Source organism: Collinsella aerofaciens (assembly GCF_039062315.1).
GTDB lineage: Bacteria > Actinomycetota > Coriobacteriia > Coriobacteriales > Coriobacteriaceae > Collinsella > Collinsella aerofaciens_BG.
Genome location: NZ_JBCJBG010000012.1, coordinates 1 through 57,441 on the forward strand (window position 1 = coordinate 1; position 57,441 = coordinate 57,441).

48 protein-coding genes and 3 tRNA genes (1 of these 51 only partly in view) are annotated in these 57,441 nt (G+C 60.9%); 43 read left to right on the top strand and 8 right to left on the bottom strand.

From position 1 onward, the window contains the following. Positions 1-51: 51 nt before the first annotated feature. Positions 52-1,029, bottom strand: a complete 978-nt coding sequence (locus tag ABCP74_RS06840) for an L-lactate dehydrogenase (protein ID WP_343001118.1) — start codon at positions 1,027-1,029, stop codon at positions 52-54. A 210-nt stretch (positions 1,030-1,239) separates the two neighbouring features. Here ABCP74_RS06840 and metA point away from each other — a divergent pair, with 210 nt between their 5' ends. Then, on the top strand, positions 1,240-2,166 hold the full coding sequence (metA, locus tag ABCP74_RS06845) for a homoserine O-acetyltransferase MetA (RefSeq protein WP_117716974.1): 927 nt from the start codon (positions 1,240-1,242) through the stop codon (positions 2,164-2,166). A gap of 23 nt (positions 2,167-2,189) precedes the next feature. Here the strand turns inward: metA and ABCP74_RS06850 are convergent, their stop codons facing one another. Next, positions 2,190-2,786, bottom strand: a complete 597-nt coding sequence (locus tag ABCP74_RS06850; protein WP_343001119.1) for a 5-formyltetrahydrofolate cyclo-ligase — start codon at positions 2,784-2,786, stop codon at positions 2,190-2,192. Between the two features lie 202 nt (positions 2,787-2,988). On the opposite strand from ABCP74_RS06850, the gene ABCP74_RS06855 reads away from it, so the two are divergent. Then, a complete protein-coding gene (locus tag ABCP74_RS06855) occupies positions 2,989-4,644 on the top strand; it encodes a zinc-ribbon domain-containing protein (RefSeq protein WP_343001120.1) in 1,656 nt (551 codons plus the stop codon). 307 nt (positions 4,645-4,951) lie between these two features. Here ABCP74_RS06855 and ABCP74_RS06860 read toward each other — a convergent pair whose 3' ends face one another. Next, complete coding sequence (locus tag ABCP74_RS06860) at positions 4,952-7,990, bottom strand: insulinase family protein (RefSeq protein WP_343001121.1); 3,039 nt, start codon at positions 7,988-7,990, stop codon at positions 4,952-4,954. A gap of 280 nt (positions 7,991-8,270) precedes the next feature. On the opposite strand from ABCP74_RS06860, the gene ABCP74_RS06865 reads away from it, so the two are divergent. The 7 genes from ABCP74_RS06865 (at position 8,271) to ABCP74_RS06895 (ending at position 14,865) form a co-directional block, all read left to right on the top strand. Continuing rightward, a complete protein-coding gene (locus tag ABCP74_RS06865; protein ID WP_343011755.1) occupies positions 8,271-8,975 on the top strand; it encodes a GntR family transcriptional regulator in 705 nt (234 codons plus the stop codon). A gap of 135 nt (positions 8,976-9,110) precedes the next feature. Next, positions 9,111-9,530, top strand: coding sequence for a PTS sugar transporter subunit IIA (locus ABCP74_RS06870; protein WP_343001123.1), 420 nt, complete (start codon positions 9,111-9,113; stop codon positions 9,528-9,530). Positions 9,531-9,592: 62 nt separating this feature from the next. Further along, positions 9,593-10,066, top strand: a complete 474-nt coding sequence (locus ABCP74_RS06875; protein ID WP_138339750.1) for a PTS sugar transporter subunit IIB — start codon at positions 9,593-9,595, stop codon at positions 10,064-10,066. Positions 10,067-10,260: 194 nt separating this feature from the next. Next, a complete protein-coding gene (locus tag ABCP74_RS06880; RefSeq protein WP_022094037.1) occupies positions 10,261-11,295 on the top strand; it encodes an SIS domain-containing protein in 1,035 nt (344 codons plus the stop codon). An 81-nt stretch (positions 11,296-11,376) separates the two neighbouring features. Continuing rightward, complete coding sequence (locus ABCP74_RS06885) at positions 11,377-12,150, top strand: PTS mannose/fructose/sorbose/N-acetylgalactosamine transporter subunit IIC (RefSeq protein WP_271748895.1); 774 nt, start codon at positions 11,377-11,379, stop codon at positions 12,148-12,150. Further along, on the top strand, positions 12,150-12,998 hold the full coding sequence (locus tag ABCP74_RS06890; RefSeq protein ID WP_148345481.1) for a PTS system mannose/fructose/sorbose family transporter subunit IID: 849 nt from the start codon (positions 12,150-12,152) through the stop codon (positions 12,996-12,998). The genes ABCP74_RS06885 and ABCP74_RS06890 overlap by 1 nt, the downstream gene beginning before the upstream one ends. A gap of 400 nt (positions 12,999-13,398) precedes the next feature. Next, positions 13,399-14,865, top strand: coding sequence for an ATP-binding protein (locus ABCP74_RS06895; protein ID WP_217107508.1), 1,467 nt, complete (start codon positions 13,399-13,401; stop codon positions 14,863-14,865). A gap of 100 nt (positions 14,866-14,965) precedes the next feature. Here the strand turns inward: ABCP74_RS06895 and ABCP74_RS06900 are convergent, their stop codons facing one another. Next, the gene (locus ABCP74_RS06900) at positions 14,966-15,457 is read right to left on the bottom strand and encodes a hypothetical protein (protein WP_217107509.1); all 492 of its coding nucleotides are present in this window, start codon (positions 15,455-15,457) and stop codon (positions 14,966-14,968) included. A 215-nt stretch (positions 15,458-15,672) separates the two neighbouring features. On the opposite strand from ABCP74_RS06900, the gene ABCP74_RS06905 reads away from it, so the two are divergent. Further along, positions 15,673-16,755 carry an HNH endonuclease gene (locus ABCP74_RS06905; RefSeq protein WP_195521324.1) on the top strand — a complete coding sequence of 361 codons (1,083 nt, stop codon included), beginning with the start codon at positions 15,673-15,675 and terminating at the stop codon, positions 16,753-16,755. Positions 16,756-16,877: 122 nt separating this feature from the next. After that, positions 16,878-17,162: a hypothetical protein gene (locus ABCP74_RS06910; protein WP_217107510.1), complete on the top strand. Its 285-nt coding sequence runs from the start codon at positions 16,878-16,880 to the stop codon at positions 17,160-17,162. A gap of 38 nt (positions 17,163-17,200) precedes the next feature. On the opposite strand, the gene ABCP74_RS06915 is transcribed toward ABCP74_RS06910, so the two are convergent. Next, positions 17,201-17,887, bottom strand: a complete 687-nt coding sequence (locus ABCP74_RS06915) for a DUF5710 domain-containing protein (protein WP_195521322.1) — start codon at positions 17,885-17,887, stop codon at positions 17,201-17,203. A 226-nt stretch (positions 17,888-18,113) separates the two neighbouring features. Next, a tRNA-Val gene (locus ABCP74_RS06920) sits at positions 18,114-18,188 on the bottom strand. A 289-nt stretch (positions 18,189-18,477) separates the two neighbouring features. Here ABCP74_RS06920 and ABCP74_RS06925 point away from each other — a divergent pair. The 3 genes from ABCP74_RS06925 to glmM all read left to right on the top strand — a co-directional run bounded on the left by ABCP74_RS06925 (position 18,478) and on the right by glmM (position 23,377). Beyond that, entirely contained in the window at positions 18,478-19,500 is a 1,023-nt protein-coding gene (locus ABCP74_RS06925) for a DMT family transporter (RefSeq protein WP_343001126.1), read from the top strand. Between the two features lie 149 nt (positions 19,501-19,649). Then, positions 19,650-21,962, top strand: a complete 2,313-nt coding sequence (locus ABCP74_RS06930) for a DUF4012 domain-containing protein (protein WP_343001127.1) — start codon at positions 19,650-19,652, stop codon at positions 21,960-21,962. 83 nt (positions 21,963-22,045) lie between these two features. Further along, complete coding sequence (gene glmM / locus ABCP74_RS06935) at positions 22,046-23,377, top strand: phosphoglucosamine mutase (RefSeq protein ID WP_195521317.1); 1,332 nt, start codon at positions 22,046-22,048, stop codon at positions 23,375-23,377. Between the two features lie 97 nt (positions 23,378-23,474). Here glmM and ABCP74_RS06940 read toward each other — a convergent pair whose 3' ends face one another. Then, a complete protein-coding gene (locus ABCP74_RS06940) occupies positions 23,475-25,049 on the bottom strand; it encodes a carboxypeptidase M32 (RefSeq protein ID WP_148332395.1) in 1,575 nt (524 codons plus the stop codon). 505 nt (positions 25,050-25,554) lie between these two features. On the opposite strand from ABCP74_RS06940, the gene pheS reads away from it, so the two are divergent. From pheS to ABCP74_RS06970, 6 genes are all read left to right on the top strand, one after another. Next, complete coding sequence (gene pheS / locus ABCP74_RS06945) at positions 25,555-26,631, top strand: phenylalanine--tRNA ligase subunit alpha (RefSeq protein WP_040359117.1); 1,077 nt, start codon at positions 25,555-25,557, stop codon at positions 26,629-26,631. A 184-nt stretch (positions 26,632-26,815) separates the two neighbouring features. Beyond that, positions 26,816-29,269 (top strand): phenylalanine--tRNA ligase subunit beta, encoded by a 2,454-nt coding sequence (pheT, locus tag ABCP74_RS06950; protein WP_343001128.1) that lies wholly within the window; start codon positions 26,816-26,818, stop codon positions 29,267-29,269. Positions 29,270-29,515: 246 nt separating this feature from the next. Further along, positions 29,516-30,601, top strand: coding sequence for a cobalt transporter CbiM (gene cbiM, locus ABCP74_RS06955; protein ID WP_343001129.1), 1,086 nt, complete (start codon positions 29,516-29,518; stop codon positions 30,599-30,601). Continuing rightward, on the top strand, positions 30,579-31,415 hold the full coding sequence (locus ABCP74_RS06960; RefSeq protein WP_196031676.1) for an energy-coupling factor transporter transmembrane component T family protein: 837 nt from the start codon (positions 30,579-30,581) through the stop codon (positions 31,413-31,415). Before cbiM ends, ABCP74_RS06960 begins: the two co-directional genes overlap by 23 nt. Positions 31,416-31,461: 46 nt before the next feature. Next, positions 31,462-32,232 carry an energy-coupling factor ABC transporter ATP-binding protein gene (locus ABCP74_RS06965; RefSeq protein WP_343001130.1) on the top strand — a complete coding sequence of 257 codons (771 nt, stop codon included), beginning with the start codon at positions 31,462-31,464 and terminating at the stop codon, positions 32,230-32,232. Between the two features lie 80 nt (positions 32,233-32,312). Continuing rightward, positions 32,313-33,161 (top strand): hypothetical protein, encoded by an 849-nt coding sequence (locus tag ABCP74_RS06970; protein ID WP_343001131.1) that lies wholly within the window; start codon positions 32,313-32,315, stop codon positions 33,159-33,161. A gap of 200 nt (positions 33,162-33,361) precedes the next feature. Here the strand turns inward: ABCP74_RS06970 and pyk are convergent, their stop codons facing one another. After that, on the bottom strand, positions 33,362-34,822 hold the full coding sequence (pyk, locus tag ABCP74_RS06975) for a pyruvate kinase (RefSeq protein ID WP_099432613.1): 1,461 nt from the start codon (positions 34,820-34,822) through the stop codon (positions 33,362-33,364). Positions 34,823-35,263: 441 nt separating this feature from the next. Between pyk and ABCP74_RS06980 the strand changes: the two genes are divergently transcribed. The 23 genes from ABCP74_RS06980 to ABCP74_RS07090 form a co-directional block, all read left to right on the top strand. Continuing rightward, positions 35,264-37,945, top strand: coding sequence for a cation-translocating P-type ATPase (locus ABCP74_RS06980; RefSeq protein WP_343001132.1), 2,682 nt, complete (start codon positions 35,264-35,266; stop codon positions 37,943-37,945). Between the two features lie 481 nt (positions 37,946-38,426). Further along, on the top strand, positions 38,427-39,380 hold the full coding sequence (gene rsgA / locus ABCP74_RS06985) for a ribosome small subunit-dependent GTPase A (RefSeq protein ID WP_373267883.1): 954 nt from the start codon (positions 38,427-38,429) through the stop codon (positions 39,378-39,380). Between the two features lie 252 nt (positions 39,381-39,632). Next, positions 39,633-40,292, top strand: a complete 660-nt coding sequence (gene cpaB, locus ABCP74_RS06990; RefSeq protein WP_343001133.1) for a Flp pilus assembly protein CpaB — start codon at positions 39,633-39,635, stop codon at positions 40,290-40,292. Next, positions 40,292-41,941: a nucleotide-binding protein gene (locus tag ABCP74_RS06995; RefSeq protein WP_343001134.1), complete on the top strand. Its 1,650-nt coding sequence runs from the start codon at positions 40,292-40,294 to the stop codon at positions 41,939-41,941. Before cpaB ends, ABCP74_RS06995 begins: the two co-directional genes overlap by 1 nt. Then, positions 41,938-43,266 (top strand): TadA family conjugal transfer-associated ATPase, encoded by a 1,329-nt coding sequence (locus ABCP74_RS07000; RefSeq protein ID WP_343001135.1) that lies wholly within the window; start codon positions 41,938-41,940, stop codon positions 43,264-43,266. The genes ABCP74_RS06995 and ABCP74_RS07000 overlap by 4 nt, the downstream gene beginning before the upstream one ends. Before the next feature lie 50 nt (positions 43,267-43,316). Then, positions 43,317-44,165: a type II secretion system F family protein gene (locus ABCP74_RS07005; protein ID WP_232049603.1), complete on the top strand. Its 849-nt coding sequence runs from the start codon at positions 43,317-43,319 to the stop codon at positions 44,163-44,165. Beyond that, a complete protein-coding gene (locus tag ABCP74_RS07010) occupies positions 44,162-44,803 on the top strand; it encodes a type II secretion system F family protein (protein ID WP_006235093.1) in 642 nt (213 codons plus the stop codon). The genes ABCP74_RS07005 and ABCP74_RS07010 overlap by 4 nt, the downstream gene beginning before the upstream one ends. Positions 44,804-44,813: 10 nt before the next feature. Continuing rightward, the gene (locus ABCP74_RS07015) at positions 44,814-45,047 is read left to right on the top strand and encodes a hypothetical protein (protein WP_006235091.1); all 234 of its coding nucleotides are present in this window, start codon (positions 44,814-44,816) and stop codon (positions 45,045-45,047) included. After that, positions 45,011-45,574 carry a hypothetical protein gene (locus tag ABCP74_RS07020; protein WP_147579406.1) on the top strand — a complete coding sequence of 188 codons (564 nt, stop codon included), beginning with the start codon at positions 45,011-45,013 and terminating at the stop codon, positions 45,572-45,574. Before ABCP74_RS07015 ends, ABCP74_RS07020 begins: the two co-directional genes overlap by 37 nt. Position 45,575: 1 nt before the next feature. After that, positions 45,576-45,794: a hypothetical protein gene (locus ABCP74_RS07025; RefSeq protein ID WP_147579407.1), complete on the top strand. Its 219-nt coding sequence runs from the start codon at positions 45,576-45,578 to the stop codon at positions 45,792-45,794. Next, positions 45,730-46,266, top strand: coding sequence for a TadE/TadG family type IV pilus assembly protein (locus tag ABCP74_RS07030; protein WP_099432619.1), 537 nt, complete (start codon positions 45,730-45,732; stop codon positions 46,264-46,266). Before ABCP74_RS07025 ends, ABCP74_RS07030 begins: the two co-directional genes overlap by 65 nt. Before the next feature lie 208 nt (positions 46,267-46,474). Beyond that, positions 46,475-48,391, top strand: a complete 1,917-nt coding sequence (locus ABCP74_RS07035; protein ID WP_343001136.1) for a hypothetical protein — start codon at positions 46,475-46,477, stop codon at positions 48,389-48,391. Beyond that, a complete protein-coding gene (locus tag ABCP74_RS07040) occupies positions 48,391-48,867 on the top strand; it encodes a TadE/TadG family type IV pilus assembly protein (protein WP_195919506.1) in 477 nt (158 codons plus the stop codon). Before ABCP74_RS07035 ends, ABCP74_RS07040 begins: the two co-directional genes overlap by 1 nt. Next, positions 48,864-49,223: a DUF192 domain-containing protein gene (locus ABCP74_RS07045; protein ID WP_271759022.1), complete on the top strand. Its 360-nt coding sequence runs from the start codon at positions 48,864-48,866 to the stop codon at positions 49,221-49,223. The genes ABCP74_RS07040 and ABCP74_RS07045 overlap by 4 nt, the downstream gene beginning before the upstream one ends. A 324-nt stretch (positions 49,224-49,547) precedes the next feature. Further along, the gene (locus tag ABCP74_RS07050) at positions 49,548-49,832 is read left to right on the top strand and encodes an ATP-binding protein (protein WP_035137167.1); all 285 of its coding nucleotides are present in this window, start codon (positions 49,548-49,550) and stop codon (positions 49,830-49,832) included. A 123-nt stretch (positions 49,833-49,955) separates the two neighbouring features. Next, positions 49,956-50,028 (top strand) — tRNA-Phe (locus tag ABCP74_RS07055). Positions 50,029-50,691: 663 nt separating this feature from the next. Further along, the gene (locus tag ABCP74_RS07060) at positions 50,692-51,753 is read left to right on the top strand and encodes a glycoside hydrolase family 5 protein (protein ID WP_343001137.1); all 1,062 of its coding nucleotides are present in this window, start codon (positions 50,692-50,694) and stop codon (positions 51,751-51,753) included. A gap of 6 nt (positions 51,754-51,759) precedes the next feature. Next, positions 51,760-52,638: a 16S rRNA (cytidine(1402)-2'-O)-methyltransferase gene (gene rsmI / locus ABCP74_RS07065; RefSeq protein WP_343001138.1), complete on the top strand. Its 879-nt coding sequence runs from the start codon at positions 51,760-51,762 to the stop codon at positions 52,636-52,638. Between the two features lie 69 nt (positions 52,639-52,707). Continuing rightward, on the top strand, positions 52,708-54,309 hold the full coding sequence (gene metG / locus ABCP74_RS07070) for a methionine--tRNA ligase (protein ID WP_343001139.1): 1,602 nt from the start codon (positions 52,708-52,710) through the stop codon (positions 54,307-54,309). Positions 54,310-54,416: 107 nt separating this feature from the next. Then, positions 54,417-55,277, top strand: coding sequence for a 16S rRNA (adenine(1518)-N(6)/adenine(1519)-N(6))-dimethyltransferase RsmA (rsmA, locus tag ABCP74_RS07075; RefSeq protein ID WP_227790893.1), 861 nt, complete (start codon positions 54,417-54,419; stop codon positions 55,275-55,277). Beyond that, on the top strand, positions 55,267-56,184 hold the full coding sequence (locus ABCP74_RS07080) for a TatD family hydrolase (RefSeq protein ID WP_343001140.1): 918 nt from the start codon (positions 55,267-55,269) through the stop codon (positions 56,182-56,184). Before rsmA ends, ABCP74_RS07080 begins: the two co-directional genes overlap by 11 nt. Positions 56,185-56,227: 43 nt before the next feature. Next, a tRNA-Leu gene (locus ABCP74_RS07085) sits at positions 56,228-56,314 on the top strand. Positions 56,315-56,620: 306 nt separating this feature from the next. Then, a protein-coding gene (locus tag ABCP74_RS07090; protein WP_117765456.1) for an SPFH domain-containing protein crosses the window boundary here: on the top strand, positions 56,621-57,441 show its 5' portion. 118 nt of this gene lie beyond the right edge of the window; 821 of the gene's 939 nt are visible here — the first part of the coding sequence; the start codon lies at positions 56,621-56,623; its stop codon lies off the right edge, out of view.

Sequence of the window (57,441 nt, forward strand, 5' to 3'; positions counted from 1 at the left end):
CGGCCCGCTTAGTATCGCGCTTCGATTCGCGAGATTGCGGCAGCCAGCGGCCTACTTTGCGTCGTAGGCCTCGGCGTCCCACCAGTCGAGCTGGGCGATGTTGTCGCGGATGTGCTGGCAGCTCTTGTGGAAGCCCTCGAGCTCGTACTCGGACAGGTCGAGCGTGTAGACTTCCTCGACGCCCTCGGCGCCGATCACGCACGGCAGGGAGGTAAAGATGCCCTCCTCGCCATACTGGCCGGTCATGAGCGTGGAGGCGGAAAGCACGGCATGCTCGTTGTGCAGCACGGCGGCGCAGACGCGCGCGGCGGAGTTGGCGACGGCGTACTCGGTGCACTGCTTGCCCTGGTAGGTTACGTAGCCGCCCTTGCGTGCAAGCTCCTCGACCTCCATGTGGTCAAAGGCGTATTTGTCGGGGTTCTCGGCCTGAAGCTCGTTGAGGCTCTTGCCGGCGATGGTCGCGGCCTTAAAGGCGGCCAGCTGGCTAAAGCCGTGCTCGCCGATCATGTAGGCGTCGATGGACTTGGGGCTCACGCCGACTTTCTTGGAGATCTCGGTGCGCAGGCGGGCGGAGTCCAGGCCGCAGCCCGAGCCGATGATCTTCTTGGGATCGTAACCGGTCAGGTGCCACAGCTCGGTGCACACGACGTCGCAGGGGTTGGAGATGCTCACGAAGATGCCGTCGAAGTCGGCGTCGACGATGCGCTTGGCAAAGGTGCGGGCGGCGTCGGTGGTAAAGAACAGCTCGCCGTCGCGGTTGCCGGCGGCCAGCGCGACCTTGCCGGCGGCGTTGACGATGACGTCGCAGCAGGCCAGCTCCTCGTAGTGGTCGTAGCAGTTGACGATCTTGGTGTTGTACGGGACAAACGAAAGGGAGTCGCGCAGGTCCTGGACTTCGGACGTCACCTTGGCCTCGTTGATATCGCACAGGTACAGCTCGTCGGCAATGCCCTGCATGAGCAGGCTGTTGGCGACATGTGCTCCTACGTGGCCCTGGCCGACCACACCGATCTTACGCGTCTGGTACATATATGTATCCTTTCGGCCGAGTTTTTCGCGTCGAACCATTGTAGCCTCCTGCCGTCACTTTGCTAGGCTAAAGCGCCATAGATTTTTGGGCATGCCTTAATCTCTACTTTTGGAGTGATTTGGGCCGCTGACGGCATCGCTGGGCGATGCGCTCGCGCGGATGGGGCCGGTCGTTGTACCATAGCTGCAACTGACTCGTAAGGAGCATCCATGCCCATTCGTATTCCCGACGCCCTCCCTGCCGCCGCGCAGCTCGAGAGCGAGAACATCTTTGTCATGACCGAGTACCGCGCGCTGCACCAGGACATCCGTCCGCTGCGCGTGCTCATCCTCAACCTCATGCCCACTAAGATCGCCACTGAGACGCAGATCATGCGCAAGCTCTCCAACACGCCGCTGCAGGTGGAGGTGGACCTGCTGCGCACCAAGACGCACGAGGCCACGCACGTGAGCGCCGGCCACCTGGAGACGTTCTACCGCACGTTCGACGACATCCGGGACATCCACTACGACGGCCTGATCATCACGGGCGCGCCGGTGGAGCAGATGCCGTTCGAGGAGGTCGACTACTGGCCCGAGCTCTGCCAGATCATGGATTGGTCCACCACGCACGTGCACTCTACGCTGCACATTTGTTGGGGCGCGCAGGCCGGCCTGTACCACCACTACGGTATTCAGAAGCACGATCTGCCGGCAAAGGCGAGTGGCGTATTTGAGCATTATCTGGTGAAGCCGCAAAGCCCGCTGGTCCGCGGCTTTGACGACCGTTTCTATGCCGTGCATTCGCGCAACACCGATGTGCGCCGCGAGGACGTGGAGGCCGAGCCGCAGCTTGAGGTCGTGGCCGTGTCCGACGAGGTGGGCCTGTACATCGTCAAGTCGACCGACAGCCGTCGCTTCTTTGTCTTTGGCCATCCCGAGTACGATACTGACACGCTGCGCCTGGAGTACGAGCGCGACGTGAAGCGCGGGCTTAACCCTCAGGTGCCGGCGCATTACTTCCCGGGTGACGACCCCACCGCCGAGCCGCGCAACGTCTGGCGCAGCCAGGCTCAGCTGTTCTACACCAACTGGCTCAACTACTACGTCTACCAGACCACACCCTACGACCTGGCCCGCGCCGGCGAGGAGCACTAGGCCGTCGGGAGGTGCGCCAGCCGTTAGGCGCTGATGACGTGGGGTAGCGGCAGGTCGTGGGCGTCGGTGGGAACGTGGCCGACACGCTGTTCGTCAAAGGCGATGCCGACGATTTGGCATGCGGGTGAGAGCATGGGCAGGTAGCGGTCGTAGCAGCCTCCGCCGTAGCCCAGGCGCGCGCCGGTGCGGTCGAAAGCCACGAGCGGCACGATAATCATGTCGAGAGCCTTGGCGGGCACGATGGGGCAGCGATTGCTGTCGATATCCGTAGCCGCGAAGGCCCGCGTAGGGTGGGCGATAAACGGGGCCTCGGACGCATCGCCGGCAGAGACTGCCCGCATGCACATGCGCTGGCCACAAGCCATGGCGTCTGTTGCCGAGAGCATGCACGGATAGGCCACGCGCCAGCCACGCGCGACGGCCGCGGCGGCAAACGCGGCTGGGTCGACCTCGGAACCCATGGCGGCATAGACGGCAACGGTGTGCGGTGCCGCGGCACCCAAGCGATCCATCAGTTCAACAAGCTGCGCGCATACAACAGCAGACTTCGCTGCCCGAACATCCAAATCAATAGCATCGCGCCGGGTAATCACCGCCCGCCGCAACTCAGCCTTATCCATCCCAGCCTCATCTCCAAAGCCTACCAAAAAGGGACAGGATTATTTTGGCAGGTTTTATCTGGGCAAACGCGACGGATTCACCCCAAACCGCCATAAAGGTGCCCATACCCTTTGCGATGGTTTGGGCTGAATGTTGCGCAACAAGGGCTGCATTTTTGGGTTTACCTTCATGGTGGAAGGAATGAACCGAAAGGAGCCCGCCATGTTTTGTCGCTCGTGTGGCACGCCGCTTGTCGACGACGCCCTCTTTTGCCCCGTATGCGGTGCGCCCGTAGCACCCGACCAGGTCGCGGCCACGCAGCAACCCCAGCCTGCCGCGCCCGCTTCCCAGCAATACATGCCCGTGCAGCAGCCCGCGCGGCGCAAGCGTTCCAAGAAGCCCCTCATCGCTCTCGCCGCGGCACTTGTCGTGGCGGCGGGCATCGGCGGTGGCGCGCTGTTCTACTTCACCCAGATTGCGACCACCCCAATCGACGAGAAAACCTTTCCAGACAGCGGCATGCGTGCGCTTGTCTCGACCAAGTACGACACTAACGGTGACGGCCGCATCTCACGCGACGAGGCCAAGGTGGTGACGTCGATCGAGCTGGACGGCATCGCGTCGACGCAGGGCCTGGGCAAGACATTCCCCAATATCGTTACAGTGGAGTCCGGCGACGATAAACTCGTCAACCTGGACCTTTCGGGCTGCGGCGACCTTAAGACCGTCGAGCTTAACTCGGCGAGTAATGTCACCGTCGTTAACCTGGACGGTTGCGACAAAATCGAGAAGCTCGACCTCAAAAATGCCGAAAACCTTAAAAGCATCGACCTTTCGGGCAAAAAGAAGCTCGCCACGTTGGCACTGCCGCAGGATACGAAGGTTAGCGGCATTAAGGACACACAACTTGACGAGCTGTGGCTGCCGATGTCCTATGAAGGCACCGATAAATCGGACCAGTACGGCGATATCTACGAGATCGAGCGTGACGAGAACGGTTACGTCACGGGCTTCACGTCTGCCGTCAAGCAAGGCGGCGGCGTAAGCTACAGCGTTGAACACGACGAGACGCATCGCATTTCGGAGATTGAGGAAGATCTGGCGGGCGGTTACGAGAACGTCAACACGTTTACGTACGACGCCGACGGTAACGTCACGCGCATCGACTGCGATGCCGACATTAGCGATTCGTCGAGCACCACGACGTTTACCTACGACGCGGACGGAAACCTGATCAACAAGACGACCCATGCGGGTTACGGTGAGAGCGCGAGCACGTATATTTATCAGGACGGCAACATGGTGACCAACACCGATACCAGCCCGGCCAATCCTCGGACGGTCGTGTATTCGTACGGATACGATAAGGATCGCGTGACGTCCTTTACGCTGGACTGCCAGGGCGACACGGTGGGAACTACGTGGACAATCACCGCAGGCTACGAGTATGACAAGGACGGCAACATCTCGCGTATCTCGCCTGTGGCATATGATTCGCACGGCAACGACTACGGCTCGCTGAACTCGTACGCAGCGGTGGATTATTCGTACAGCGACGGAAAGCTCGACAGGATCGATTCCGAGCGCGGCGGCTATGCGGAGTTCTATTACGACGAGCACGGCAACCTGACGTCGGTCGACGAGTATGCCGGCCGCGGTTCGGATGCCGAGTTTGAGTTTGAGCACGAGGTCGAGTACCAGCGCTACTTCTGCAGCAAGCACGAGAAGAATAAGCCGGAGGAGTGGATTCGTCTGGATGCAGAGTACGACGTCGACCAGGGTAGCTGGAGCAATGACTCCGATTATGGTCGTGAGTGCTTTGCAACCATGTACAAGCTCGATCCGCTGGCGGGCAGGCTGAACCCGTTCATCAAGTAGCAGCCCACTCGCAAACCACCCAAAGGGACAGACACCTTTGGGTGGTTTTTGCTGAAAGGCGGGTGTTCGCGGCGGTTTGTCTCGATCTGTAACAGTAACTCGGCAAAAATGGGCCTAGCTGTTACAGATTGAGACAAAGAGCCGGCGCCATTCGGAAACGTCTCGATCTGTAACATCTGGAGCCGATATTGCCGCCTAGATGTTACAGATCGAGACAAAACTGGTGGGACGGTCTGAGCTGGCCCGCCCAAGCGGCGGAAAAAGAAAAGTTAGATTTTAGGCATGTCCCAAAAATCTACCTTTGTGGTTAGCCCAGCAGGTCGACGACGTTAAAGCCGGCATTGCTCTTGGCGATGACGTCGCGGCCGCCAAAGACGCAGGTGGGCGACGCGGCTGCGATGCGCGTCACGTCGGCGCCGAGCGAGCGCAGCTCACCGGGTGTAGCCGAGAGCATCTGGGTGCGACGCTCCTCGCGCGCGTGCGGATCGAGCCCAGCCAGGTAGGTCGTATTACGGCGCTTGGTGAGCGCGTACGGCTTCACCGGTGCGTCCATGCCACTCACACAGCTCACGATAAAGCCCTCAAAGGCGGCCTCGTCGGGCTCAAAGCTGCTGAGCCATTCGCCTGCGCGCGCCACGCGCTCAATCGAGGGGTCGATTGCCGGGTCGCGGTAGGTGTAGAACGCCGCCTGGCGCTCGCCGGCAGCGCGGAATCCGCAGCCGTACGCACCGCCCTTCACGCGGATCTCGTTCCACAGGTAGTCGTAGGAGAGCGCGTTGGCAGCTACGGCCCAAGCGCCCGTCACGTCGATGCCCAGGCGACGCGGGTCGCACGCGCTTGCCGCAAAGCAGATGTCGCTGGGGATAACGAACGCCTCGTGACGGTCGTGCGGCTCCGGCACCACGAGCGTGCCGCTGGCAGCGCCGTCGCCAGCGCCAAGCCCCAGGTTGCCCGCGGCATCCCAGTACGCGTCAAAGTCCTCTTCGCTGCCGGTAAAGCTCGCCATGCAGCCATCGGCCACAAAGATGCGGTCTGCCAGCTCGGCAAGCTTGGCGCGCAGGTCGTCCAGTCGCTCGTCAAAGTGCTCGAGCAGATCGCGCAGGAACAGGTAGAAGTCCACGCCCGAGAGCTGCTCGCGCACCACGGCCGAAGGCGAACTGTAGCTCATCGCGCGACCGAGCGCCGCCGAGTGGCCGTTGTTGATAAAGCCCTGCTCAAGCCCAATGCGAATCTGCGTGAGCACGTCGCGAACGCGGTCGGCGTCGGCATCGAGCAACAGCGTGCTCGACCACACCTCGCGCGGCAGGCTCGCCAGCGCGTCGATCTTTTCGGACAGGGCGCCGGCGCTCACCAGCAGGTAGGGGCGCACGCCGTCCACGTCGGGCTGCGTCATGACCTCGGTCGTAAAGCTCAAAAAGCCCAGCTTGCCGGCGAGCAGGTTGTCGAGTTCCTCGGCTGAATGCTCGCGCGTGGGCAGCTGCTTGAGCAGGCGGCAGAGCAGCGTCACGTAGGGCAGGTCCTCAAATGCGACGCAGCTCAGGTCGAAGTATTGCATGGCGTAGGCCAGACGGTTGGTGGGGATGCCGTGGCGCAGGCAGGGGATGGGCGCGGTCGTGTCCACGACCAGCGGCGGCTCGGGGCGCGCCTCGCCAATGTCGGATACACGCAGGCGCGGCAGCGTTGCCTTGTCCTCGGGCGTGTCCTCCGCCTCCTGCGCGGCACGCAGCGCGGCCGTGCGCTCGACCACGTCGGCCAGCTCGGCATCGGTCATGGCGTCGCGCTTGGCAGCCAGTTCGGCGGCTTCGGCACCCTCCGAACCCTCGGCAGCGTCTACCGGAACCAGCTCGACCAGCGCCATGTGGTCGTTCTCCAGTACGAGCTCGCGCAGCAGGTCCTCAAAATAGCTGCCGTCCAGCTCGCCACGGAGCTCCTCGTACACCGGGCCGTACTTGAGCGCCAGCGTCGCGGCGTCGTCATCGTAGAGCCAGGTGCTCAGCGCGTCGCACGCAATGGCCACGCCGTCGGCGATGCCATAGTCGCGCTGGCGCAGGTCGTACTCGTTGCTGCTGATGATGGCTTCCAGGCGCTCGCGCGGAACGCCGTGCTCACACAGGTCGCGGCAGGCGTCCTGGAATACGCGACGCAGCTCGCGCGCCACGCCAGGCTGCGCGTTTTGCAGCATGATGAGCTCGTAGGGCTGCAGGCTCTCGGCCGCGGTGTAGCTCACCACGTTGCCGCCCAGGCCGGCGGCCAGAATGGCCTTCTTAACCGGTGCTTCGTTGGAGCCCAGCAGTGCCTCGAACAGGATATCCGCCGCGATCGTGCGCTTGCGGTCGAGCGCGCTGCCCAGCACCAGACCCAGGCCCACCAAGGCGTTCTCGGGCGTGGTGGCCATCTCGACGCGCTTATACTCGCAGGTCACAGGCGCCTGCACGTCCAGCGGATTGGGTGCCAGCGTGGACGGGTCCTCGCCGGCGGCAACGGCAGCGTCCATGCGGCGGCTCGCGGCGCTCGACTGCGACAGATAACGCTCGTCCAAAAACGCCAGCGCACGGTCTACATCTAGGTCGCCGTAGAGCGTTATATAAGAGTTGGAAGGATTGTAGTGGCGCGCGTGCGTATCCAGGAACTGCTCGTAGGTGAGCGCGGGAATCGCGCGCGGGTCGCCGCCGCTCTCGTGCGCATAGGCGGTGTCGGGATAGAGCGCGGCGTTGACGGCATCGTCCAGCACGCTCATAGGGTCGGACAGTGCGCCCTTCATCTCGTTGAACACCACGCCGTTATAGCGCAGCGTGCCCTCGTGCAGGCTCGCGGAGCTGCCGTCGCCCTCGCCCTCGGCGCCCTCTGGCAGGTCCAACTCGTAGTGCCAGCCCTCCTGCTCAAAAATGGTGGGCTTGGTATAGATGGCCGGGTTGAACACCGCGTCCAGGTACACATCCATCAGGTTGTACAGATCCTGCTCGTTGGTGGTGGCAACGGGGTAGATGGTCTTGTCGGGGTAGGTCATGGCGTTGAGGAACGTCTGCATGGAGCTCTTGATCAGGTCGACAAACGGCTCCTTGACGGGGAACTTGGCCGACCCGCACAGCACCGAGTGCTCAAGAATATGGAACACGCCGGTGGAATCGGCCGGCGGTGTCTTAAAGCCAATGGCAAAGGCCTTGTTTTCGTCGTCGCACGCCAGGTACAGCAGGCGAGCGCCCGATGCGGTGTGACGCAGCACGTAGGCGTCCGAGTCGAGCTCGGGCACGGTCTCGCAGCGCTCGACGGCAAAACCGTGGCAGGTGGTACCGGGCACCAGCAGCACGGCAGCAGCGGCGCGCGGGTCGGTTGAGGTAGTGAGCATATGCAGTCTCCTTTGACGCCCCAGCGGGGGCGAATCGAGTCGAATCCTCGAGAGTATACCCATATGGGGCCGCGGCTCTGCGGCGAACTGAAGACGATGTGGGTGGACTAGCCTAGCTAGGTCGATAACGAATGTCGCGGGTAGTCGCTGCACCCCGCTAAAGTGAAATAACACCCCGTTTACCGAATCATTTAGGAAATATATGGACTCCTAAAAAGTTCTAATACAATATAAGTCATCTATCTATAAGCTGCTGATTCCTTGCAAAGGTATGGTTGATATGGTTGAAGCAAATAGCGTTATCCCCCTATACAAACAGATTGTCCGTGCGCTTTCTGATTCGATCGCCAACGGCACGTATCGCCCGGGAGATAAGCTTCCGACCGAGGCGGAGCTTATCGAGCAATTTGGCGTGAGTCGAATAACGGTTCGCTCCGCAATTAAAGAAATGGAAGATGCTGGACTTGTTGAGAGGGCCCGCGGCAAGGGCACGTTCGTTTCGCCGGACACACAGATGTATGCCGCGGACGATCGTGAGAGCTTTACCCATTCGTGCCAGCTTGCGGGAAAACAGGCATCTACCAGGGTTCTCGCAATGGGCTGGGACTTCCCAAGCCTGCGAGACGCGAAGTTCCTGGGCGTAGACGATACCCAAAAGGTATTGCGTAGTCGTCGTCTACGCCTTGTGGATGACAAGCCCACGATGCTGGAAACCAATAGCTATTCCGCTGCGCTTTCTTTTTTGGAGCATGAGTCCCTCGAGGATTCGCTGATGGCGGTACTCGATCGCCAGGGGATCAAGATGGGCCCCAACACGCGTACGCTCGAGGTCTGCTATGCGAGCGAGCTCGAGGCGGCATACCTTAACGTGGAGCTAGACTCTCCGCTGCTTCTGTTTGTTGATAGACGTTATGCTCCAAGCGGCGAGCCGCTTTTCATCTCCCGTCAGGTGTACTGCACCGAGCGACTGAAGTTCTATTTGTAAATTAGAGATAGATTGGTCGATTTACCGACCAATTGCTACCGTTCGCGGATTTGGAAAATAGACACACCGCGTAGGGTAGATTGCTAATATACTTTGTTATGACAATATAGTACGTCTTATTGATATTGGAGAACTATGAATAAGATATTGCTAGCGAGTCATGGTTATCTCGCCCAAGGTATGAAGAGCTCTCTCGAGATCCTGATGGGCGCCAACGACCGAATCGAGTGTCTGTGCGCCTATGTCGATGACGACACGAGGGATGTCGCAGCGCTTATCGATGCTTGGATGGAGTCGAAGGACCCTGCCGACTCTTGGTTTGTCGTGACTGACATCTTTGGCGGCTCTGTAAACAACGAATTCATCCAGAGGCAGACCGCCGGATCGTTTACGTTGATCACCGGAATGAACTTGCCGCTGCTGGTGGAAATGGTTACACAGCTGGACTCCCTGGATGCGGACAAGGCCAAAGCCGCGGTCGAGGGATCACGTTCGTTTATCCAGCTTTGTGAGGCGGCGGATATGCTCTCCGATGTCGAAGAAGAAGAGTTCTAGCTCAAGCTTCAACGAATAATTCAACCCTGTCATTACCTTTATTACGTGTGGAGATGTTTTTGATGATTAAGCTTACGAGGGTCGATTACCGATTGATTCACGGCCAGGTCGCCATGTCTTGGACGCATGCGCTGGATGTCGATTGCATCCTGTGTGCCAGCGATGCCGTGGCAAAAGACGACATGAGAAAAGCCGCTTTGAGGCTAGCTCGTCCCAACGGCGTGAAGCTCGTCATAAAAGACGTAAACGCGGCCATCGAGGCGCTCAACAGCGGCGTTACCGACAAGTACTCGCTGTTTATCATTGTTGAGACGATTGAAGATGCCTATCGTCTCGCTAAGGGTTGCAAAGACATCAAAGAGATCAATCTGGGTGGAACCCGAAAGTCTCCCGAGACCACGCTTCATCCGACCCCCGCGATCTTTGCGACCGAAACCGATGCCGAGCATATCCAAGAGCTTGTGAACGATGGCGTGGTTATCGAAATCCGTCAGGTCCCCAATGACTCAAAGGTATTTGCGAAGGACGTTTTCTAGCTGGAAACATGCCATTGTCTGGCATTTATTAACCAGGTCCTCCTTTCTTAAGCCCGCCGATCATTTGAACGGCGGGCTTTTTATTAAAGAAAAATCAAAAAAATCTGAAATAGTTCTTGCATAGTTAGTTATATAAAGTATTATAACGTCATGGGATGAATGAAGGGTTCATCCAAGTGAGTTAGGAGTAAGGGATGTTCAATTTCGATGAGCCTCGTTACGAGAAGGTTGTGAGCGATGCCCTCGCTCTCCGTCCTCAGATTGAGGCTGCCGTGGACAAGGTCTGCGAGCAGGGTTATTCCAACATCTTCTTCATCGGCTGCGGCGGCACCTGGGCCCACACGCTCCCGATGAAGTATTGGGTCGAGACCACCACGGCCGACGTCGACGTCCACTGCGAGATTGCCGCTGAGTTCCTCGCATGCCCGCCCAAGACCTTCAACAAGGACTCGGTCTGCGTCTTCTCCACCCGTACCGGCACCACCCCCGAGATCATCGAGGCCGCCAAGTTCTGCCAGGAGCAGGGCGCCCGCACGCTGATGTATGTCTCCAACGACAACACCCCGGCCACTGAGTACGCCGATTACAAGTTCTTCAGCTTCGCCGAGGACGACGTCCTGTGCGAGGCCATCTACACCTACCAGATCACGCTGGTCGCCCGCTTCCTCAAGAACGCCGGCGCCTTCCCCAAGTACGACACCTTCATGGAGGAGTTCGGCAACATCGCTCCGTACCTCATCAAGGCCAAGGACGCTCAGGACGAGCGCTGCGCCGCCATGGCCGAGGACTTCAAGGACACCGACTACCACATGGTGATCGGCTCCGGCATGCTCTGGGGTGAGGCCTACGACTACGCCATGTGCATTCTCGAGGAGATGCAGTGGATCAAGACCAAGTCTATCCACGCCGCCGAGTTCTTCCACGGCACCATCGAACTGTGCGAGGAGGGCACGAGCCTCATCATGCTCTACGGCGAGGACGACACCCGTAAGCTCATGGACCGCGTGGACAACTTCACTCACATGCTCGCCGACGAGAAGGGCGTCCATGTCCGCGTGAACAAGTTCGACACCGCCGAGGTCGAGCTGCCGTTCAGCGACCCCGAGTTCCGTAAGATCGTCTCCCCGATGGTCACCTACACCATCACCGAGCGTCTGAGCTGCCATCTCGAGCACGTCCGTAACCACCCGCTCACCACGCGTCGTTACTATCACCAGATGAACTACTAATCCTCTCAAATTGCTGCGGTTGTCTGCAGGCGAGCTGCGCAGAATGCCTCGCCTGCAGACCTGTTTCTGGGGTTGATCGAAATGGTTGTCCAGTATCTTCTAGTTGCACTGGTCGCATTTATTGCGTCCATGGACGAGCAATTATTTGGCATTACAATGCTTGGTCGTCCGCTGTTTACGAGCCTGTTTGTCGGCTTGATCCTTGGCGATGTCCAGCAGGGCGTTATCGTCGGCGCTGCTTTGGAGTCCATGTTCATGGGCGCCATCATGGTCGGCGCGGCGGTTCCTCCCGAGGTCTATGCCTCCGGCGTGCTTGGCTGCGCGTTTGCCGTCATTACGGGTACGGGCACGGCAACTGCCGTCGCGCTCGCCCTTCCCGTCTCCGTCTTCCTTCAGGTGTGGCGCAACTTCTGCTACGCCGTTCCGGGTGCCTTTGCCTGCAAGAAGATTGAGACCGCTCTGGCAAATCGCGATCTTGCCAAGGCGAACCTGTACCATCTGACCGTCGTGCCGCTGTCGATTGGCATTCCGTCTGCACTGCTGGTGTTTTGCTCGCTGTTCTTTGGTGCCGACCTCATCAACAATGCGCTCAACGCGATTCCGCAGTTTGTGATGGACGGCCTCAACGTTGCATCCGGCGTCATGGTCTGCATCGGCTTCGCGCTTCTTATTAGGACCATGGGCGATAACAAGCTGCTTCCTTGGCTGTTCCTGGGATTCATTATGGTCATCTACCTCAAGATGGACGTTATCGGCGTCGCCGCAGCTGCCATTTGCGTCGCACTGCTCCTGGCCTTCCGCGAGGGCTCGTCCGGTCCGCAGACGGTTGCTGCAGATGAAGAGGAGGACTTCTAATGGCTACCCAGAACACCGACCTCAAAGAGGCCAAGAAGGACGCGATTATGAGCCCCGATATGTATCGGAGCATGTTCCTTCGCCAGTTTACGAGCCAGTGCTCGCAGTCGTACGACAAGATGATGGCAATGGGCTTCATGTACACCATTCAGAAGCCCCTGCGAAAGATCTATCCCAACGACGACGATTACTATGCGGCGCTCGATCGCCATACCGAGTTCTTTAACATCACGCCTCATGTGCTTCCGTTTGTAGCCGGTCTGACGGTTTCGATGGAAGAGCAGGCGGCTGCCGATAAGAACTTTGACACGTCCTCGATTAACGCCATGAAGGTCGGCCTCATGGGACCGCTTTCCGGCATCGGCGATTCGTTCTACTGGGGAACGTTCCGCGTGGTCGCCGCCGGCATTGGTATTGGTATCGCTTCGACGGGCAACCCGCTCGGCCCCATCGTGTACGCGCTCATCTACTCCGTGATTAACTTTGCAACGCGTATCGTCGCAGCCCATCTGGGATACGACCTGGGAACCAAGTTCCTGCAGCAGTCCGAAGAGAACAACCTTATGTCTCGCATGACGCATGCTGCCGGTGTCCTCGGAATGACCGTTATCGGCGCCATGATTGCGGCACAGGTCTCACTGTCCACTGCTTTGACCTTTGACGTGGGTGGTTCGGAGATTGTCCTGCAGGATCTGTTCGATTCGATCTTCCCCGGTCTGCTGCCCTTGCTGGCAACCTTTGCCTGCGTCGCCCTGTACAAAAAGGGCGTCAAGACCATTTGGATCATCTTGGGCATCTTTGCGATCTGCATCATCGGGACGGGCTTGGGAGTGTTCGCGGCGGCGTAATGTTGACTGCTATGCTCGCGCGTTGGATAACTAACTGACCGTTTGAAAACGGGGCTCGGCGTAAGGCCGGCCCCGTTTTTTTGTTTGAGGGATTTTCCGACCGTCCAATAATCCGCGCTCTTCCATAACTCACGTATATCTCGTCTCTCATTCGTCACTAATATGAGAGATAACTGAGCAGCAAAGAGACAGGCAATCATGGTATTGTCTCAATACCGATTGTTCTACCAGCAAAAATATGTATAAATGAAGCAAATGGTAGACATTCCATCTCTATCTATCTCTTATCTCTAAGCCGAGAGATAGAGAGATAAATGAGAGATAATTACGAGAGATAACTGAGAGACGAGGGAAATCTATCCGCGGCATTCTCCGCAGGACCGAGCGAAAGGACGTGCAGATGAACGAAAACGAGCTGACCGGTCTGCTTGAGTCTTTAAGGCGTATGGGCTCGGATGATCTTAACGTCGAAGTGAAGGAGAGCGCCACGACGCTTTCCCGCGACGTATGGGAAACGGTGAGCGCATTCGCGAACACTGCCGGCGGAATCATCGTGCTCGGAGTGAGTGAGCGCGCAGGTTTTGTCCCGGTTGAGAACTTCGAGACCGAGAAAGTGCTCAACCAATTTGTGTCAGGCATGGGTGATGCGGGCGGTCGAGGAAAGCTGGCCAATCCGCCTAAATACACGATCGAGCGAGTGGAGCTTCAGGGCGTCATCGTTCTCGTCATTACGATTGAGGAGCTCGATCCGTCGAGCAAGCCCTGCTATGTCATAGAGCGGGGCGCCCAGGGCGGCAGCTACAAGCGCATCGATGACAAAGATGTGCCGCTTTCATCGACTGAGGTGCTCGCATTGGCGTCATACGGTCGAGCGACTCCGAGCGATCGCGACGCGGTGGCGGGTGCGGGCGCGGACAATCTCGACGAGACGCTGGTCGACCGTACGATAGATCGGGCTTTCTCGTTGACGCCCCGGGCAATGCGCGGCGCGCCGGACAAACAAACGAAGCTGGAGCGCCTAAATATCCTTGATTCCCAGGGCAATGTCACCAAGGCTGGACTCCTAGTTGTGGGCACCTACCCTCAGCAGTTCTATCCCAAGCTCTTCATTGACGTGGCTGTCCATGCGGGAACTCAGAAGGGCATGGCGGGGTCGCTGAGGTTCATGGACCGCACAATCTGTGAGGGAACGTTGGGCGAGATGATCTCGGATGCTGTCGCGGCCGTCGCCAAGAATTTGCGGCGAACCTCGACCGTCCAAGGTGTCTCGCGTGTCGACTCGCTGGAGATTCCCGAGGAGGTTCTGCGCGAGGCAATCGCCAACGCCGTAATCCATCGAGAATACGGGGATCGGTTCTGTGGACAATCGATTGCCGTCGACGTCTTTGACAATCGTGTCGAGGTGACGAATCCTGGCGGCCTTTACGGGGGAAAGACTCGCGAGAACTTGTTTGACGGCAGCTCCCGATGCCGTAACGCGACGCTCGTGAAACTCATGTCGATTGTCCCGCTGCCGGATGGCGCAGGTTCGCCGGCTGAGGGCAATGGCTCGGGCATCCCGATGATGATCGATGCCATGCGCGCGCATGGTCTGGCCGAGCCCCTGTTCTGCCCGGGGCTCGATCGGTTCAAGGTCGTACTTTACCGTTCAAAGATCGAGCCGGTCGATCATGGCGGGGGCTTAATTGTGACGGCACTCAAACACTACGGCGAGCTGGGGACGCGTGAGCTGGCAGAACGCACGGGGCTTACAATTTCCCAGGTTAGGTCGCGCGTCAACGCGCTCATTGCTCAAGGCGAGCTTGAGCCCACGGCGCCGTCGACAAGCCGCAACCGCAAATATCGACTGTCAGAGCGCGTGGAATAAATGCGTTAGTGGACGAGGCGACTCAATAATCGACCCTCGATTGGCGCCCACTAAGGTAAAGCGGTTGTTGCCCAGTCGACGGTGATGCTAAAGACTCGGCTTACGCCGGCATGGCCCCGAACCCGTCCATCAAGAACAGCCTAAGAACCAGCTTGATGACATATCCCGGTTTGACTTCAGCCGTGCCAAAGACGCTGCGTTCGGCGAGCTCGCTGCAGTATGCGTAGATATCGCGGATAAGGTCCGCGCCCGAAAGCGTAAACATGTAGCCTGCGTCCGAAAGCGCATTGGGCGCGGCGGGCAACTTGGCCATGTGGCAGAACGTTTGCAGGTCGGGCGCCATAACATTCTGGTAGTCGAGGTGGCCGCTGGTATCCTGTGCGGCAAGCTCCAATTGGCGCGCAAAATCCAGCGCCGCCGCTAACACAAAGCTCGGCGTAGGCGCATTGACGTCCTGGGTGGTCGCCACAAGCCTGCCCGCCGCCTGCGTGATAAGCCAGGCGACCTCGCGCTGGCAGCGCACGGCCTTGCGCGTAACCGGCTTGATGGACGAAGAAGAAACGCTCCCCTTAGGTGGATTCGAAGCAGCCATAAGGCCCTCCCATGAACGACCCGGTCCAACAAGCCCGGATGAAACACGTGCTACATCAGTATACAGGGAAGTGGGGTAGCGGGGTACAAGCGCGCCAGCGGCAAACCGAGAGCATCAACGATGTGCCGATCGCGGAATGAGATCTCGTAATAATTGACTCTCGGCCATATTATTGAGGGGCATAACTCGCGTTCGTATGGTTGTAGGTGCTGGCGATGAACGACATTGACCTTGCTGTTCCGTTGATGGATGGACCAAGCTATGACCGCGCCTGCAGTCTCGTGCCTTCCGAATACGTTGAGGCATGGGAGTGGTTTCTGGGTGAGGAACAGCGCGGCGGCGTTTGGACCAGCCTTCCGCACCACACCAAGGAAGATAGCCCTCAGTATCAGTATCGTTTGAGAATTGGCTCGGACTTCTTTCCCGTAACGCGGGATTCAGGGATCTTCTGGCCGGGCCAGGATCGGGTGAAGCAAGATCCCAATAAGATCTTTGCGCTTTCGGTCCATAACTCTAAAAAGAGCTTCTACACCGATGTACCTCCGCTCTATTTGGACGATGGTACGTGGGTCATTAAGTATTCGGTCCAAGCGCCAGGCGCCGTTGGTTCTCGAGACCAGAATTACAACAGTAAAATGCTCAACTGCATGGAATGTGGCGTTCCAGTCGGAGTCATATTTGCAACCGAGGTGGGCTACAAGGTGCTCGGCCTTGCGTTTGTTGAACGGTTCGAGCCCGAAAACGGATGGTTTGTTCTGCACGGTCCTGTTCATAAAGGCGGACCGGACCCCCGTTTTGCGCCCGACATGAGCTATCTGAAGCACATGCCCGTCGATATTGAGTTTGCCGGACAGGGTACGACCGACGACGAAAAGGTCCGCTATGCGTTAAGGCGCGAGCGATTGGGGCAGCAATGGTTCCGCAAGCAGCTCGTTGCCGCCTATGATGGCCGTTGCGCGGTGTCGGACTGCGGCGTCAGCGAAGCTCTGGAGGCTGCACATATCGAGAATTACTCGGGACCCAAATCGCAGGTTGCCAGCAACGGCATTCTGCTTCGGCGCGACTTACATGCTTTATTCGATGCTCATCTGATTTCGTTTGAGCCTGTTTGCGGCGAATATCGGCTGTGCGGATCGTACCTGCTGGATAAGACCGGCTACGCTTCCTTTGCGGGTGCGACGCTAAGGCAGCCGAATGAGCGTCAGTGGCGACCCAATGCGGTGTTTCTTGAGGCCCATCGCATTGAGTTCGATCGCTCGGAAAAGAAGCGTGAAAAGGCGGGGCTTCTGCCGTATTAGCGTATTTGGCTTTGGCATTCTTTGACGATCGTGTTGTTTGATCGGATCGCGTGGCGATGCAATCTCGCGCATGCCCGCCGGTGCATGCTCTTCCTGTTTTGTATAGCGAGAGGGGAGCGTGTATGAGCTGGCGAGGCGATATTGTGATGGGGAAGTACGGAAAACTGCCGTGTGCCCTTATAGACAACAATATGTTTCCGAGCGTAGAGGTTGATTGCGGGTCGTTTGTCGTCACCTGCCCTTGCTGCGGCTCGCAAATACCGTGTCTCGACATTCGGTTCATCGATGCGCGCGACAGGTTCAGCGACGAAGTGAGAAAACAGACAGGCGTTCATATGCCGGTGTATCCGGAGAAATGCCCCGTTTGTGGCCTCGATATCGTGTACGACGCCGGCGACGAGGGATAGGTGATGCGGAGGAGCTGACTGTGAAGGCCTCTCCGTCCCTACAAATAAATCCCCTCACCGAGCTGCTTGTGGAACTCGGCGTGATGGTCGCGTGCCCAGGTAAAGAGCGCCTGGTCAAAGTCGGTACGCGTGGCCGGGACGCCAAAGACGCCGGCAACTTCGACGCGTATAAACTCCAGTGCCGGCAGCTTGTTGATGGCAGTGAGGGCAAACGGGGACGAGGGCTCCTCGAACAGATAGCGGCTGCCTTGCAGCGCGTCGCAACTGGTGCACGTGTTGCCGAGCGACGGGGCTTTGGAGGCTCGCGCGCCTACGGGCTTGTAGCCGCAGCGCTTATGAAGGTAGTCGCGGATCTCGCCCGGCACGCAGCCAAGAGCGGGCACGATGGCGAGTGCGTTGGCGTTGGCCGTGTCGATGGCAATGTGCCCGGCTTCGTTGGGCGCGTGCGCGATGGCGATGCTCTCGTCGTTATCGGCTCGATAGGGAATGCCGAAGGCCGCGACCGAGGTCTCTTTGTGACACTTCCAGCACTCGCGCTTGCCCAGTACTAGATATATATACGGCGCAGAGGGGTCGGATCGGTCAATACCGGGCAGCCACTCGGCAAAGGGCTCGGGGTTGACGCCGCTGGGTACATACCAGATTTTCTTGGTCCGGTCCCATTTGGCGCCCAACGCCTTGGCTTCTTCTTTGTGCGAAAAGGGAACATCGAGCTCGGTGCGCATGGTGGCTCCTTGGTGCTGCAGGTGTAAGTGGCTCAAGGATACCGCAGGGCGCAGACATCGTGGCGTTTTGCCGAGAAGCTGTGGTGCGGACTGATTGGTTATACCGATGGATAGATCGGCAAGTAGATGGTCGGCTTTTGGCCAGTTGGGCGGTTGGAGCTGCCAGCGGATTTGGCGACATAAAACAAAACAGCCCAGAGGGCATAGCCTCTGAGCTGCGAACATTTGGTGGGCGTTAGAAGATTTGAACTTCTGACCTCTTCCGTGTCAGGGAAGCGCTCTCCCCCTGAGCTAAACGCCCGATCAAGGGTGCGCAAGCGCGCAAGGGATAATATAACGGAGCCTGAACTCGGTGGCAAGAACATTTTTAAAAATCGCTTACATTGTGGAATTCGGGGGCTTCGTCATATCCATTTTAAAAGAGCCTGCTGCCGCGATTTGGCTGTCGCATAATGCAAGGCCATTGCGGTATCGAGCTATGGAAAGACACCTGCGGAATTGTCCTACCGATAAGCGGACAAGCCTCCAGCTGGTGACTTCGCCGTGGTAAGGTAAGCCGAATTGTTTCCAGGCTGTTTCGGGGGAGTGGAATGAGCAAAGAGTGTGTCGAGCAGGTCGAAGGCGCAGGGGCTTCGGTGCCGATGACCGATATATCGAACATTGATGTGCCCGAGGGCACCGACGAGCTCAGCCGCAACACCCGTCGCGCCTGGCGCGAGCGCCTTAACGATGCGTCGTCGCGCAAGATGATCACGGGCGTCTTGGCTACGCTGGTGGGCGGTTCGTTTTGGGGCTTCTCGGGCACCAGCGCGAGCTTTCTGTTCGATACCTACCACGTCGACACCTTGTGGCTTATGAGCGTGCGTCAGATTCTCGCCGGTCTACTCTTTATGGCCGTGGTTGTTACGCGCGACCGCGAGCGCCTGGTCAAGCTCTGGACCACACCCGCCGATCGCAAGCAGCTGCTGCTCTTTACCGCTTTTGGCCTGCTGTTCAACCAGTTTTGCTATCTTTCGGCCGTGCGCCTGACGAACGCCGGAACCGCGACGGTGCTCCAGTGCCTGCAGCTCGTTATCATCATGGGCTACACCTGCGTGATCGATCGCCGCATGCCGCGTACTCGCGAAGTCATCGGCATTGGCCTGGCTCTGGGTGGAACCTTTTTAATCGCCACCGGCGGCGACCCCACCAGCCTGAATATCTCGCCGCTTGGCCTGGCAGCAGGTCTTATGTGTGCGGTCAGCGCCGCGTGTATGGCGGTGATTCCCGCCAAGATCCTGCCCGAATACGGCAGCCCCATCGTCACGGGCTCGGCAATGCTCACGGCGGGCGTGATCTCATGTGTCTTCGTGCAGCCCTGGGCGCATGTGCCGGCACTCGACGCTGCCGGCGTCGAGGCGCTCGCGGTGTTCGTGGTTATCGGCTCGTTTTTTGCTTACATGCTCTATATGCAGGGCGTTAAGGACATCGGCTCGGTGCGTGCGAGTCTCATCGGAACCGTGGAGCCCGTCTCGGCGACCATCACCAGCGTCGTTATGCTGGGCACGGTGTTTTTGCCGACCGACCTTATCGGCTTTGCCATGATCATCGTGATGATGTTCCTCACGGTGTAGCTGGCGCCGCTGCCAAGACTGAAAAGGTGTTGTGCCGCATTTTCGCCAATTGATGTCCGTGTCTGGAGTTTAGCTGTCGATGCTCAAAATGCCATAAACTAGTAACGTTATGGACTTTTTCATTGCGACTCAATTGCGAGGATTTCTTTATGGCTGGTAATCACTTTAAGGGCAGCGATAGCGGCCGTCCTGCAGTTCCGCCGCGTCCGAACGGGGCTGGTAAGGCCGGCACGCCGGGCGGCGCTGGACAGGGCGGTTCCGGTAAGCGCGTGTCCCCGGGCGAGACAGCGATGTTTACCGCTCTGTACGAGCAGTCTCAAAAGGCAAAAAAGACCGGCCGTGCAAGAGGGAATGTCTTTGCGGGCGGTGCAACCTCCACGTCGCAGCCGAGCGGGGCTCCTTCGGTACCCGCGAACAACGCAGGTGCTGCCAACGCCGCGAATGCCGCCGGCAACGTTAATGCCGACAAGGCCGCCAACAATACTCCCTCTGCCGGTGGCGCGGGGCTTACGGGTAACCTTGGCACGATTTACACCGGCGCCTCCGAGACTGGCACGTTCGCCCGCCTGGATGATAGCGGTGCCGAGTTTGCGGGCTCGGGTTCCAAGGAAGATTATTACGATTTTGGCTTGAACTACGGTGGCGACGCTTCGCCGAGTTCGACCTCTGACGGTCTGGTCCGTCATCGCCATCGCAAGGGCGAGCGCAAAAAGCGTCACACCGGCGCCATTATTGCCGTTGTAGTCGCGGTGCTTCTCGTTGCGCTTGGCGCAAGCGGCTTTATGCTGCTTAACTCGGCAAAGACCGTAAAGAGCGAAGCGAAGGAGGCTGTCGAGATCGTCGGTGGCCTTAAGGACAAGGTCGCGTCGGGCGATTTTTCGACGCTGCCTGACGACGCGAAGAAGATCGATGAGCTCTGTAACAGCATGAAGGCGGAGACCTCGAGCCCGCTGTGGGCGGCGGCTTCGTTTATCCCGGTGTATGGCAGCGATATCAATGCGGCCCGCACCATGATTGACGCCCTGTCCGATGTCTCGAGCAATGCGCTGGTTCCCATGGCCGATAACCTTTCGCAGGCTACGCCCGGCAAGCTGTTCCAGGACGGCATGATTAACGTGTCCGCGCTGCAGGCGGTCGCCGATTCGCTTTCCAGCAGCTCGAAGGTGTTCAAGAGCGCCAACGAGAAGGTCCAGGGCATTGGCGATACTCATATTTCCCAGGTGACCGAGCTGGTCGATAAGGCCAAGGACGGCTTTGCCACCCTCAACGGCGCGGTTGACGCGGCGGAGAAGGTCGCCCCCGTCCTTCCCCAGATGCTCGGCGCCAACGGCCAGACGCGCAACTACCTTATGTACGCCATGAACAACGTCGAGATTCGTGCTTGCGGCGGCTTTGGCGGTTCGCAGGGCCTGATTTCGGTCACTGACGGCCAGATGTCGATTGGCGAGTTTGTTCCCCGCATTGGACTCAGCGAGGATGAGGCAGTCGAGAGCGTCGACGAAGAGGATGAGGCGCTGTTCGGCAACCACAGTAACCTGTACAACTCGGGCAATACCTATTCGCCTGATTGGCCCCGCAACTCGCAGCGTGTCGCCGCGCTGTGGAAGTCCCAGTATGGACAGGACGTTGATGGCGTCATCGGTATCGACCCGGTGTTCCTGCAGTATCTGCTGGGCCTGGTCGGTAATGTCTCGCTGCCCGACGGAACGGTTGTCGACGGCACCAACGCCGCAAAGGTCCTCATGCACGATGTGTACTGGAACTATCCGGTCGAGGAGTCGGACGGCATCTTTGCATCCGTCGCCAGCGCTGCCTTCGACAAGATCCTTGGCGGTATCGGCGATGTCGATGTTACGAAGCTTGTCAGCGCCGTTGAGCGCGGTGCCGAAGAGGGCCGCCTGATCGCGTGGATGAGAAACGATGATGAGCAGAATGCCATCAAAGAGACGGGCATTGACGCTTCGCTGCCCGATCCGGATGACCCGAGCGCCGATCCTGTTGCCGGCGTTTACTTTAACAACCTGAGCTTCTCCAAGCTCGACTGGTACCTGAACGCCGATACGCAGATTGGTCAGGGCGTGAAGAACGGTGACGGCACGTGCTCCTATCGCATCACCGTTACCCTGACGAACATCATGACGCAGGAGGAGGCTGGCAAGCTGCCCGACTACGTTGCGGCGAGCGCACCCGATGCCGCGCGTGACGACGAGCGTCTGAATGTCTCGTTGTTTGCCCCGACGGGCGGCAACATTACTGATCTGACCGTCGAGGGCACCCAGTTTGGTCTTGGCGCCGCTACGTGGCATGGAATCCCCTTCTATTCGGGCACCGTTGACCTGCATGCTGGCGAGACGACGACGATCACGTATACGCTGACCACGTCGGCCGAGGCGGGGGACAAGCCGCTTACGCTGCGTCAGACTCCTACATGCCAGGCGGCTCGCGACAGCGCGTCGGCGTAGGGTTTTTCTGGTAGCGCAGATAATCGAGTACCATTTTGGGGCGGACAGGCAATCTGTTCGCCCCTATTTTGTAAGGAGAGCGCATGAAGTACTTTGGCACCGACGGCTTTCGTGGTGAGGCCAACGTTGGGCTGACGGTAGAGCACGCTTATAAGATTGGCCGTTTTGTGGGCTGGTATTACGGCGCCAACCGCGAGCGCAAGGCACGCGTGATCGTGGGCAAGGACACGCGTCGCTCGAGTTATATGTTCGAGGCGGCGCTGGTGAGCGGCCTGGTCGCGAGCGGTGCGGACGCCTATATGCTGCACGTGATCCCCACGCCGGGCGTAGCGCATCAGACTGTGGAAGGCTGCTTCGATTGCGGCATCATGATCAGCGCGAGCCACAACCCGTTTTGCGATAACGGCATTAAGCTCGTCAACAGCGACGGCTTTAAGATGGACGAGGACGTGCTGGAGCTCATTGAGGACTACATCGATGGCAAGAGCGAGGTGCCGCTGGCAACGGGCAACCACATCGGCGCCACGGTGGACTACATGCAGGGTCGCAACCGCTACATTGCTTCGCTCATCGCCAGCGCGAACTTTTCGCTGCAGGGCGTCAAGATCGGCATCGATTGCGCCAACGGCTCGGCATCCTCGGTGGCCAAGCCGGTGTTCGACGCACTGGGCGCCGATGTGCGCGTGATCAATGCCGCGCCCGACGGCTTTAACATCAATGTCGACTGCGGCTCTACGCATATTGAGCGCCTGCAGCGCCACGTGGTGGAGCAGGGCCTGGATGTGGGCTTTGCCTACGACGGCGATGCCGACCGCTGCCTGGCCGTGGACGAGCGCGGCCGCGTGGTCGACGGCGACCAGATCTTGTACGTGTGCGGCGTGTACCTGAACAAGCACGGGCGTCTCTCGGGCGGTACCGTGGTACCGACGATCGCCAGCAACTTTGGCCTGATCAAGTCGTTGGAGCTTGCCGGACTGAGCGCCGTGACCAGCGGCGTGGGCGACCGTCACGTGTATGCCAAGATGCGCGAGGGCGGCTACAGCCTGGGTGGCGAGCAGACGGGCCATACGATCTTTGGCGATATCGAGCGCACGGGCGACGGCATTATGACCTCGCTGCGCGTGATGGAAGTGATTCGTGCCGAGCGCGAGACGCTCTCGCAGCTCACGGCTCCGTGCAAGCTGCTGCCACAGGCGCAGGTGGCCGTGCACGTGGCGGACAAGGACGCCGCGCTCGAGAACATGGGCGTGCAGAACGCCATCGCCGAGGCCGAGGCTGCGCTGGCAGGCGAGGGCCGCGTGCTCGTGCGCAAGAGTGGAACCGAGTCGGTTATCCGCGTGCTGGCCGAGGCGCCCGACCAAGCATCCGCCGATGCCGCCATGAAGCGCATCGCCGCCGCGCTGGAAGCTCTGTAAGGTAGTCATTGGGGACGTTCTTAAACAACTAGGTGGAAAGGGGGCGCTGCGGATTGGTTCCGCGGCGTCCCCTTTGCGTTGGCGTGTCGGTTATGCCTTACAGCTCGTACAGCGTGGTGAACTTGTCCTGCAGGTAGCTGCAGTAGTAGCGGGCGTCAAAGTCCATGCCGCACGCGCCCTTGATGAGCTCCGGTGCGTCCTTGGCACGGCCCCACTGCCAAATGTGCTCGCCCAGCCAGGCACGGACGGGCGCCAAATCGCCGCTCGCACAGGCACCGGTAAGGTCGACGCCGTCGCGGCACATGGCCGGCACAAACATAGCGTCGTAGGCGCTACCCAGCGCATACGTGGGGAAGTAGCCAAACGAGCCACCGCTCCAGTGCGTATCCTGCAGGCAGCCGTGCGTGTCGTCGGGAACGGGAATGCCCAGGTACTCATCCATAAAGCGATTCCAAAGCGCGGGGATGTCCTTGGCCGTGGCCTCGCCGGCAAACAGCATGCGCTCGATCTCGTAGCGCACCATAACGTGCAGCGGATAAGTGAGCTCGTCCGCCTCGGTGCGGATCAGCGACGGCCGTGCGATGTTCACGGCATGGTAGAGCGTATCCTCGTCCACACTGCCATAGACCTCGGGCGCGTGACGGCGCAGCACCTCGAGCAGCGGGCCCATAAAGGCGCGGCTGCGACCCACGGTGTTCTCGAAAAAGCGGCTCTGGCTCTCGTGGATGCCCATGGAAGTGCCGCCCTCCAGGCGGGTGCGCGCATAGGCAGGATTGACGCCCAGCTCGTACATGGCGTGTCCCGCCTCGTGGATGATGCTGTAGACGTTGGAGATGCAGTCGTCCTCGTAGATGTGCGTCGCGATGCGCGCGTCGCCCACGGCAAAGCCCTCGCTAAACGGGTGCTCGGTAAAGGCAAGCGTGGTGTCGTTCAGGTCCAGGCCGACGAGCTTCATAAGGTCGAAGCTCATGGCGCGCTGGGCGGCCTCGGGCACGCGGGCGTGCAAAAAGTCGGCAGCGGGCTGCTGGCCGCGCTCGCCGATGGCGTGCACGAGCGGCACGACCGTCGCCTTGACCTCATCGCAAAACGCATCGAAGCTCTTGGCGGAAAGGCCGCGCTCGTACTGGTCGAGCCAAACATCGTATGGGTCGCGCTTGGGGTCCATGAGCTCGGCCTGATGCTTAAGTTGGGCGACGATTCTATCCACATAGGGCTCAAAGCTCGCCCAGTCATTGGCCGTCTTGGCCTTGTGCCACACGGCGTCGGCCTCGCAGGTGAGCCTGGTCCAGGCCTCGGCCTCCTCGGTGGGAATGACGCTCGCTTCGCGCTGGTCGCGGCCGAGTACGCGGATCTCGTCGAGCAGCTGCGGGTCGTCGATCTTGCCGCCGGCGACGGTTTCGCGTGCCAGCGAGCGCACAAGTTCGACAGACTTTTCGCTGGTCAGGAGCTTATGATGCTCGCCGGCAAGGGTGCCCATGGCGTCGGCGCGCGCTGCGGCGCCGTTGGCGGGGGCAATGGTCGCGCCGTCAAACTCGGCAATCTTGAGCAGGTACTCGCGGGTCCACAGCTTGCCCTCGAGCTTGCGGAATTTTTTGACGGCCTTATCGACCTTCATGCTTTTGGGCGTCTTGCCCGCTGCGGGCTCGGCCTTCTTATCGTGCTTCTTTCCCATACCATATCCTTGATCTCGCGAACCGAGCGCCACGGATGGGCGCACGGCCAGTTTACACAGCTACCTGCCTTGTACCCAGCACGAACAAAACGGAACGCGGCGATATGCCCAAACAATGTGGTATCCTGTAGACCAATGCGTTGACGGAGAGGGTTTTGCCCGCCGCGTCGCCGGCAAGAGAGGGAAGGTCATGGGCTGTAAGCCTTCCTGCGGTGGCAAGGGCCAAGCGTTCACTCCCGAGCAGCGACCTCAACGGGCACGCGGCCGGCGGCGGCGATGTCCCCAGTAGGGAAGCCGTGAGCCTCGCGACAAGGGGCAAAGAGTGGGCGCGGCGGGCCAGACATCCGCCGGGTCAAACAAGGTGGTACCGCGGAATTCAACCGTCCTTGGGCAATGCACATGCCCGAGGACGGTTTTTTGTTACCGAACCGGGCCGCGTTTTCGCAACGTCAGACGGCGGCAGCCGCCTCGGCAAGCGGGGAGCGCGAGAGACGAAAGGGAAGACATGAGTCTGATTGATGATCTGGTCAAACTCGAGGAAGAGGCCAAGGAGCTCGTCGCAGGCGCCGACGACGCCGCAAAGCTCGAGGCCGCGCGCGTTGAGCTGCTCGGCCGCAAGGGCCGCATCACCGGCCTGATGCGCATGATGGGCAAGCTCGCCCCCGAGGATCGTCCCGTGATGGGCAAGCGCGCCAACGAGATGCGCCAGCTGATCGAGGGCATGCTCGACGAGCGCACCACCGAGATGAAGGCCGCCGCCCTCAAGCACGCACTCGAGCACGAGGCCGTCGACATCACGCTACCGGGTATCCGTCCGCAGATCGGCCACCAGCACCTGATCAAGCAGATCATCGAGGAGGCCGAGGACATCTTCTGCGGCATCGGCTACACCGTCGAGTCTGGCCCCATGGTCGACACCTCCTATTACAACTTCACCGCGCTCAACGCCCCCATGGATCACCCGAGCCGCTCGGCCCGCGATACCTTCTATGTGGTCGACAACAACCCCGGCAGCGTCGCGCACCCCGAGGCTCACGCCCACGGCGAGTCCGACGTGCTGCTGCGCACCCAGACCTCGGGCGTGCAGATCCACACCATGGAGTCGCAGAAGCCGCCCATCTACATGATCTGCCCGGGCACCGTCTACCGTCCCGACACGGCCGACGCCTGCCACCTGCCGCAGTTCAACCAGATCGAGGGCCTGGTCGTCGACGAGGGCATCACCTTTGGCGATCTTAAGGGCACGCTCGACTACTTTGTTAAGTGCATGTTTGGCGAGGACCGCAAGACGCGTTACCGCCCGCACTTCTTCCCCTTCACCGAGCCGAGCTGCGAGGTAGACGTGAGCTGCCACGTGTGCGGCGGCAAGGGCTGCAACTTCTGCAAGCACAGCGGCTGGATCGAGATTCTGGGCTGCGGCATGGTCGACCCCAACGTCCTGATTAACTGCGGCATCGACCCCGAGAAGTACACCGGCTTCGCCTTTGGTATTGGCGCCGAGCGCGTCGCGGCCCTGCGCTACGACCTGCCCGACCTGCGCACGCTCATGACAGGCGATATGCGCTTCCTGAACCAATTTTAGGCTGCGGCTTGCCCAAGCACGGCACCTCGGCGCTCATTCGTCGCTTGCGTACCAAAGTACGCGGCGCTCCTCTTTCGGGCCGATCTGCCGCACTTGGACAACCCTCGCTTTGTAAGGAATGTTCACAAAGTTGAAGTTTCCACCTGCATCTCTTCGCAGGCTTTCAGTATGAAAGGAGAGCTAGATGCGTGTTTCTTACGACTGGCTCAAGACCATGATCGATATTCCGGAGGATCCCAAGACCCTTTCGGACGAATATATCCGTACCGGCACCGAGGTCGAGGCGATCGACACCGTGGGCGAGTCCTTCGACCACGTGGTGACCGCCAAGGTGCTCACCAAGACCCCGCACCCCGATAGCGACCATATGTATGTGTGCTCGGTCGACGTGGGCGACAAGAACCTCGACGCCGACGGCAACCCCGCTCCGCTGCAGATCGTCTGCGGCGCGCAGAACTTCGAGGCCGGCGACCACATCGTCACGGCCATGATTGGCGCTGTCCTGCCCGGCGACGTCAAGATCAAGAAGAGCAAGCTTCGCGGCGTCGTGTCCATGGGCATGAACTGCTCCGCGCGCGAGCTCGGCCTGGGCGGCGACCACTCCGGCATCATGATCCTGCCCGAGGATACGCCCTGCGGCATGCCGTTTGCCGAGTACGTGGGCTCGAGCGATACCGTGCTTGACTGCGAGATCACGCCCAACCGTCCCGATTGCCTGTCCATGATCGGCATGGCCCGCGAGACCGGCGCCATCTTCGACCGCGATTTCCACGTTGAGCTGCCTGCCATCAAGGCCGAGACCGGCCGCGCGACCGACGACGAGCTTTCGGTCGAGATTGCCGACGAGGGCCTGTGCGACCGCTACGTCGCCCGCATCGTGCGCAACGTGAAGGTCGGCCCCTCGCCCGACTGGATGGTCAAGCGCCTCAACGCCCTGGGCGTGCGCCCGCACAACAACATTGTCGATATCACCAACTACGTGATGATGCTCACCGGTCAGCCGCTGCACGCCTTTGACCTGGACACCTTTGCCGAGCGCGATGGCCGCCGTCGTGTGGTGGTCCGCGCCGCCCAGCAGGATGAGAAGTTCACGACGCTCGACGGCGAGGAGCGCACGCTCGACGCCGGCATGGGTCTCATCACCGACGGCGAGCGCCCCGTGGCGCTGGCCGGCGTTATGGGCGGCATGGATTCCGAGATCGAGGACGACACCGTCGATGTGATGGTCGAGAGTGCCTGCTTCAACGCCGGTCGCACCTCGCACACCAGCCGCGACCTGTCCCTGATCTCCGACGCCTCCATTCGCTTTGAGCGCCAGGTTGACGAGACCGGCTGCGTGGACGTCGCCAACGTTGCCTGCGCGCTCATCGAGGAGATCGCCGGCGGCGAGGTTGCTCCCGGCTATGTCGACGTTTTCCCTGCGCCCAAGACTATCGACAGCATCAAGCTGCGCCTGGCCCGCGTGCATGCCATCTGCGGTGCCGACATCGAGCCCGAGTTTATCGAGCGTTCGCTCACCCGCCTGGGCTGCACCGTCGAGCGCGACGGCGATGACTTCATGGTCACCCCGCCGAGCTTCCGTCCCGACCTGCCGCGCGAGATCGACCTGATCGAGGAGGTCCTGCGCCTGTGGGGCATGGGCCGTGTGACGGCGACCATCCCGGCTGCCAAGAACCACATCGGCGGCCTGACCCGCGAGCAGAAGCTCACCCGCAAGGTCGGCGAGATCCTGCGCGCCTGCGGCCTCAACGAGACCACGACTTTCGGCTTTGCCGCCCCGGGCGACCTGGAGAAGATCGGTATGTCCACCGAGGGTCGCGGTTGCCCCGTGGTGCTCATGAACCCGCTGGTAGCCGAGCAGACCGAGATGCGTCGTTCGCTGTTGCCGGGCCTGCTGCAGTCCGTGGCCTATAACGAGGCCCACGGCACGCCCAACGTGCACCTGTACGAGGTCGGCAGCCTGTTCCACGGTCGCGAGAACGCCAGCCTGCCCAAGGAGACCAAGTCCGTGGCGGGCGTGCTCTCGGGCCAGTGGAGCGAGCAGTCCTGGAACATGAAGTACCGCAAGCTGCGTTTCTTCTTTGGCAAGGGCATTGTCGAGGAGCTGCTCGCCCAGCTGCGCATCGAGAAGGTTCGCTTCCGTCCCGTCGAGGGCGAGTGCTACGCTTTCTTGCAGCCGGGTCGTGCGGCCGAGGTTCTGTCCGGCGGCACCGTACTGGGCTGGGTCGGCGAGATTCACCCCGAGGCGCGCGAGGCGATGGGCATCGATGAGGTCGTCGTTGCCTTTGAGCTCGATCTGGACAAGCTGATCAAGGGCGCCCGCAATCAGGAGAACTACCGCGAGTTCTCGCAGTACCCGGCTGTTGAGCACGACCTTGCTATCGTGGTCGACAATGCTGTGACCTGCGAGGATCTTGAGCGCCGCATTACCAGCGCCGGCGGCAAGCTGCTCGAGGGCGTGCGCCTGTTCGACGTCTACCGCGATCCCATCCGCATCGGAGCGGGCAAGAAGTCCATGGCCTTTGCGCTTACGTATCGCTCCGACGACCACACGCTCACCAGCGAAGAGGTCGAGAAGGCGCACCAGAAGATCGTCACCAAGGTATGCAAGGGCGTAAACGGCGAGGTCCGCGGATAGGGCTTGCGCTGGGGTATGGGTCAGCGGTGGTTGCCGCCGAGTCTTACGTGACCGCTATGCTCGATATAAGGCACCGTTGAGCCTTCATATATGACACGCGCATTACATAACGGCGTGCTGCTTTGTCGGCAGTGCGCCGTTTTGCTATGATAGCCCGCGGCGTGTTACGAATCTTACAATGCGTAACACTGACAAGGTGATTTAAGCGGCGTTGCAATTCTGTGCGCCGATAACCGGGAGGCGCCCATGCACATTCCAGATAATTATCTGTCCCCGCAGACGGATGCCGTCATGGCAGTGGCAATGGTGCCCGTTTGGGTCCACTGCATCAAAAAGGTGCGTGCCACGCTCGATCGCGAGCACATGGCTTTCCTGGGCATCTGCGCCGCATTTTCCTTCTTGCTCATGATGTTCAACGTGCCGCTGCCCGGCGGCACCACGGGTCACGCCGTCGGCGGCGCGCTCATCGCGCTGCTGCTGGGCCCGGAGGCCGCGGCCATTGCTGTCTCGGTCGCGCTGGCGCTACAGGCACTACTGTTTGGCGACGGCGGCATCCTGTCCTTTGGCGCCAACTGCTTTAACATGGCCTTCGTGCTGCCGTTTGCCGCTGCTATCGTGTTCCGTGCGCTCAACAGCCGTCTGCACGACAAGAGCTGGGGCACCTCGGTTTCGGCCATCGTAAGCGGCTGGGTCGGCCTGTGCCTGGCGGCCCTGTGCGCGGCAATCGAGTTTGGTATTCAGCCGATGCTCTTTACCAACGCTTCGGGCGCGCCGCTGTACTGCCCCTTCCCGTTGTCTATTGCCATTCCTGCCATGATGATCCCGCATATGCTGGTTGCCGGCGTGGTCGAGGGCGTGGCGACGGCTGCGATTTACGGTTTCATTAAGAAGACGGCGCCGAGCGTTATCGTCGGCCCCGAAGCCGCCGATGGACAGCTTGCTGCCGAGGGCGCTGCTACAAAGAAGACCTCGCTGGTCCCCACGCTCATCTTGGTTGCCGTGCTTGTCGTGGCCACGCCGCTGGGCCTGCTGGCCACGGGTGACGCCTGGGGTGAGTGGGACGCCGAGGGCGCCGCGACCGCCGTTCAGGAGGCTGGCGACGACAGCCTGCAGGCTTCGGTCGGTCTCGACACCCCGACCTTTGCCGACGCTCTGCCTACGGGTGATTACCTGCAGGCCTATTCCGAGGAGCAGGGTCTCGGCTTTGCCGGTCAGGCTGCCATGTATATCCTGTCCGGCGTGATTGGCGTGGCGGTGCTCACCATCGCATTCCGTCTGATCTCGCTGACGGTCAAGGAAAGCGGAGCCCATGGCGATGGTCGAGCTGCCTAGCTGGCTTGCGGCCGAGGAGCGATACGAGCCCACGGGCGCTCGTCATCGCGTGATGCAAAAGAACGTCCTGCACCTGGCGAGCCTGCTTGAGCGGGTTCGCCTGGGTGGAGGCGCGCACGAGGGCGGGTCGATGGTCGACCGCGCCCTTTCTTGCGTTTCGGCTCCGGTGCGCCTGGTGGGGATATTCGTTTGCGTCCTGTGCGTGTGCCTGACACAAAGCCCGCTGTACCTCATGTTGATGGCGGCCATTGCGCTGGTGCTCGTTGCCGTGCGTCCCGTACGCGGGCTGCGCGCGACCTTTGTGCCGGCGCTTGGCGCCGCGGGGCTCGCAGTGGTTTTGGCGCTGCCTGCCCTGCTGCTGGGTGCTTCCGCTACGGGCGCCATGCTCAAGATTGCGCTCAAGACCTTCATTAATGTGTCGCTGGTGCTGGGCGTTTCGTGGACCCTCACGTGGAGCCGCATATCGGCGGCGCTCAAGATGCTGCATCTACCCGACGAAGTTATCTTTACGTTTGATATGGCGCTCAAGCACATCGAGGTGCTGGGTCGTACGGCGCACGATCTGTGCGAATCGGTCATGCTGCGCAGCGTTGGCCGTGCGCCCGAGGGATTTTCGCGTACCGATTCGATCGCGGGTATCATGGGCATGACCTTTATCAAGGCGATGAAATGCAGCCGCGCGATGGACGAGGCTATGCTTTGCCGCGGCTTTGCCGGTGCGTATCCGGCTCCCGCGCGCGCCAGGTTTGGCTGGCGCGATGCGGCCTATGCGGCCGGCGTGGCGCTGCTGACAGTGTTGTGCGCCGTGCTGTAGGCGCTGCTGGTTCCGACTGGGGATGTAAATGGGGAAGGGCGACGTTTTGACGATCGATATGAATAGTGCGGCGGGCACGAACGGTGTGGGCGGCGCCGAGGTCGTTCCGCTCATCGAGCTGCGCGACGTGGTGTTCTCCTATGCGGGGCATACGGTTGTCGATGGCGTGTCGCTGCAGGTCGATCGTGGTGAACTCGTTGCCCTGCTCGGTCCCAACGGCTGCGGCAAGACGACGATTATGCGTCTTATTAACGGCCTTGAACTCGCGGACGCAGGGGCATACCTGTTTGACGGGCACGTGGTCGATGCGGCGTATCTGAAGGATTCTGCTGCTGCTCAGAAGTTCCACCAGCGCGTGGGCTTCGTATTCCAAAACGCCGATGCCCAGCTGTTCTGCGCCACGGTGGGCGAGGAAGTTGCTTTTGGTCCCGCGCAGATGGGGCTGCCGGCAGACGAGCTCGAGCGCCGCGTGCGCGATGCCATGGGGCTGTTCCAGGTTGCCGACCTTGCCGACGCCTCTCCCTATCAGCTCTCGGGCGGGCAAAAGAAGCGTGTGGCGCTGGCGGCAGTTGTATCGATGAACCCCGATATCCTAGTGCTCGATGAGCCCACCAATGGGCTCGACGAGGATTCATGCGACATCGTGGTCAACTTCTTGCTGGCCTACGTCGCGGCGGGTAAGACGGTCTTGATGAGCACGCATCACCAGGATTTGGTGCGACGCCTGGGTGCCCGTGCAATCTATATCGATCGATATCACCATGTGGTCGAGACGCCTTCGCCGTCGTATGGAACCGAAAGCGGTACTACGGACTAGCTGCTGCGTAGAGCGTGCGTAGCCGCCCGCGCGGCTTTGCCGTGATGGTATAGTTATCCAGGTTTTTTATGGGGGTGGCTATGCCAAGTTGGAACATTCATATCGCTCAGACGGAGCGTTTGCTGGAGCGCACCGGTGCACTTGCCAATAGCGTGCGCGACCGCAATGCCTTTTTGTTTGGCTGCGTGGTTCCGGATATTTTCGTGGGCTATATGGTCCCTGGCATCGCCGATCCCATCCCGTACCGCATTACGCACTTTGCCAAGCCCGAGCCTATCCCTAAGCCGCGTGAGCACGAGTTCTGGGATACCTATGTGGCACCGTTGCTTAAAAGTTCGCCCACCGGTGCGCCAGCCGCGGCGACCTCGATTATCGAGGAGCGCGAGCGACTGAATCGCGTGCACTATCCCCAGCGCTACAGGGATGCTGAGCCGGTTGTCGGTCCCGGCGCTCGTGAGTTCTCGCTTGCGTCCGAAGATGTGGCGCAGTCGTTGCTCGATTTGACACTGGGTGTCTGGTCGCATCTGGTGGCCGATACCGTATGGAATACGCGCGTGAATCAGTACCTGGAGGCGCACGGCGGCAAGCCGTGCGAGGAGTTCCGCATTAAAAAGCAAGGCGACTTTGACTGGTTTGGCAAGACGCTGGGCATTGTTTCCATCCCGCGTGCGACCGATCGCCTGTATACCGCTGCGACGCGTTTTGGGCAGTATCCCATCCATAAGGAGTATGTGCTCAAGACCATCGGCGTCATGCACGAGATCGTGCGCGAAAACCCCGGCGAGCCCGATCATCCGCCGTATCGCCTGCTAACTGAGGAGTTCTTCGACTCAACGTTTACCGAGGTCATCGAGCTGACCGAGGCAGGCTTTGCGGCTCGCGTTGCTGCTTCTGACGTTCCGGCAGTCCCCCTGATCGCTAGCTGCTAGCCGGCCGGCTTTACGGAGAACAGTTCATCCCAATTGACCAACAGCTCCCGTCGCAGGCGTCTTCGGTGGTGCGCTCGGCATCGGAGAGGCTTGCGACTGAACGCAAATCGATGAGGCGGCATATGAAGAAGGTCTTAAAAAAGCCCGGAAGGCAATGCCTTCCGGGCCCTTTGCAATGCAAATCTGCTTGCAAGTGCGATTTAGCGCACCTGAGCGACGTAAGCGACGTTGGTCGAGGAGACCTTGTCCTCGAGCTGGACGCTCATGCGGGGATCGCCGGCGGTAGCGACGGTCAGGTCGCCGGCCTCGACGTAGCCGAGCTCCTTGGCGGTCTCGATCGCCTTGACGATCGTGCCGTTGACGGTGCCCTGGGTAATCTCGGCCTGGTGCGGGATAACGCCCCAGTACATGATCATCTGCTGGACGGCCCACTCGTGGCGGGAGAATGCGCAGATCGGCATGTTGGGACGGAAGTGCGAGATCAGGCGAGCGGTACGACCGGTGGTCGTCGGCACGGTGATGCACTTGGCGCCAACGGTGGTAGCCATGTTCACAGCGGACATACCCACAACGTTGTTGACGACGCGGGTGCCGTGAGCGTCAGCCGGAACCTCGAGCGGAGCGTGGGCCGGGAGGTACTTCTCGGTCTCGAGAGCGATGCTGGCCTGCATCTTAACGGCCTCGACCGGGTACTTACCGGCAGCGGACTCGCCGGACAGCATAACGGCGTCGGTGCCGTCGTAAATGGCGTTAGCAACGTCGGCAACCTCGGCGCGCGTCGGGCGCGGGTTCTGCTGCATGGAGTCGAGCATCTGCGTAGCGGTGATAACGGGCTTGTAGGCCGCGTTGCACTTGGCGATGATCTCCTTCTGGATGTGGGGAACGAGCTCGGGCTTGATCTCGATGCCCAGGTCGCCACGGGCGACCATGATGCCGTCGGAAGCCTCGAGGATCTCGTCGAAGTTCTCGACGCCCAGGGCGCACTCGATCTTCGGGAAGATCGTCACGTGCTCGCCGCCGTTCTCGCGGCAAAGCTCGCGGATGCCGCGGACGGACTCGCCGTCACGGATGAAGGAAGCGGCGATGTAGTCGATGTTCTCGGTCAGGCCAAAGAGGATGTCCTGACGATCGCGCTCGGTGATGGCGGGCAGCGAGATGTTGACGTTGGGCATGTTGACGCCCTTGCGCTCGCCGATCAGGCCGTCGTTCTTAACGACGCAGGTCATGTCCTGGCCGTCGACGGACTCGACCTCGAGGGCAACCAGGCCGTCATCGATCAGGATGAGGGAGCCCTTCTCGACCTCGGAGGGCAGAGCCAGGTAATCGAGGGAGATGTGCTCAGCGGTGCCGTGGAAATCCTCGGACGTGGGCTGAGCGGTGACGACGATCTTGTCGCCGGTCTTGACGGCAACCTTCTTGCCATCGACCAAAAGGCCGGTGCGGACCTCGGGGCCCTTGGTGTCGAGCAGGATGCCGACGGGCATGCCGAGCTCCTTGGAAATACGGCGGACGCGCTCGATGCGACCGTGGTGCTCGTCGTAGGAGCCGTGCGAGAAGTTAAAACGGGCGACGTTCATGCCCGCCTTGATCATCTCGCGGATGGTCTCGTCGCTATCGCAGGCGGGACCCATGGTGCATACAATCTTGGTGCGCTTGTACATTCAGACCTCCATCTGACATCGTCTTGCGCTGATAGATAAACCATAAGAAATAAAACTGAGATGATTATAACGAAATGCCGACCGAATACCCCAAAAAATCGACCGTATGCCGAATTAGAAGTTCATTTTTTGCGGAAAAACGGTATATGCAAAAACTTTACCAACCGTTCTAACCGCTGCTATCTGGGCGATATTTCAGTCTGACGATGCGCCGAAGAAAAAACGTTTTATCAATGTTGAGCATCACACTGTCTGCACCGTTGCGCCTGTGCCGTGTTTCCAGATGGAATGTTTTGGCTAGACGCGTCGCTTTGGGGTACCATAGCTCCACTATCAACTGCCGCTCAGCACGGCAGCCTTGATGAGCCCTTGCCCTTCTCCTGGGAATTATGATCGGGCATCAATCTGCTGAGTGGCCCGAATCCCAGGAGGGGACTCTATATGCAAAAGGAATACCTGTCCGCCGCGGCGGAGGTGCTCAGCGACCAAGGTGTCGATGAGAACCTCGGCCTGAGCAACGGCGAGGCGTCGGCGCGCCTTGCCAAGACAGGCCCTAACAAGCTCGAGGAAGCCGAGAAGACGCCGCTGTGGAAGCGTTTCTTTGAGCAGATGGCCGACCCTATGGTCATCATGCTGATCGTTGCCGCCGTCATCAGCGCGCTCACGGGCATGGTCAAGGGCGAGGCGGACTTTGCCGATGTCGCCATTATCATGTTCGTCGTTATCGTCAACTCGGTGCTGGGCGTGGTCCAGGAAGCCAAGAGCGAGGAGGCCCTCGAGGCCCTGCAGGAAATGAGCGCGGCGCAGTCCAAGGTGCTGCGCGACGGCAAGCTCGTGCATCTGCCGAGCGCCGAGCTCGTGCCCGGCGACGTCCTCATGCTCGAGGCGGGCGACTCCGTCCCGGCCGACTGCCGCGTCCTCGAGAGCGCCACGATGAAGATCGAAGAGGCCGCACTGACCGGCGAGTCCGTGCCGGTCGAGAAGCACGCCAACGTGATTGAGCTTGCCGCGGGCACCGACGACGTGCCGCTCGGCGACCGCAAGAACATGTGCTACATGGGCTCCACCGTGGTGTACGGCCGCGGTCGCGCCGTCGTGGTCGGTACCGGCATGAACACCGAGATGGGCAAGATCGCTGGCGCCCTGGCCGAGGCCAAGGAAGAGCTCACGCCGCTGCAGGTGAAGCTCGCCGAGCTCAGCCGTATTCTTACCATTATGGTTATCGTCATCTGCGTCGTGATCTTTGGCGTCGACATCATCCGTCACGGCGTGGGTAACGTCCTTACCGACCCGACTGCCCTGCTCGACACCTTTATGGTCGCCGTCTCGCTCGCCGTCGCCGCCATCCCCGAGGGCCTGGTCGCCGTCGTGACCATCGTCCTTTCGCTCGGCGTGACCAAGATGGCCAAGCGCCAGGCGATTATCCGCAAGCTTTCTGCTGTCGAGACGCTCGGCTGCACGCAGACCATCTGCTCGGACAAGACCGGCACGCTCACCCAGAACAAGATGACCGTCGTCAAGCACGAACTTGCTGCGCCCAAGGAGAAGTTCTTGGCCGGCATGGCGCTGTGCTCCGATGCCCAGTGGGACGAGGAACTGGGCGAGGCCGTGGGCGAGCCGACCGAGTGCGCGCTCGTCAACGATGCCGGCAAGGCTGGTCTTACTGGCCTGACTGCCGAGCACCCGCGCGTGGGCGAGGCCCCGTTCGACTCGGGCCGTAAGATGATGTCCGTGGTCGTCGAGACCCTGGACGGCGAGTACGAGCAGTACACCAAGGGCGCGCCCGACGTGGTGATCGGCCTGTGCACCCATATCTACGAGGGCGATAAGGTCGTCCCCCTGACCGAGGAGCGTCGCGCCGAGCTCGTGGCAGCCAACAAGGCCATGGCCGACGAGGCCCTGCGCGTGCTGGCACTGGCGAGCCGTACCTACACCGAGGTTCCCGCCGACTGCAGCCCCGCTGCGCTCGAGCATGACCTGGTCTTCTGCGGCCTGTCCGGCATGATTGACCCGGTCCGCCCCGAGGTGGCCGACGCTATCCGCGAGGCGCACGACGCCGGCATCCGCACTGTCATGATTACGGGCGACCACATCGACACCGCCGTGGCCATCGCCAAGCAGCTGGGCATCGTCGCCGATCGCAGCCAGGCCATCACCGGTGCCGACCTCGACCGCATGAGCGACGAGGAGCTCGACGCGCACATCGAGGACTACGGCGTGTACGCTCGCGTTCAGCCCGAGCACAAGACCCGCATCGTCGAGGCCTGGAAGTCGCGCGACCAGATCGTGGCCATGACGGGCGACGGCGTCAACGACGCCCCGTCCATCAAGCGCGCCGACATCGGCGTTGGCATGGGCATCACCGGTACCGATGTCACCAAGAACGTCGCCGACATGGTGCTTGCCGACGACAACTTCGCCACCATCATCGGTGCCTGCGAAGAGGGCCGTCGCATCTACGACAACATCCGCAAGGTCATCCAGTTCCTGCTTTCGGCCAACCTTGCCGAGGTCTTCTCGGTGTTTATCGCCACGCTCATCGGCTTTACCATCTTCCAGCCGGTGCAGCTGCTGTGGGTGAACCTGGTCACCGACTGCTTCCCCGCGCTCGCGCTGGGCATGGAGGATGCCGAGGGCGACATCATGAAGCGCAAGCCGCGCAACGCCAAGGACGGCGTCTTTGCCGGCAATATGGGTCTGGACTGCGTTGTCCAGGGCCTGATCATCACCGTGCTGGTGCTGGCGAGCTTCTTTGTGGGCGTGTACTTTGACATGGGCTACATCCACATCGCCGATATGATCGCCGGCAATGCCGACGAGGAAGGCGTGATGATGGCGTTCATCACGCTCAACATGGTCGAGATCTTCCACTGCTTCAATATGCGCAGCCGTCGTGCGTCGCTGTTTAGCATGAAGAAGCAGAACAAGTGGCTTTGGGCTTCGGCTGCGCTGGCGCTGGTGCTGACGGTTATCGTGACCGTGCAGCCGACGCTTGCCGAGATGTTCTTTGGCCCCGTGACGCTTGAGCTCAAGGGCGTTGTCGCCGCCCTGGGCCTTGCCTTCCTGATCATTCCGCTGATGGAGATCTACAAGGCGATCATGCGCGCGGTCGAGAAGGAGTAACGTTCCTGTCCGGGCCCGACCGCCTGCGGGGTTTCCACGGGCACGTCCTCGCCGCTTTGCGGCTGCGGGATGTGCCCTTAGGAAACCCCTCCCGGCGGGCGGGCCCTGCGGTGTCCTTGCTGCTTTTCTCCCGCGCGGATGAAAAAGGGCTGAGGGAAAGTGTGTGAGTCGGTCGAGCGGTTGCTCGACCGACTCTTTTTTGTGGGTAAAATACCTGCTCAGTTGTGATTTTGGGTGCTGGGAGGCATTTGTGGGCAAGGCTAAGGCTAAGGCGAAGAAAAAGACGACGGGGGCGCGGGCTAAGCGCGACCGTCGTCGGAAGCTCGCGACCGAAGCCCCTGCATCTGCTGAGGAGCTGCTGGCAAGCGTACCGGGGCTTGACGCGTTACAGGATGTTCCGGCGTTCGATGACCTGCCGGTCGATGCGGCTCAGCAGGCTGCATTTGACGACTTTTGCGCACAGGCCGAGGAGCCCGAGCAGATGCAGCTCGGTGCCGTGGTGCGCCTGGACCGCGGGTTTCCGCTGGTGGCAACTGCCGACGACACGTTTCGTGCCGAGCATGCCGTAGGGTTTGCCAAGTCGCGTGGCGAGGACGAGGTCTTGCTGCCCGCCGTGGGCGACCGCGTGGCGGTTCGCCGTGCTCCCGGGCACGACATGGGCGTGATCGAGTGCGTACTGCCGCGCCGTACGAGCTTTGAACGTTGGCGTGGCCGTGCCCGCGGTGAGCGCCAGGTGCTCTGCTCCAACGTTGACAGCGTGCTGATCGTGCAGGCGCTCGGCGCCGGCGAGGTGCTGCTCGATCGTGTGGCGCGCTCACTGGTGTTGGCGCTCGATTGCGATGCCGAGCCGGTGGTGGTGCTCACCAAGGCCGACCGCTGCGAGGCCGATGAGCTCGAGCGCGATCTGGACCGCGTGCGCCGTCTGGTGGGTCCGGGCGTGCGCGTGATCGTGACGTCTTCTGCTGAGGGCCTCGGCCTGGACGAGGTGCGCGCCTGCGTGCCGGCTGGGAGCTGTGCCATGATCTTGGGCGAGTCGGGCGCCGGCAAGTCGACGCTGCTCAACGCGCTACTGGGCCACGATGCGCTGGCCACTGGCGGCGTGCGCGAGCGTGATGACCAGGGCCGCCACACTACGGTTGCGCGCGTGATGGTGGCACTGCCGGGCGACGCCGGCGTGATCGCCGATGCCCCGGGCCTGCGCAGCCTACCGCTCGTGGGTCACGAGCGGGGTCTGGCGCGCGCCTTCCCCGAGATTGTCGAGGCATCGCGCGCGTGCCGATTTGGCGATTGCACGCATACCCATGAGCCGGGTTGCGCCGTTCGCGAGGCCGAGGACGCCGGGCAGATCGACAGCCTGCGTCTGGAAACGTTCCAAAACCTGGCGTCATCCATGCGCGTGAGCGCCCAAATGCTCGATCCCGATGTCCATCTGTAATTGATTTTTCCTATGACAGCCGTCTCCCAACTGTTCGGGAGACGGCTTTTTTGCTGCGGAAAAGCCTTGAAGCATGCAGTTTGCTGACGTGCTGACCAAAACCTTGCCACGAGCTTGACGGGCTGGTTAGTTTTTGGTCAGCGATTGGTTTGACATCGAAAACCAAGATCGCGATTGCGCCGCTTTGCGCTCTGACCGCCCAGACAATGGTGGTACGGGCATTCGCCCGGCACTGCCATGAGAGGAGCGGCCGTGAACAAGAGCAAGCGCATCGCCATCAGTCTGGTCGCGGGCGTGCTCGCTGCTCTGCTCTGCATGGTTTACGGCTCGTCGATCCGCTCGCAAGCCGAACAGGTCCAGGCTGAGACCTTGGCCAAGTACGGTGGCGATCGCGTCGAGGTATGCGTCGCGGCGCGTGATATCGATGTGGGCGAGACCCTCGATGAGACCAATGTCATAACCCAAGAATGGCTGACGAGTCTGCTGCCGCGTGACGCGGCGACCGAGCTGCGCCAGGTGCGCGGCGACGTGACGACTTCGCGTATTCCCAAAAACGCCGTGATCTGCAATGTCTACACCAAGGCCGAGAGCCACAAGCTCGAGGTGCCTAAGGGCAAAGTCGCCGTTTCGGTGGCGGTCGATGCCGAGCACTCGGTCGGCGGCGCCACGGGCGTGGGCAGCTACGTGGATGTGTATGTGCAAAAAGACGGCGTAACCGATCGACTGTGCGGCGCGTACGTGATCGATACCAGTGAGGATTCTGGTGCCACGCGCGAGGGCAAGATCGAATGGGTGACGCTGGCGGCTGACCCCGAAGACGTCAAGGAACTGCTGGGAGCCTCGGGCAAGGGAACGGTCAGCTTGACGATTCCCGCCACGGCGCGCGGCAAAAAGAGCGGAGGCGACAAGTGATGAAGGCGATCTGGCTTGCGTGCTGCGCGTGCGGCGATTACGGGCTGTTGCAGCGGGAAGTCGAGGGCCGTGATGCGGGTGCACAGGTGCTTCGCGTAGGTGACCTGGACGGGCTGGTTTCCATGGCTCGGGCGTTTCCGTCGCGCCGCGGGGCTGCCATCATCGCGGCGTCTCTGTTTGATACCGAAGATGTGCGCAAGACTGTTGCGCGCCTGACGGCCGAAGGCCGTGTGAGTCGCGTGGTCGTGTTGATAGAAGCACTCGATCCGTCGGATATCGAGGGGCTGTTTCGCGCAGGGGCGACCGAGGTCATCGCTGCGCACAGTATATGCGGCAACGGGTGCGCGGGCGAGGGAGCGGTTGATTCCGATCGGCGCATGACGATTGAGCCCGATGCTTTTGTTGATAGGGAACCCGGGGCGCCTCGCGCTACAAGAGGCCCGCGTGTTGATGATTATGGAAAAGCGGAAGCCGAGCATGGTCGGCGCCCCCGGAACCCCCTTGTATACGATGACGCTGGAGGGCCGGCGCAGCATGCTGGCGATTCCCCGGCTGTAGATATGGGATACGTGCACGGCGTGAATCTGGTGGATGAACTCGACGAAGTTGAGGGCTTTGCCGGGTGCGGCGAGTTGTCGCTGATGCAGCATGAGCAGATTGCACAGAACGAGCCTGCCTCGCAGACCGAACAAGCTGCCATGCCGGCTTGGACGCAGCGTGTGGTTGCGGCGGAGGAGACGGGGACGCTGTCACCGACGCCCGCTCCGCCGCCTCCGATGCCGCCGGCAGACGCTGCCGCTTCGCCGCATCGAGCTCCGGTCATCTGCGCCATTTCGGGTTCGGGCGGTTGCGGCAAGTCGACGATCGTTGCCACCATGGCACACACATCGTCGCTGTTGGGCTTGCGTGCCGCCGTGCTCGACCTGGACCTGATGTTTGGAAACCTTTACGACTTGTTAGGCGTCGATGCTCCGCGCGATATGGCGGCACTTATCGAGCCGTCGGCGGCGGGCGCGCTCACCGAGCCGGATATCGTAGCCGCATCGATGCGCGTGGCGCCGGGCGTTACGCTCTGGGGTCCCGTCGCGGCGCCCGAGCAAGCCGAGCTCATGGCACGTCCGGTGGAGCTACTGCTTGATGTCCTGCGTCGCGAATCCGACGTGGTCTTTATCGATACCTCGGTCTTTTGGGGCGACGCCGTGGCGGCTGCGGTGGCGGCGAGCGACCGTTGCCTGGTCGTTGGCGATGCGGCGGTGTCGTCCGCGACATCGGCGTCGCGCGTCATTGAACTGGCAAGTCGAGTAGGTGTGCCGCGCACGCGCATGAGCGCCGTGTTCAACCGGTTCGGTGCGCGCGGGGCAGACGAGGATGTTGCCATGCGCTTTGAGATTGCCTGTGCGTTGAGCTCCAAGATTCGTATCGCCGATGGCGGGCAGGATCTCGCCGCGCTCATGGCGTTTGGGCGCGCTGACGAGGCAGTGGGGCAGACCAGCGCTTTTGCGACCAGCGTGCGCGAGGCCACGCGCGAGATGCTCGTGGAACTGGGGTGCGCCGTCGGCCCTTGGGGCGATATGGTCACCGACCGTGCAATGCGCACCGAACGCCCGCGTATCCGCCTTCCCTGGTCGCGCGAGGGTGATCAGCGATGAGCCTGCAAACGAGGATTAAGGCTGCCGGCGCTGCAGCGGCGGCAGCGCCTGTAGATGCGGGGCGCCGCCGCGCGGTGAAACGACGCACCAAGCGCGCCGTGATGGACCGCATGGGTTACGACGAAGTGGCGCGTATCAGCGCCTATATCGACCCGGCACTTGCCCGCTCGGAATTGCGTCCTGCGGTGGAGGCGGCGCTCAATGTTGAGGAGCCGACCGATCTCGCGACGCCCGAGCGCGAGACTATCATCGACGAGATTTTGGATGACGTGGTGGGCTTGGGGCCGTTGCAGCCGCTCATCGAGGACGACACCGTTACCGAGATCATGATCAACGGCTGCCGCTCGGCTTTCTTTGAACGCGGCGGCGTCTTGTACCCCATCGAGCATGCGTTTGAGGATGATGAGCAGATCCGGGTGCTTATCGACCGCATCATCTCGCCACTTGGCCGCCGTATCGACGAGCGCAGCCCCATCGTCAACGCCCGCCTCAAAACGGGCTATCGCGTCAACGCGGTGATTCCGCCTGTGGCGATTGACGGACCGATTCTCACCATCCGAAAGTTCTCGGACCGTATCTGCTCGCTGGACGAGCTTGTGGGGCTGGGGTCACTGCCGCTTTGGTATGCGCAGCTGCTGTCGTGCGCGGTGTCGCTGCGACAGGACCTGGCGGTTGCGGGAGGCACGGGATCTGGTAAGACCACCCTGCTCAACGCGCTGTCATGCGAGATTTCCACCGGCGAGCGCATCGTGACGATCGAGGACTCTGCCGAGCTCAAGTTTGCGCATCATCCGCACGTGGTGCGCCTAGAGGCGCGCGAGGCTTCAATTGAGGGCGAGGGCGCGGTGACGATCCGCGACCTGGTGACCAATGCCCTGCGCATGCGCCCCGACCGCATCGTGGTGGGCGAGGTGCGCGGTGCCGAGTGCTGCGACATGTTGCAGGCCATGAATACGGGCCACGACGGGTCGCTCACCACACTTCATGCGGGTTCAGAACAGGAGACCGTGGTGCGTCTGACGTTGCTTGCACGTTATGGCATCGATCTGCCGAGCGAGCTCATCGAGGAGCAGATTGCCATGGCGCTCGACGGCATCGTGATGTCCGAGCGCCACGCCGATGGCAGGCGCTTCGTCTCCTCGTATTCGGGGGTGCGTCGCGCCGCGTCGGGCGGCGTAGAGCTCGAGCGCTATGTGACTTTCGATGCCGCCGAGCGCACCTGGGCGCTTGACCGCGAGCCGCCGTTTATCGCAGAAGGCCTGCGGTCGGGGACGCTCACACAAGAGGAGGTGGACGAATGGAGGTCGCTGTGCCCCTCGTCGTAGGGGGTTTGGCAGGGTTTTCTGTTGCGACGGCGTGCGGGGCGGAACCTCGTGTGCCGCAGGTACCGCCGGCGGAGCTGGCGCGTCAGGCGCTCGAGACGGTGGCAGAGAAGCTGCCGCGTGAGCTGGTGGAAAACGATCCGCTGAAAAAGATCGCCCGTTCGTGGGCATCGCTGGCTCCGGCGCGTCGCCTTGGCCTCGCGATCGAGGATGCTTCGGGGCGTTTGGCGTTTCTGCTGCTATCGAGCGGTGTCTGCTGCGTTTTGCTAACGATGGTGTCGTTATCGCCCCTCGGATTTGCCTTGGGACTTGTTGCTCCGTTTGCCGTTGGCGCCGCTCGGGATGGCTTTGAGAGCCGGCGCGAGCAACACGATGCAGAAGAGGCCATGCCCGAGGCGTTTACCGCACTTTCCATGTCGCTTGCCTCGGGACATTCGCTGGCCCAGGGCATGCGCTTTGTGGGCGCTCATGCGCAAGAACCGGTGCATACCGAGTTTTTGCGGGTGGCGGCGGCGATCGATTGCGGCATCTCGGCGACCGACGCGCTCGATGACTTGCTCGTGCGCATCGACGCCCCCGGTCTTTCGCTTGTGACCTTGGCGCTTAAGGTGTCACAGCGCACCGGCGCTCCGCTTGCCGACTTACTGTCCGAGGCGTCGAGCATGGTGGGGGAGCGCATTGAGCTCAAGCGCCGCCTAGATGTTAAGACGTCGCAGGCCCGCATGTCTGCGCATATGGTCGCGGCGATGCCGACGGGCATGTGCGCGGTGTTGGCGCTGCTTTCGGCAGATTTTCGTCGCGGTCTTGCGACGCCTGCCGGCGCGGGCGCTGTGGTGCTGGGTCTTGCCCTCAACGCCGTTGCCCTGGTGGTTATCAGGCGCATTATGCGGGTGGAGCTATGAGCGCCCCGGTTGCAGTTGCGGCTTGCCTGTGCGCTCTGAGTGTATTTGTCGCGACGGGTTTGGATCGGGCGGATGCACGCAAGATCGCAGAGGCCTGCAAGCGCGAGGCGGTGCTGGTCGCTGCCGCGGGTCGCTCGGTGGTCGATGCTCTGACCGCGCGAATGAAGGGCGCGGTTGGAGCGGGCGGCCCGGCGCGAGTGTCGCTCGGCGAAGTGTCCGAGATGATCGATGTTGTGCGCTTGGGTCTTTCGGCCGGTCTTTCGTTTGATGCGGCGCTTGAGATTTTCTGCGCCAACCGCCGGTCAGTGCTGGCTCTTCGACTTGAGCGGGCCTGCATGGCGTGGCAGGTGGGCGTGGGCACGCGTGAGGACGAGTTGTTGGCCGCCGCGCGCGACCTGGACGTGCGAGCGCTCGAGACCTTTGCCATCACGGTGGGACAGGCGCTCGCCCTGGGTGCCCCACTTGCCGAGACACTGGCCGCTCAAAGTCGCGAGATCCGTGCGGCTCATCGCGCCGCGGTCGAGCGCGAGATCGAGCGTGCGCCCATCAAGCTGCTGATTCCCACCGGCACACTCATCTTGCCGGCGTTGCTTCTGTCCATATTGGGCCCGCTGTTGGGAGCAGGCGGGATGATGTAGGGAGGAATACATGAACACGATGACTGACGTTGCTGGCAAGGTCTGGAGCTGGGCTGTTTGCCAGTCAATTCGCGCTCGCCAGCATGCCGGGGAGCTACTGCAGGAGGAGAGTGCGCAGGGCACCACCGAATACGCCATCTTGGTCGGCGTGCTCGTGGTGATCGCCATCATTGCCATTGTCGCATTTAAGGGCAAGGTCCAAGATCTATGGAACGCTATCAGCGAGGGCATCAACAGCCTGTAGAGGGCGAGCGCCCCATCGGGGTGCTGCTGGTGTTTGCTTGCCTGACCGTGGCGATAGCGGCGGTGCTTTGGGGGCTTAACGCCGCGCGGCAGCAGCGTCCTGGGGCCGCCTTCGATTCGGGCTCAGATTCGGCGGTGGCGTCTCAAAAAGATGAGATGCGAGATGCGGACGATTCGGATGTCGCTGTCACGGCGCAAACCTTTCTGCGGACGCTCGACAAGCGGTCTGGCACTGCGACGGATTCACCTGAGGACAACGCGATTGCGGTCCGGCTTGCATGGTCCGAGGACCGACCGATGACCGAGGCAGCGGCGGATATGTTACGCGCCTACCGCGAGGTGCCAACGGCCCAGCTCGCCCTGAGCGGCTATCTCGATATTAAGGGCAACGTATGGGGCGCCATTGTGCGCGATGGGCGCGGCTGGGTCGATATGGTGACGGTTGCCGCGGATGCCGGCGATGCCTCGTGCCGCCTGCGCGTGATCCGCCTGAGCCCGCAGGCATCGAACTCAAAGGAGGGGTCGTGAAATGCATGACGTCCTGCGCGAGGAATCTGCCCAGGCGACGGTCGAATACGCCATCGTCACGGTGGCGCTGCTTTCCATCGTGCTGGCGATCGCGGGGCTTTGGCGTGCCGGTGCCGACGGGCGCTTGGCGGCGCTGGTCGAGCGGGCGGCATCCCATGGCGTTGCCTCGACGTCGGTTATCGACGCCGCTGCGGGTGCTAAGGACATCGCGTTGTATTGATATCGCGCGCGAGGACCGGGCGCAGTCTACGGTCGAGGCCGCTTTTTTGCTGCCGACGTTTCTGATGCTCATCCTTCTCGCACTGCAACCGGTGTGCCTGCTCTATACGCGCGCGGTCATGGAGTCTGCCGCTGCCGAGACCGCGCGGCTCATGACCACGACGACGGCGGAGGACGACGATCTTAAGGAGTTCACCCGCCGCCGGCTTGCCGCAGTGCCCAACGTTTCGATCTTTCATGCCGGCGGGCCGTTGTCGTGGGATATCGAGCTTGGTCGGGCCGATGCGGGTGGCGTCTCGTCCGTGTCCGTTTCCGGCGAGGTCAAGCCGTTACCTGTGATCGGTGCGTTTGCGCAGGCTATGGGTGGTACCGCCGAGGGCGGCTACGTTGAGCTCAAGGTCGATGTCTCGTATCAATCACGTCCCGAATGGCTGGAGGGAGATTATGGTTCGTGGATTGCTGCATGGGATTAAGCGTTTCTGGTCTAGACGCGTTTTGACGCGCCGTCCGAGCTGCCATCGCAAGCGAGGCGGCTTTATGGGTCGAGCCGGTATCGACCTGTTTATCGAAGACGGTGCCTACACCACGCTTTCCTCTGCCGTGGTCATCCTAGTGGTGCTCACGTTGCTGTTTTCGTCGACCGCGGCGATATGGAGCATGTCGCGTGCTGGGGATACCCAGGTGGCTGCCGATAGCGGCGCGCTGGCAGGCGCCAATGTGGTGTCGTCCTACCATACGGCTGCGACGGTGGTGGATGCGAGCATCTTGAGTCTGGGGCTGGCGGGGTTTGCCACGATCGGGACGGGACTGGTCGCCATCCTCATCCCGGGTGCCGAGCCAGTTGCCGGCAATATGGTCGACACCGGGATTGAAATCATTAAAACGCGCAACAAGTTTGCCAAAAGCGCATCGGAAGGCTTACAGAAAATCGAGACGGCTCTGCCGTATCTGATCGCCGCGCGTGCCACGCAGGCGGTGTCGGCGCAGGATACCGATAGTGTGACCTATACCGGTACGGCGCTTGCCGTGCCCAGGACATCCGGGTCGGACTTCGCTGCGCTCAAAGGGTCAGAGATCTCAACCGATACCATTAAAGACACTTCAGATGATTTAGAGCGTGCGGCCGAGGAGCTGCGGAAGGCTTCTGAGGACACGGCGAAGGCTAAAGAGCGCGCTTGGCTGGCGGATTGTGGCGGGTCGGACAAGGGCTCGGTCAGCAGCTGTTCTTGCATGTGGGAGCGTGCGAAAAGCCTAGCGGATCTCTCTGGTGCTCAAAATCCACATTACGCTTCGAGCGTTACGTGGGAGCCGCAAGTGGCGCTCGATCGCGCGAAGGCCTACTATCGCCAGCGCCTGGCAAATGAGAAGCCGCTTGGCGAAGGTCCGGAAAAACAGGCAGATTCTGCTGCACGAAAGGTGTTCTTCGCGTATGCGAGCGAAGAAGTCGAGCGGGCATATATAACTGAAAAGGACGGCAAAGTTTCCGCCCGCATCCCTTTCCTTCCGCGAAATCCAGATGAGGCGCGGACGACTGAACTCTATACCGATGCACGTTGGCCCACGAGTGAAGTAGATAAAGTTACCTATTTGCATTATGGGACTGACTGTCCAAATTACAAAAAAGGAAAGCCGGGTGGGCTGGCATCCGTCGCAGATTTTGACGGTCACGAAACGTGTAGCGAATGCCATTTCGGTGTGTCGTCTTTAGGGTACGTTGCGATTGCAACGACTTCTGTCGAAAGGGGCTTCGAGTACCACTTCGATAAGTTCAAAGAGGCTCTGGAAGACTACGTCGAATGCCGCAACAAAGAACTCGAACTTGAGCGTCAGACCGAGGATGAGGCCGACCGTGCGGGCAATGCGTTTGACCAGGCCATTAAAGCGCTTTCCGGCGAGCGCCCGCGTATCGCCCCACCTGGTCGCAACGGCGTGGTCGCCTTTGCAGTTTCGGGTGACATTACCAGCCCCGATCAACTTAACTCCTCGTTTAACGCGGCAGTCAGGCTTGGCGATCGCGGTGCTATCTCTGCCGCGGTGCTGGCGCCCGATGAGGCGACGGCGCAAAACAACGTGCTTTCGCGATTTTTCTCGACATTGAAGGAACGCTCGGGCGGCGTTGCCGGCGTGCTCGACGGCGTCATGGATGTTTGGGGACGGCTACTCGTGGGATACGGTGATATCCAAGGCTCAGCCGACGAACTTATGGACGAGATGATTAAAGGCCTAGGAGGGGGCAGCGGCGCGTTGGGCTCCATCGCATCGTGGCTCGGCGATACCGTTTCGGCGTCCGTGGCGGCGCTGGGTTTGGAACCGTGCGACTTGCGCCTGCGAAAGCCGGTGCTGACCGATTCCGCCAATATCATTAAGAGTCCGGGGTCTGACATTGCGGGTCTCTCTCAAGCGCAAGACAAACTGCGAAGTATTCCGTTGGGCGTGACCGATCCCAAGGCGCTTTGCGAGGCGTTGGAATATCAAGTCGAACGCACCATTAACGGTACGGTGTTCACACTTGCGGAGATTCCTCTGCCCGGCGGCGGCTCCATCCCGCTCACCGTCGATGTCGCCACGCTGGTTGGCGCTCTGGGCGGTGGGTCGTAATGAGTATCCGCATGCGTCTGCGCGAGGAGCGCGCCCAAGCGACGGTGGAGATGGCAGTGGTTACGCCCGTTTTGCTGGTGCTGGCACTCATTGTGTACAACGTCATGATCTTTGCCAGCGCTGTCGCGCGCTTCGACCGCGTGGTGCCCGACATCGTGCTAGCGCATGCCGTGGCGTCGGAGGGGGAGGGCGACGAAAGCTCTGCCGATGCCTCGGCGACGGTTCAGACTCAAATTCTGAATGCCATGGAAGGCTATGACTTACAGATCGAAGTGTCGAGCGAGCAAGGCGCGAAGGCATCGGATGGTGGCCTGCTCTCCCTATCCGGTACGTTTAGGACCTACACCTGCACCATGCACTATGAGCCGTGGCCGACTTCTCTCAGCATCGCTGGCGTTCCGCTGGGGGCGCCGACAACGTTGTCGCACGAGCGTGCGGTGACGGTCGATCCATGGCGTCCGGGGGTGGTCATGTGACCGCGGTCTCGTCCTACATCGCCTACGCGCGGGCACTCAATAGGCTGGGTTGGACGCCGGCCGAGTTTGTGGTGGCGGAGTCGTTTGTCGTGCGCCTGCGCGGCATGCTGGGACGGCGTCCGGTTGCCGCCAACGGCCTGCCGCTCGTCATGGCGTTTCCACGCTGCTCTTCGGTCCATACGTGTTTTATGGCCTATCCCATCGACATCGCCTTCATCGATCGCGACGGCAATATCCTCGCGCGCTACGAAAACGTCCGCCCTTGGCGTATGTGCTCCTGCCCCGGCGCCTGGGCCGTACTAGAGCGTCCTTCAATCATTGTTTCGACCCCTGCTCTCCAACGCGTGCCGGCTTAAGAATTGGCGACAGTGGACTTTCGTCATACGAAATTGGGTAAGATGGAGGAGAAGATGCATGGATGTTGAGATTCACCCCAACGCTAAAAAGCACCTGACGGAAAAGCAGGTGCTTAGCGCTTGGCTTGCGGTTACTGAGTGCATTCGTCGCGAGTCGAAGGACGAGCCGCCGAGATGGCTTGCGATTGGATGGCTCCCAGACGGACGAAGCGTGGAGCTTGTCGCGGTCGAGCTTGTCCGTGGGTGGCTTATCATTCATGCCTTGTCTCCAGTCCAGAAGAAATTTTGGCAGGAGATTGAACAGGCTCGGCAAAGGGGTCGATGATGGGCAAGACGTATACGGCCGCTAATGGTCAGGTTGTAACGGATGAAATGATTGACGCGTGGTGCGAGTCGTACGAGCGCGGAGAGTTTCCGGATGGCGAACACACCGTTGGTGGGATCGTGCATGGACGGCCCCCGCTCTCAGGTGAGGGGACGGCAACGCTGTCGGTCAAGATTCCTCTGGGAATGAAGGAGGCCATTCGTCGACGGGCGGCTGCCGAGGGGATGACGCCAAGTGAGTTTGCCCGTGCGGCTCTGAGTGAAAAACTTCTTGCTGCCGGCTGATGCCTCTGACGTGCCGATTTATAGAACCGAGGCTGTGCTCAAAAACTTTTTTAAAATTCTCGGTTGACCGGAACGCGTCCTTGGTTATACTAATCAAGCCTTGAAACAAGGCACAACTCAAATGGCTGGGTAGCTCAGTTGGTAGAGCAGAGGACTGAAAATCCTCGTGTCAGGGGTTCGATTCCCTTCCCCGCCACCTTGAATTGACTAGGACCTCTGCAAAGGGGTCCTTTTCTTTTATACAGCCCCCACATGGAATCGAACCCCGTGAGGGCGCGGAGCTGAGTAAACGCGTAAGCGTTTGCCAGCGCAGCTCGCAAGGCGCGTAAGCGCCACAGCGGTCCGTCCGCGCAGCGCGCGGACGCGATTCCCTTCCCCGCCACCTTGAATTGACTAGGACCTCTGCAAAGGGGTCCTTTTCTTTTATCGAGGGCTCTGCGGAAATTGCGTCCCGGAATTTGGCTTCAGAGTGGGATGCGCTTTCCGCTTTGATGTCGCTTGGGAAAGCGCGACCCGGAATCCGGCGTCAGAATGGGACGTGCTTTCCTTTTGCGGCCTTTGGCGGAAACTGCGTCCCAGATCTCGCGCTCAGAACGGGATGCATTTTCCGATTGAGGCCTCGAACGGAAAATGCATCCCAGTCTTTTGCGAAAAACGGGATGCGCTTTCCGGCCGCCTACTTCCGGCGCATATGTACATCTCGGCGCGCCATCTCGGGCCCGCCCAGATATTCCTCCCGCTTTTGCGCCACTTTACAGACCGTTCGGTCGTCTGTCCGCACGCGCGGGTATACTCAAAACGATACTTTTCCTATGCAATACGATGCAGGCTCGGCCTGCACGATCCGAAGGGGGCAGTGATGGAGAGGATACTCGGCGTTAATCTCTCTGGCTGGTTTATTCCCGAGCCTTGGGTGACCCCGTCGCTATACGCGGCGACCGGTGCATCCAACGCGGCCGAGCTGCAGGAGGCCATGGGCACCGCCGCCTATAACGAGCGCATGCGCCGTCATTACGAGACGTTTGTGAGCGAGGACGATTTCCGTCGCATGGCGCAGATCGGCCTCAACGCCGTGCGTCTGCCGGTGCCCTGGTATGCCTTTGGCTCGCAGGAGTCCGATGCGTCCTACATCTCGGTTGTCGACTACATCGACCGTGCAATTGAGTGGGCTGCCAAGTACGACATCCGCGTGCTGCTTGACCTGGCAACTGTGCCCGGTGGCCAGGGCGATTCCAACGATTCGCCCGCCACGCCGGAGGCTGTTGCCGAGTGGCATTCGTCCACTAACGGCCGCCATGTCGCACTCGACGTGCTCGAGCGCTTGGCCGAGCGTTACGGCGAGGCCGAGAGCCTGCTGGGCATTGAGCTGCTGGATACGCCGCAGATGAGTGTCCGCAAGAGTCTCTTTGCCATGACGGATGGCATTCCGGCCCACTACCTGCGCAATTTCTATCGCGATGCCTACGAGCTCGTCCGTTCGTATATGCCCGAGGATAAGATCGTCGTCTTTTCGTCTTCGGGACATCCCAGCGAGTGGAAGCATTTTATGCGCGGCGCCAAGTACAAGAACGTCTACATGGACCTTCACCTGTACCATTACCGTGACGAGTATGCGCTCGATATCACGAGCCCCCGCGGGCTGACGACGGCGATTTCGCGCAACAAGCGCGAGCTCAAAGAAGCGATTTCGACTGGGTTCCCCGTGCTGGTGGGCGAATGGTCGGGCGCGGCGATCTTTGCCAACTCGTCGGTTACGCCCGAGGGCCGCAATGCCTACGAGCGCGTGTTTATCGCCAATCAGCTGGCTTCGTTTGCGCCGGCTGCCGGTTGGTTCTTCCAAACGTGGAAGACCGAGAAGCGCATTGCAGCATGGGACGCCCGCGCGGCGCTCGGTACGCTCGAGCGCGGCATGATTGAATAGGTTGATATGACGCAAAACAGCGCCCATACGGGCAAACTCTATGTGGTCGGCACGCCCATCGGCAACCTGGGCGACCTGTCCCCGCGCGTTGGCGAGGCGTTTGCCGCCGCCGATGCCATCTGCTGCGAAGACACGCGTGTGACGTCAAAGCTGCTGATGCACCTGGGCATTTCCAAGCCGCTTGTCCGTTGCGACGAGAATGTGATCGCCAGCCGCGCCGCCGGCCTGGTCGACCGTCTGCTGGCGGGGGAGACCCTCGCCTTTGCCTCGGACGCCGGCATGCCGAGCGTGTCCGATCCCGGCCAGACGCTGGTCGAGGCGGCACGTGAGGCCGATGTGCCCGTAGAAGTTATTCCCGGGCCCTCTGCTTGTGTCACGGCGCTCGTTTCGTCCGGCATTCCCTGCGAGCATTTTTTCTTCGAGGGCTTTTTGGGCCGAAAGCACGGTGACCGCGTGCGCCGTTTGCAGCGCCTTGCCGTGGTGCCCGGCGCACTCATCTTCTACGAGTCTCCACATCGCATCGTGGCGACGCTCGAGGCCGTGGCGGAGGTCTTTCCCCAACGTGAGGTTGCCGTCTGCCGCGAACTCACCAAGCTGCACGAGGAGGTCTTGCGCGGGCCAGCTGTCCAGCTCGCCGAGGAGCTGCGTGCTCGTGGCGAGGTAAAGGGCGAGATTGCACTGGTCATCGCGCCGCCGAGCGAGGATGAGGAGGCCGGTATCGTGCCGGTTGGCGCCGCGGCAGCGGATCCCGACGAGGCTCTGCGCGAGGATATCCGCGCCGCGCTCGAGGAGGGAGAGCCCGCGTCTGCGGTGGCCAAGCGCCTGTCTCAGAAGTATTCGCGCCGCAAGCGCGATGTCTATGCCATGGTGCTCGATATGCAATAGATGGAGGATATCCAGCCCTTGCGCTAGAATCATCCCCTGTATGCAACGTTTTTCTGGAGGACAAACCCCATGGATCAAAGCAAGCCTTCGTTCTTTATCACGACGCCCATCTACTACGTCAACGCCGATCCGCACCTGGGCACGGCTTATTCCACCATCATCGCCGACGTTCAGGCCCGTTATCGTCGCTCCGCCGGCTATAACGTCAAGTTCCTGACCGGCATGGACGAGCACGGCGAGAAGGTCGCCGAGGCCGCAGCCAAGCACAACATGACGCCGCAGGAGTGGACCGACAGCCAGGCTCCGCACTTCAAGGAGCTTTGGAGCAAGCTCGAGATCTCCAACGACGACTTCATCCGCACCACCGAGCCGCGCCAGCATCATGCCGTGCAGTACCTGTGGGAGCGCATGAAGGAGTCCGGCTACCTGTATAAGGGCAGCTACGACGGTTGGTATTGCGTGCCTGACGAGACCTACTTCACCGATACGCAGGTCCAGAAGGGCGACGAGGAGTACGGCAGCGTCGGCCAGCACCTGTGCCCCGACTGCCACCGTCCGCTTGAGCGCGTGCAGGAGGAGTCCTACTTCTTTAAGCTTTCCGCTTTCCAGGACAAGCTGCTCAAGCTTTACGACGAGCACCCCGACTTTGTCGAGCCTGCGTTCCGCATGAACGAGGTGCGTAGCTTTGTCGAGGGCGGCCTCAACGACCTTTCCGTGAGCCGCACGAGCTTTGACTGGGGCATTCAGGTCCCGTTTGACGAGGGTCACGTGACCTACGTGTGGTTCGATGCGCTGCTCAACTATATGACGGCCGTCGGCTACGGTGTCGACACCGACGAGGCGCGTGCCGAGCTGGCCTATCGCTGGCCCGCGCAGTTCCACATCGTGGGCAAGGACATCATCCGCTTCCACTGCGTCATTTGGCCCGCCATGCTCATGGCCATCGGCGAGGCCCTGCCCGAGCACGTCTTTGCCCACGGCTTCCTGACCGTGCGCAATGCCGAGACCGGCAAGGCCGAGAAGATGTCCAAGAGCCGCGGCAACGCCATCGCTCCGCAGGACGTTATCGACATGTTGGGCGTCGAGGGCTATCGCTACTACTTCATGACCGACGTCGTCCCCGGTACCGACGGTGCCATCAGCTTCGATCGCATGGAGCAGGTCTACAACGCCGACCTGGCCAACAGCTGGGGCAACCTTATCTCGCGTTCGCTCAACATGAGCGGCAAGTACTTTGACGGTTGCGCGCCCGCCAAGCCCGCATCGTTCGATGCGTTCGACAATCCGCTGGCAAAGATCGCCGATGGTCTGGTCGAGCGCTACATGGCCAAGATGGACGTGCTCGATTACGGTGGAGCCAAGGACGAGGTCATGGAGCTCATCCACGCCGCCAACCACTACATCGAGGACTCCGAGCCTTGGGCACTTGCCAAGGACGAGGCCAAGGCTGACGAGCTGGCGTTTGTGATCTACAACCTGCTCGAGGCCATCCGCATTGCCGCTCACCTGCTGATGCCGCTCATGCCCCAGACTTCTGCCGAGGCTCTGCGCCGCCTGTCCTGCGAGGACGAGGCCGCGAGCGACGATCTCAAGGGCATTTGCGCTTGGGGCCTGCTTGCTGGTGGTCAACCCGTCGAGAAGGGCGATCCGCTGTTCCCGCGTCTGGGCTAAGCCGCTGCGCGCCATATCGGCAATTTGCTGTTTAGCTGTAAGGGCATGGCCGCAACGGTCCATGCCCTTTTGCTTTACGATGCAGCCACCATGTTAAGGAGGCAACCATGACAACTTCGCCTTTGGCAAACCCCACGGCAACAAGGGAGCTGCTGGAGGAGTTTGGCCTTGCGACCAAGCATCGCCTGGGCCAGAACTTCCTGATCGACAACCATGTGATCGAGCGCATTTGCGAGCTTGCCGAGCTTGCGGGCGATGAGCGCGTGCTCGAGGTTGGTCCGGGCGTTGGCACGCTCACGCTTGCGCTGTTGCAGGAGGCGGCGTGCGTCACGTCGATCGAAGCAGATCCCGAGCTCGAACCGGTGCTCGACGCCCATGCCGCCGACTATGCCAACTTCCGCTTTATCATGGGCGACGCGCTTAAGGTGGGCCCGGAGCAGATTGAGCAGGCCGCCGGCGGCGAGCCCACGGTATTTGTCGCGAACTTGCCCTATAACGTGGCGGCGACGATCATTTTGCAATTTTTCCAGACGATGCCGGCGCTCAAGCGTGCCGTCGTCATGGTGCAAAAGGAGGTTGCCGATCGCATTGCCGCAGTGCCGGGCAACAAGACCTATGGCGGCTATACGGCAAAGCTCGGCCTGTATGCGCAGGTGACGGGTCGCTTTGAGGTGCCGCCGCGTTGCTTTATGCCAGCGCCGCACGTGGACTCGGCCGTCGTGCGTATCGACCGTGTTGACGGCGTGGTGCCCGAGGGGCTCGATCGCGAGTTCGTGGCTCGTGTGATCGACGCTGCATTTGCTCAGCGGCGCAAGACCATCCGAAATTCCATGAGCGCCAACGGCTTTGCCAAGGACGTGCTCGATGCCGCCTTTGAGGCTTGCGGTATCGCATCCACCACGCGCGCCGAAACGCTTGATGTTGCCGACTTTGTCCGCCTGGCCCAGGAGCTAATCCATGACGCTTAATGCCGAACGCGTGACGTTTACCAAGAAAAAGAAGACGGTTGCTTGTCCCGTGCCCTTGGCGCCGCTTGCCGACACGCATGCGCATCTGCTTTCGTTTTGGGGCAAAGAAGTGCCCGAGACGCTCGTGCGCGCCAAAGCCGCGGGCGTCGACCTGTTGGTGACGATGTTCGACCCCATCGCTGACAAACGCAGCGTGACGGACTATAGCGACTGGCTCGTGCGCGAAATTCTGCCGATGCAGGATATCCCTCAGATCAAGTATCTTGCCGGCGTGCATCCGTATGGCGCGCCGGACTATACCGACGACGTTCACGCACAGGTCGTTGCCGCACTCGATGACCCCTTATGCGCCGGTATTGGCGAAATCGGCCTGGACTACCACATGGACTATGACGACGATATCGCGCCGGCACCCCATAGCGTGCAGATTGACTGCATGGCGCGCCAGCTCGAGCTTGCCGTGTGCCGTAACGTGCCGGTGGAGCTGCATCTGCGTCACGAGGACACGGACCAGGAGCGCACCTCGCACGTTGATGCGTACAACGTGCTTCGTGAGGTGGGCGTGCCCCAGGCCGGTTGTGTGCTGCACTGTTTTGGCGAGGACCGCGCCACGATGGAGCGCTTTGTGGAGCTGGGCTGCTATATCGCCTATGGTGGTGCGGCCACCTTTAAGCGCAACGACGACGTGCGCGAGGCATTTGCGGCAACCCCACTCGATCGAATTTTGTTCGAGACGGATTGCCCGTATATGGCTCCAGAGCCCATCCGCGGTCTTGAATGCGAGCCCGCAATGATCTCCATTACGGCAAACGCGCTGGTTAACGACCGTGTCGATCGCACGGGTGAGGACGCCGAAACAATCGTGCAAGCCGCTTGGGAGAATGCCTGCAAACTTTTTCAAAAATAGTTCTTGCGTTCGTGGTGGCGCTCCGTTATTCTAATTCCTGCACGCGGGCGTGGCGGAATTGGCAGACGCGTACGGTTCAGGTCCGTATGGGGGCAACCCCATGAAGGTTCAAGTCCTTTCGCCCGCACCATTGATTGAAAGAGCTCCCAGCAATGGGGGCTTTTTTGTTATGGGCCCATCACAGGGACTTGAACCTGTGAAGGAGCGAGCGTAAAGAAAACGCGGAGCGTTTTTAGCGAGCTGGCGAGGACGCCGGCAGGCGGCCGAAGCCGGTGCGGATCCGCGAAGCGGATACGCGGACGTCCTTTCGCCCGCACCATTGATTGAAAGAGCTCCCAGCAATGGGAGCTTTTTTGTTATGGGCCTCTTGTTGATGTCACGTTGCTGCTTCGTGCGGGTATCCTAGTGCCAACGTGTGCCTATCAGAGGAGAGACCATGCTGTTGTCCGGTATCATTGCCGCCCTTACGAGCCTTCTGCTTCCCATCATTATTTTGTTGCTGCTGCTTCCCAACGCCTGCTATGTCGTTGAACAACAGCATGCCGTGATCATCGAGCGTCTGGGCAAGTTTAACCGCATCGTCAACGCGGGCTTCCACATGAAGGTGCCCGTGATCGACCGCAAGGCCGCCACGGTGAGTCTGCGCACCATGAAAAACGGTTTTGGCATCGACGTTAAGACCCAGGACAACGTGACCATCGGCCTTGAGGTCTCTGCTCAGTACCACGTGAGCTATGACATGGGCGCCGGCCCGGCAGATTCGGGTATCTACAAGAGCTACTACATGCTGCAGGAGCCCGTCGACCAGATGCGTGACTTCATCACCGACGCCCTGCGCTCTTCGATTCCCGTCTACACACTCGATGAGGTCTTTGCCAAGAAGGATGACATCGCCAAGGATGTCAACGCTACCGTTTCAGAGCAGATGGCCGCCTACGGCTTCACCCTCGTGTCGACGCTCATCACCAAAATCGCACTGCCGACCGAGGTCGAGAACTCCATGAACGACATCAACGCCGCCCAGCGCAAGCGCGCTGCGGCACAGGAGCTCGCCGAGGCCGACCGCATCAAGCGCGTCACCGAGGCGACCGCCGAGGCTGAGGCTATGGAAAAGGCGGGCGAGGGCATCGCCAACCAGCGCAAGGCCATCGCGCTGGGTATCAAAGATTCGCTCGAGATCATCCAGGAGACGGGTGTCGGCAATGACGAGGCCAACCAACTGTTCATGTTTACGCAGTGGTCCGAGATGATGACGGA

What these genes read in the sequence shown, in the direction of transcription:
- ABCP74_RS06840 (WP_343001118.1), bottom strand. Translation starts at nt 1,029, where the DNA reads ATGTACCAGACGCGTAAGATCGGTGTGGTCGGCCAGGGCCACGTAGGA.
- ABCP74_RS06875 (WP_138339750.1), top strand. Translation starts at nt 9,593, where the DNA reads ATGATTAAGCTTACGAGGGTCGATTACCGATTGATTCACGGCCAGGTC.
- ABCP74_RS06925 (WP_343001126.1), top strand. Translation starts at nt 18,478, where the DNA reads ATGAGCAAAGAGTGTGTCGAGCAGGTCGAAGGCGCAGGGGCTTCGGTG.
- ABCP74_RS06885 (WP_271748895.1), top strand. Translation starts at nt 11,377, where the DNA reads ATGGTTGTCCAGTATCTTCTAGTTGCACTGGTCGCATTTATTGCGTCC.
- ABCP74_RS06995 (WP_343001134.1), top strand. Translation starts at nt 40,292, where the DNA reads ATGAAGGCGATCTGGCTTGCGTGCTGCGCGTGCGGCGATTACGGGCTG.
- ABCP74_RS07015 (WP_006235091.1), top strand. Translation starts at nt 44,814, where the DNA reads ATGAACACGATGACTGACGTTGCTGGCAAGGTCTGGAGCTGGGCTGTT.
- ABCP74_RS06870 (WP_343001123.1), top strand. Translation starts at nt 9,111, where the DNA reads ATGAATAAGATATTGCTAGCGAGTCATGGTTATCTCGCCCAAGGTATG.
- ABCP74_RS06900 (WP_217107509.1), bottom strand. Translation starts at nt 15,457, where the DNA reads ATGGCTGCTTCGAATCCACCTAAGGGGAGCGTTTCTTCTTCGTCCATC.
- pyk (WP_099432613.1), bottom strand. Translation starts at nt 34,822, where the DNA reads ATGTACAAGCGCACCAAGATTGTATGCACCATGGGTCCCGCCTGCGAT.
- ABCP74_RS06930 (WP_343001127.1), top strand. Translation starts at nt 19,650, where the DNA reads ATGGCTGGTAATCACTTTAAGGGCAGCGATAGCGGCCGTCCTGCAGTT.
- ABCP74_RS07060 (WP_343001137.1), top strand. Translation starts at nt 50,692, where the DNA reads ATGGAGAGGATACTCGGCGTTAATCTCTCTGGCTGGTTTATTCCCGAG.
- ABCP74_RS06910 (WP_217107510.1), top strand. Translation starts at nt 16,878, where the DNA reads ATGAGCTGGCGAGGCGATATTGTGATGGGGAAGTACGGAAAACTGCCG.
- ABCP74_RS07050 (WP_035137167.1), top strand. Translation starts at nt 49,548, where the DNA reads ATGGGCAAGACGTATACGGCCGCTAATGGTCAGGTTGTAACGGATGAA.
- ABCP74_RS06860 (WP_343001121.1), bottom strand. Translation starts at nt 7,990, where the DNA reads ATGCTCACTACCTCAACCGACCCGCGCGCCGCTGCTGCCGTGCTGCTG.
- ABCP74_RS06980 (WP_343001132.1), top strand. Translation starts at nt 35,264, where the DNA reads ATGCAAAAGGAATACCTGTCCGCCGCGGCGGAGGTGCTCAGCGACCAA.
- ABCP74_RS06960 (WP_196031676.1), top strand. Translation starts at nt 30,579, where the DNA reads ATGGCGATGGTCGAGCTGCCTAGCTGGCTTGCGGCCGAGGAGCGATAC.
- ABCP74_RS06940 (WP_148332395.1), bottom strand. Translation starts at nt 25,049, where the DNA reads ATGGGAAAGAAGCACGATAAGAAGGCCGAGCCCGCAGCGGGCAAGACG.
- ABCP74_RS06970 (WP_343001131.1), top strand. Translation starts at nt 32,313, where the DNA reads ATGCCAAGTTGGAACATTCATATCGCTCAGACGGAGCGTTTGCTGGAG.
- pheS (WP_040359117.1), top strand. Translation starts at nt 25,555, where the DNA reads ATGAGTCTGATTGATGATCTGGTCAAACTCGAGGAAGAGGCCAAGGAG.
- ABCP74_RS06880 (WP_022094037.1), top strand. Translation starts at nt 10,261, where the DNA reads ATGTTCAATTTCGATGAGCCTCGTTACGAGAAGGTTGTGAGCGATGCC.
- ABCP74_RS07030 (WP_099432619.1), top strand. Translation starts at nt 45,730, where the DNA reads ATGGCGTTGCCTCGACGTCGGTTATCGACGCCGCTGCGGGTGCTAAGG.
- ABCP74_RS06895 (WP_217107508.1), top strand. Translation starts at nt 13,399, where the DNA reads ATGAACGAAAACGAGCTGACCGGTCTGCTTGAGTCTTTAAGGCGTATG.
- ABCP74_RS06865 (WP_343011755.1), top strand. Translation starts at nt 8,271, where the DNA reads ATGGTTGAAGCAAATAGCGTTATCCCCCTATACAAACAGATTGTCCGT.
- ABCP74_RS06850 (WP_343001119.1), bottom strand. Translation starts at nt 2,786, where the DNA reads ATGGATAAGGCTGAGTTGCGGCGGGCGGTGATTACCCGGCGCGATGCT.
- ABCP74_RS06905 (WP_195521324.1), top strand. Translation starts at nt 15,673, where the DNA reads ATGAACGACATTGACCTTGCTGTTCCGTTGATGGATGGACCAAGCTAT.
- ABCP74_RS07020 (WP_147579406.1), top strand. Translation starts at nt 45,011, where the DNA reads ATGGAACGCTATCAGCGAGGGCATCAACAGCCTGTAGAGGGCGAGCGC.
- cbiM (WP_343001129.1), top strand. Translation starts at nt 29,516, where the DNA reads ATGCACATTCCAGATAATTATCTGTCCCCGCAGACGGATGCCGTCATG.
- ABCP74_RS07010 (WP_006235093.1), top strand. Translation starts at nt 44,162, where the DNA reads ATGAGCGCCCCGGTTGCAGTTGCGGCTTGCCTGTGCGCTCTGAGTGTA.
- ABCP74_RS07040 (WP_195919506.1), top strand. Translation starts at nt 48,391, where the DNA reads ATGAGTATCCGCATGCGTCTGCGCGAGGAGCGCGCCCAAGCGACGGTG.
- metG (WP_343001139.1), top strand. Translation starts at nt 52,708, where the DNA reads ATGGATCAAAGCAAGCCTTCGTTCTTTATCACGACGCCCATCTACTAC.
- rsmA (WP_227790893.1), top strand. Translation starts at nt 54,417, where the DNA reads ATGACAACTTCGCCTTTGGCAAACCCCACGGCAACAAGGGAGCTGCTG.
- glmM (WP_195521317.1), top strand. Translation starts at nt 22,046, where the DNA reads ATGAAGTACTTTGGCACCGACGGCTTTCGTGGTGAGGCCAACGTTGGG.
- pheT (WP_343001128.1), top strand. Translation starts at nt 26,816, where the DNA reads ATGCGTGTTTCTTACGACTGGCTCAAGACCATGATCGATATTCCGGAG.
- ABCP74_RS07080 (WP_343001140.1), top strand. Translation starts at nt 55,267, where the DNA reads ATGACGCTTAATGCCGAACGCGTGACGTTTACCAAGAAAAAGAAGACG.
- ABCP74_RS07025 (WP_147579407.1), top strand. Translation starts at nt 45,576, where the DNA reads ATGCATGACGTCCTGCGCGAGGAATCTGCCCAGGCGACGGTCGAATAC.
- ABCP74_RS06855 (WP_343001120.1), top strand. Translation starts at nt 2,989, where the DNA reads ATGTTTTGTCGCTCGTGTGGCACGCCGCTTGTCGACGACGCCCTCTTT.
- rsgA (WP_373267883.1), top strand. Translation starts at nt 38,427, where the DNA reads ATGCAGCTCGGTGCCGTGGTGCGCCTGGACCGCGGGTTTCCGCTGGTG.
- ABCP74_RS07000 (WP_343001135.1), top strand. Translation starts at nt 41,938, where the DNA reads ATGAGCCTGCAAACGAGGATTAAGGCTGCCGGCGCTGCAGCGGCGGCA.
- ABCP74_RS06915 (WP_195521322.1), bottom strand. Translation starts at nt 17,887, where the DNA reads ATGCGCACCGAGCTCGATGTTCCCTTTTCGCACAAAGAAGAAGCCAAG.
- ABCP74_RS06890 (WP_148345481.1), top strand. Translation starts at nt 12,150, where the DNA reads ATGGCTACCCAGAACACCGACCTCAAAGAGGCCAAGAAGGACGCGATT.
- metA (WP_117716974.1), top strand. Translation starts at nt 1,240, where the DNA reads ATGCCCATTCGTATTCCCGACGCCCTCCCTGCCGCCGCGCAGCTCGAG.
- rsmI (WP_343001138.1), top strand. Translation starts at nt 51,760, where the DNA reads ATGACGCAAAACAGCGCCCATACGGGCAAACTCTATGTGGTCGGCACG.